Consider the following 56,007-nt stretch of genomic DNA (forward strand, 5'->3'; position numbering starts at 1 on the left):
CTGGCTGACCGATCAGGCCAAACAAGCCAGCTCATGACCTCGGTTATGGGGTGCGGAATTCGAGGGCAAGGTCAATGGACCGGATGGCGGTGGATCTGCCCAACGGCCTGCAGGTGCACCTGCCGGTCGGTAGCGATGCAGCGCAGTGGGTACCAATGATCCGGGCGCTGATGGCATGCTGAGCCCGGCCGGCTGGTGGTTGGTGACGGCACTGATCGATCTGCGCTGCGGCATGGATCGGTTGCTGGTGCACGTACGCGAGATCCTCGACCGCAACCCGTTCGACGGCGCCGCGTATGTTTTCCGCAATCGCGCGGCCACGCGTATCAAGGTGCTGTGCTGTGACGCGCAGGGACATGGCTGGCGGTGCGCCGATTGCAAGACGGCCGCTTCATCTGGCCCTCTGCCGGTGCGACCACCTGGTCGCTCGACCCCGGGCAGTTTGGATGGCTGTGTGCCGGTGTCGACTGGCAACGCTTGAGTCCGCAAAAAAGGCTTGCGCCACGCATGTAAATCGCTACGCTGCGTGACCATGGATTACGCGCATTCCACCGCTGATATGGATGTCCAGACGCTACGCGTGCTGGTCGATCAACAGATGCAGCTGATCGCCGAGCGCGACCTGCAGATCGCGCAGCAGATGGCCCTGATCACGCATCACGAGCGCACGATCACCGAGCGCGAAGCACGCATCAGCGTGCTGGCGGCGGAGATCGCGAGGCTGCGCCACGCGCAGTTCGCCGCCCGCTCAGAGAAGATGGATCCGGCCCAGCGCGCGCTGTTCGAGGAGACCATGGCGGCGGATATCGCCGCGGTGGAAGCCGAGCTCGAAGCGCTGCAGCCGCCAGCAGCCGATGAACATGCCAAGGATCACCCGCGCCAGGCACCCAAGCGCCGTCCGCTGCCGGAAGACCTGGAGCGTGTCGAGACCCGGCATGAGCCGAGCACCTGCACCTGCGGGCAGTGCGGCGGCGAGCTGGTGCACCTTGGCGACCACGTCAGCGAGAAGCTGTCGTGCAAGCCGCTGCAATTCTTCGTGCGTCGCGACGTCTATCCGCAGTACGCCTGCCGCGGCTGCGAGACGATCACCGCGGTGCCGGTGGCGCCGACCGTGATTGATCGCGGCATCGCCGCCCCGGACCTGCTGGCGCAGGTGCTGGTGGCCAAGTATGTGGATCACCTGCCGCTGTACCGGCAGGAGGCGATCTACGCCCGCAGCGGCATCGCCATTCCCCGCTCGACGCTGGCCGAGTGGATCGGCGCCTGCGGGGTGGCGCTGCAGCCGCTGGTCGATCGGATGCGCGACGCGTTGCTGCAGCTGCCGGCGTTGCACGCCGACGAGACCCCAGTGGGCATGCTCGAGCCCGGTACAGGCAAGACGCATCGCAGTTACCTCTTCGCTTACCGCAGCGGCATCGGGCCGCCGATCACCGTGTTCGACTTCTGTACCAGCCGCAGCGGCCAGCACGCCCGGCGCTTCCTCGGTGACTACCGCGGCGCGTTGATGGTCGACGACTACGTCGGCTACAAGGCGATGTTTGCCGCCGGCATGACCGAGCTTGGTTGCTGGGCGCATGCGCGTCGCAAGTTTGTCGACCAGCACAAGGCCAGCGGCAGCCCGATCGCTCGCGAAGCGATCAAACGCATCGCGGTGCTGTACCGGATCGAAGCCGAGGCGAAGGCCATGACGATCGACGACCGTCATGCCTACCGCCAGAAGCATGCCGTCCCGGCACTGCAGGCGATCAAGGCATGGCTGGACGACCTGCGGCCCCAGGCGGCCGGCAACAGCGGCACCGCCAACGCGATCGACTACACCCTGCGTCGCTGGCCAGCGCTGGCGCGCTACGCGGACGATGGCGCCTATCCGATCGACAACAACCCGATCGAGAACGCGATCCGGCCGATCGCCCTTGGCCGGAAGAATTGGCTTTTTGCCGGCTCCGAAACCGCGGGCAACCGCGCCGCGGCGATCATGAGTCTGCTGGCGACGGCCAAGGCCAACGGCCATGAGCCGCAGGCATGGCTCACCGACGTGCTCACGCGGCTGCCCACCACGAAGGATCGCGACATCGACACGCTGCTGCCCCTGCCGAACACCCCCTGATGGACTACAGCGCGATCATCACGGCCTTGCGCCAGGCCTCGGCGTTTGACCTGTATCGCCTGCGCTGGGCGATCGACCGTCAGCTGGATGATCCGCGCTGGATCCTGGCGGTACACGCCCGTGTGCATCGGGGACAGACGGTGGACTTTTACGATCCACGTGACAACGTCCTGCACTCGGGCATCGTTGCCGAACTCCGTCGCAAGCACGTGGTGCTGCAGCTGCCGGCGGGAAACCGTATTTTAGTCGAGTACGCCTCGATCAATCTCGACGGCGTGGATGCCGATATCCGGGAACAACCCAGGCAAGGACTCGGTCGTCACGAGGTTCGCGTCGGCGATGTCGTGGGCTTCCAGGACCGCGACGGCCGTCCGCATCAGGGCACTATCGTGCGGCTCAACGACAAGACCGTCACGCTGCAATCGGACACCATGCAATGGCGTGTCGGCTACACCTTGCTTCATCGTGTGATACAGGGCGGTTGAACCAGTCAATGTGTCCTCGCCGGACGCTTACGGCGCGGTTGCTGCGGCGACCACAGGTCGCGACCCGCAACAGGTCACCGCCAGGGGCTTTTTGGCCCTTGGCCCGCGCCGCCGCCATCGCCGATTGCGACACGGCATGGCTCTCCATCAACAGAGCCCGTCCTGTGCCTGTCGAAGCGCCAAGTGTTCCAACGTTGCGGCAGCCCTCCTTCACCTATGATGGAAGGACGCCGCGATCGGCGGGCGCCTCAGGGAGCGGCTCTTGTTTGTCCATGTCGAAACGCGCCGTCGCCCTCGCTGGCACTGGGCCACCTTGCTGATCGTGATGCTCTGCGTGCTGTGCTTCGTGGGTCTGGCGCTGATGCCTGCGCCGCAGCGGATTTCGCTGCTACTGGAGTGGGGCACGGTACCGGCGAACATCTTCGACCCGCACGAAGCCTTGCTGCCGCAGCTGACCGATCCGGCCCTGCTGCGGTTGTTCACCGCACTGTTCATCCACATCACCTGGCTGCATCTGCTCAGCAACTTGCTGTTCCTGGTGATTTTCGGCCTGCCGGGCGAGCGCGCGCTGGGCTCGCTGCGCTTCCTGCTGCTGTTCGTGGTGGGCGGGATCGTGGCGAACCTAATCGGCGCGTTGTCACTCGCAGGCGTGCGCCTGCCGATCATCGGCTGTAGCGGTGCGGTGTCGGCGGTGGTGGGAGCGTACGTGGCGTTGTTTCCGCGCGCGCGTCTCGGCCTGGTTCTGCCGCTGGGGCTGTACCTGGAATTCGTGCGGGTGCCGGCGTTCCTGCTGATCGGTATCTGGGTGCTGCTGCAACTGCTGTTCAGCTATGCGGGTCCGAGCTATGGCGCCTACGTGTGGTGGGCCCACATCGGCGGATTCCTGTTCGGTGTGGTGTTTGCGCTGTTCTCGCGCGATGCGGTTGCCCGCCGCCTGCGCAATTGAGGTTCAACTGGCGACCTTGTCCCAGTCGTGATGGCGGGAAAACTGGCGTAGCAAGCGACGCGCATCCGGCGTGGCGGCCACGGCATCGTAGACCTGCCGCGGATCCGCGCCCTCGCGCCGCATGTCGGCGTGCTTGCGCGTGATGTACGCACGCATCACGTCGGCGTTGAATTCCGGGTGGAACTGGGTGCTGAACGCACGCGGACCATAACGCAGCAACTGGTGGGGATCCCTCGCCGAACGGGCCAGCACGGCGGCGCCGGCGGGTGGTTCGAGCACGCTCTGTTCGTGCGTGGTATGCGCGCGGAAGCTGGCAGGCAACGAGGCGGTCAGCGGATCGTGGGCCGCGCCGGTGGAAAGCGCGATCGTCTGGGTGCCGATTTCGCGCCCGCCCGGCAGGTAGTCGACGCGCCCGCCCAGCGCATGCGCCATTAGTTGGTGGCCGTAGCAGACGCCGAACAGCGGCAGCTCCGTGTCCATCGCGTCACGGATCCAGCCGGCGGTGCGTTCACTCCACGGCTCGCGCGAGGTGACCATGGTAGCCGAACCGGTGATCATGGCGCCGGCAACTTCGCGCGGCGGCGGCAGCGCCTCGCCGGCCGCGACGTCGACGATCCGCAGCTGTCGCGGGTGCAACCCGGCGCCGAGGCGGAACCAGTGCGGGAAGTCGCCATGCCGGGCACGGATGGTATCCGGCGCGCGACCGGTACGGATGATCAGGACGGGTTTCATGCGGAAGGTCGATGGCGACATTTGGACGTCTTTACGGCTGAGTATCGTCGAATCCGTCAATGGGCGGCAACACGGTGAGAACCTCCTGCACCGTGGTCAGCCCGGCGGCCACCTGGTCGGCAGCCGAGATGCGCAGCGGCCGCATGCCTTCGGAAAGCGCGGCATGGCCGAACCGGCCCAAATCGAGATGGGCCGAGATCATGCCGCGCAGCCGCGACGACAGCTTCAGCATCTCGTAGATGCCGGTGCGCCCGAGGAAGCCGGTGTTGCGGCACTCCAGGCAGCCGACCGGCTGGAACACCTGCTCCGGCAGAAGGAGGTTCCAGCCGTGGGTCAGCACGCTCCAAGCCTGCGGGTCCTGCGTGGTCGTCCGCTTGCAGTGCGGGCACAAGGTGCGTACCAGCCGCTGCGCCACCACGCCGGTGAGGGTGGACTGGATCAGGTAGTGCGGCACGCCGAGGTCGAGCAGGCGGGTGACCGCGCTGGGCGCGTCGTTGGTGTGCAGCGTGGACAGCACCAGGTGGCCGGTGAGCGAGGCCTGCACCGCCATCTGCGCGGTTTCCAAATCGCGGATCTCGCCGATCATGATGATGTCGGGGTCCTGGCGCAGCAGCGTGCGCACGCCAGCGGCGAAGTCGAGGTCGATCGCCGCCTGCACCTGCATCTGGTTGAACTCCGGCGAGACCATCTCGATCGGGTCTTCCACCGTGCACACGTTGAGCTCCGGCGTGGCCAGGTGCTTCAGCGTGGAATACAGCGTGGTGGTCTTGCCCGAACCGGTGGGGCCGGTGACCAGCACGATGCCGTGCGGCCGCTCCACCATGCTGCGCCAGTTGGCGCCTTCGCCGGCGGAGAAGCCGAGCTGTGCGAAATCCTTCACCACCAGGTCCGGGTCGAAGATGCGCATCACCACCTTCTCGCCGAACGCGGTGGGCATGTTCGAGATGCGCAGTTCAACCTCGCGGCCGGAGGATGAGCGCGTCTTGATGCGGCCGTCCTGCGGGCGGCGCTTCTCGGCCACGTCCATGCGCGCCAAAATCTTGATGCGCGCGGTGACGGCGGTCATCACGGGGGAAGGCAGCTCGAATACCTTCTGCATGATGCCGTCGATGCGGAAGCGCATGTGCCCGGTGTCGCGGCGTGGCTCCAGGTGGATGTCCGAGGCGCGCTGCTCGAAGGCGTACTGCAGCAGCCAGTCGACGATGTGCACCACATGGCGGTCGTCGGCGCCGACCTCGCCGCTCTTGCCCAGCTCGACCAGCTGCTCGAAGTTGAGGATGGCCGAGGAGCTGTCGCTGCCGCCCTTGGCATCCTGCGCCAGCTGAATCGAGCGCTGGACGCCGTAGAACTCCTGCAGGTAGCGGTTGATGTCGATCGGGCTGGCCACCACGCGCTTGATGTCCCGCCGCAGCATCTGCGCCAGGTCGGGCGCCCAACCGGCTTCGAACGGCTCGCAGGTGGCGAACGTCACCTCGCCCGGAGCAGCCGCGATCGGCAGGATCCGGTGGCGCTTGGCGTAGGCGTGGCTCACCACCTGAGTCACTGCGGCGACGTTGATCTTCATCGGGTCGATCTTCAGGTATGGCAGCCCGGCGTGGCCGGCCAGCCATTCGGTCAGGCCCTCCAGGCTCAGCGGGCGTCCCGGATCGTGCTGGTTCACCAGCCTGGCGTTCGCGATCAGCACCAGCGGATGCAGCTCGATCGTGCTGCGGCCGGCCCGGGCGCCCATGCGCACCTGCCTGGCGTCCTCGGCCTGCAGGTAACCGTCGACCACCAGCGTCGCCAGCAGTTCCTCCAGCTCCAGCCGGCCGCGTCGGCCGAGCAGCGATGCGATTTGCGGTGAAGCGGCCATCCGGGTGTATTTCCTGCGTGGCGTCCAGCGGGCACGGCCCGGTGGCAAAGCGCGCTGCGGCTATACTAACGCGCTTTACTCCAGGTCACGGAAAGCCATGTCCGCACGCACCTTCCAGGATGTGATCCAGACCCTCAACCGCTACTGGGCGGCGCAGGGTTGTGTGCTGCTGCAGCCGCTCGATACCGAGGTCGGCGCCGGCACCTTCCATCCCGCCACCTTCCTGCGCGCGCTCGGTCCCGAGCCCTGGGCCGCCGCCTACGTGCAGCCCTCGCGCCGACCCACCGACGGCCGCTACGGCAACAACCCGAACCGCCTGCAGCATTACTACCAGTACCAGGTGGTGATGAAGCCGAACCCCGAGGATATCCTCGATCTCTACATTGGCTCGCTGAAGGAGCTGGGCCTCGATCCGCTGGTGCATGATCTGCGCTTCGTCGAGGACAACTGGGAGTCGCCCACGCTCGGCGCCTGGGGCTTGGGCTGGGAGGTGTGGCTGAACGGCATGGAGGTGACCCAGTTCACCTACTTCCAGCAGGCCGGAGGCCTGGAGTGCCGCCCAGTGACCGGCGAAATCACCTATGGCCTGGAACGGCTGGCGATGTACCTGCAGAACGTGGACAACGTCTACGACCTGATCTGGACTGACGGTCCACGCGGAATCGTGACCTACGGCGATGTGTTCCACCAGAACGAGGTGGAGCAGAGCACCTACAACTTCGAGCACGCCAACGTGGCCGAATTGCTGCGCTGGTTCGACGTGTGCGAGGCCACCGCGAACCAGCTGATTGCGGCCAGCCTGCCGCTGCCGGCGTACGAGCAGGTGATGAAGGCCAGCCACACCTTCAACCTGCTGGACGCACGCCGCGCGATCAGCGTCACCGAGCGCCAGCGCTACATCCTGCGCGTGCGCACGCTGTCGCGCAGCGTGGCCGAGACCTACGTGGCACAGCGCGAGAAGCTCGGTTTCCCGGGCCTGAAGAACGTTTTCGGGGAGCAGGCCGCATGAGCGCCGCCAAGTCGCTGTTGATCGAACTGGGTACCGAGGAACTGCCGCCGAAGGCGCTGGACGAGTTGTCCGCCGCTTTCCTGCGTGGCATCTGCGATGGTTTGGCCAGGCGCGGCATCGAGGCCGGCCTCGACCTGGCCCAGGCCTACGCCTCGCCGCGCCGCCTGGCCGTACTCGTGCCCGCCGTGGCCGTGGCCCAGCCGGAGCAGGCGATCGAGCGCCGGGGCCCGGCACTGAACGCCGCCGTCGATGCCGAGGGTCGGCCCTCGAAGGCGCTGCTCGGTTTCGCGCAATCCTGCGGCGTCGGCGTCGAGCAACTGCAGAAGCTGGAGACCGACAAGGGTAGCTGGTACGTCTGGCGCACGGTCAAGCCGGGTCAGCCGGTGGCGGCGCTGCTGCCGGAGATCGTCGACGAGGCGCTGAAGGGCCTGCCGATCCCGCGCCCGATGCGCTGGGCCGATCATGACTACAGCTTCGTGCGCCCGGCGCACTGGCTGGTGATGCTGCATGGGGCCGACATCGTCGACGGCACCGTGCTGGGCCTGGCCAGCGGACGCAAGTCGCGCGGCCATCGCTTCATGCACCCGCAGCCGGTGCACGTGGCCGACGCCGACGGCTGGCTGGATGCGATGCGCGCCAGCAACGTGCTGGCCGATCCGCGCGAACGGCGCCAGCGCATTCGTGAGCAGGTGGCCGCGCTGGCGGCGACCACCGGGGGCGTGCCGCGGCTGGATGGCGCGCTGCTGGACGAATTGGCCAACCTCACCGAATGGCCGGTGGCGATCGCCTGCACGTTCGAGCGCGAATTCCTCGCCGTGCCGCCGGAAGCGCTGGTCGCCACCATGGTGGCCAACCAGAAATTCGTGCCGGTGTTCGACGCGAACGGCCGCCTCACCGAGCACTTCATCGGCATCGCGAACCTCGAGAGCAAGAAGCCGGCCGAGATCCGCAAGGGTTACGAACGGGTGATCCGGCCGCGTTTCGCCGATGCCAAGTTCTTCTGGGACGAGGACCTGAAGACGCCGCTGGCCAGCTACCAGGAGCAGCTCAGGAACGTGACCTATCAGCAGGCGCTGGGCAGCCTGTGGGACAAGAGCGTGCGCGTGGCCGAATTGGCGCGGATCACCGCCAACCGGGTCGGTGTCGACGCCGGCATGGCTACCCGTGCCGCCGCCCTGAGCAAGTGCGACCTGCTGACCCGCATGGTCGGAGAATTTCCCGAGTTGCAAGGCGTGATGGGCCGCTATTACGCCAGCCACGACGGCGAACTGGCCGCGGTGGCTGAGGCGCTGGACAGCTACTACCAGCCGCGCTTCGGTCGCGACGCGATCGCCGCCGACAAGCTGGGCCAGGTGCTGGCCGTGGCCGAACGGCTCGATACGCTCGCCGGCATCTTTGCCATCGGCATGAAACCGGGCGGCAACAAGGACCCGTTCGCGTTGCGCCGTGCCGCGCTGGGCCTGGCACGTACCCTGATCGAGGGCAATCTGGAGCTGGATCTGCGCGGCAGCCTGATCGAGGCGCTGGAGCTGCTGCCGGACGCCGCGCTGGCCGCCGGCCTGAGGCCGGGCAAGGACGGCAAGCCGCCGGCACTGGATGCAGGCCCGCGCCGCGCCATCCTGCTCGACGAGCTGCACGACTTCGTGCTCGACCGCCTGCGCGGCTACTACGCCGAGCAGGGTTTCGACAATGCGCAGTTCGAGGCGGTACTCGCGGTGCAGCCGTCCAGTCTGGCCGATTTCGACCGGCGCCTGCGCGCCGTGGTTGAGTTCGGTCGCCGCCCGGAGGCCGCCAGCTTGGCTGCCGCCAACAAGCGGGTCGCCAACATCTTGCGCAAGCAGGCCGCGGAACCGGGTGCCCAGCCGATCGACGGGGTCGTCGATCCGGCGCTTTTCGAGGCCGATGCGGAACGTGACTTGGCCGAGGCATTGGCTGCAGCCCGGCACGAGACCGCCGCGGCGCTGGAGGCCGGCGATTACACCGCGGTGCTGGCCCGCCTGTCACAGCTGCAGGCGCCGGTGGATGCGTTTTTCGACAGCGTGCTGGTCAACGCCGACGATCCGGCCGTACGCATGAACCGGCTGGCCCTGCTCGGTCAGCTGAAGGCCCGGTTCGGCGCCGTCGCCGATATCGCTCTGCTCTGAGTAGGTGCACGGAAAACAACGCGGCTGTCGTCGAGGCGGCCGCGTCGTCGTGCGCGAAAGGACGAATCAGGCCCGGTTGCGTTCCTTGCGGATCCGCTCGGCGAGCTGGTGATTGAACGTCACCATCGCGATCGGATCCACATGCGAGCCGCCGGGGCCGAGGATCTCGTAGAGCTGGCTCAGCAGGTCGGCGTTTTCGGACAACGAGAGCTGGCTATCAGCCAGGCTCAGCTCCGATTGCAATATGCGCACGGCGGTATTCAACCGCTGCGCGTCGACCGTGGCCTGGGGAGCCTGGCCATGCGCGTGCTGGCGACCGTGTGATCGGTGCGACGTGACCTTTTCCGAGCTGTGCTGGTCGTCCAGGTTGGGCAGGGTCGAGTCCATCTGCAGCGAACCCTCGCCGGCCACCAGCCAGACCAGCGAGATGCCCAGCGTGCGCGCCAGCGTGACGCATCGCGCACGCGAGGGGTCGGTGTTGCCGTCGCGCCAGCTGCGCACCACGCCTTCGGAAAAACCGCACATCCGCGCGATTTCCGTGGCACTGCCAACCCGCTGGATCAACAACTTGATGCGATCTGCAAAAGAATTCGAAGCTGGCTGATTCGTGAGATTTTGCGTGGTCATGGATTCGGCCGGGCTGGTAAGGAAGGGCGATTGTGCGAATAGCACGTTTTTTCGAAACAAGTCAATGAGCAAGAAAAGAAGGAAAAGTTACGAAAGTGTTGACCTCTGCAAGCTCTTGAACTAACTTCGTAAATTCTTGCGTATCCAGATACGCAAAAACTCGCGTTGGATCATGTGCATCGGCACAACCGGCCAAAGCGGCCGGAGGTGTTCCTGCGGATGGCACGCATACAAAAAAAGTTTCATGTGCCCGGACCGTTCGGGCGGAACCTTGGGAGTTACCAAACAATGAATTCACACAATAAGTTGGCGGCACATCATCTCCGTCGAACGGCTTTGGCTGTCGGTCTGGGGCTGAGCCTCGGCATGATCGGCACCGGCGCGCTCGCACAGAATGCTCAGAGCACCCAGGCACCCGATCAGGGCCAAGCCAAGGAATTATCGACTGTCACGGTGACTGGTTCACGCATCCACAGCGTGGATGTGGAAACCGCTCAGCCGGTGTTCACCGTGACCCAGGCCGACATCCAGAAGACCGGCCTGGTCAGCGTGGGTGACATCCTGGCGAACCTTACCGTCGCCGGCGCGCAGACCTTCAGCAAGGCCAGCGTGCTGACCTCCAACCCGGAGCAGGGCGGCCAGTACGTCAACGTGCGCAACCTGGGCGAGCAGCGCACCCTGGTGCTGGTCAACGGCAAGCGCTGGGCGTCCAGCCTGGCCGGCTTCACCGACATGTCCACGATTCCCGCCGCACTGATCGAGCGCATCGACATCCTGAAGGATGGCGCGTCGTCGATCTACGGTTCCGACGCCGTCGCGGGCGTCATCAACATCATCCTGAAGGATCATTACACCGGCGCCGAGGCCTCGGCCTACTACGGCCAGAACCAGGCGGGTGACGGCACCAAGGACGCCTACTCGTTCACGATGGGCACCAGCAACGAGAAGAGCTCGCTGGTGTTCGGCGCCAACTACACCAAGGAAGGCCCGATCTGGGCCAGCAAGCGCAAGGACACCAGCTACACGTACGGTCCGAACCATGCCATCGCTGGCCTGAGCGGCACGGGACCGTGGGGCCGCTACCGCCATGTTTCGCCCACGGGCGGGGCCACGGGTCCGAACCGGGTCATCAACCACACCGGTTCCTACGATGGCGTGGGCGTCGGCGCGGATTCGCGCAACCCGGCCAACTACCACACCTCCGGCACCAACGCTCCCAATGATTTCTTCAACCCAGCCCAGCAGATGAATCTGGCTGGTTCCAACGAGTTGAAGTCGATCTTCACCAACGGCCGTTATGACATCAACGAATACGTGACGTTCCGCGCCACCGGCATGTACGCCGAGCGCCAGAACCAGCGCCAGATTGCCGGTTACCCGCTGAACAGCCTGACCCAGGCGACCAACCCGGTCTACATCAACGGCGGCAGCTACTACAACCCGGAGCCGGGCACGGATCTGTTCTTCTATCGCCGTACCATCGAGCTTCCCCGCGTCACCAAGAACAACGTCAAGTCGTACCACTTCGACGCCGGTTTCGAAGGCTCCTTCGAGGTGGGCAGCCGGGTGTGGAACTGGGACGTCGGCACCAACTACAACAAGTACGACGTGGTCGAGTACGGCTCGGGCAACCTCAACCTGACCAACCTGAAGCAGGCGCTGGGCCCCTCGTTCCTGAACGGCGATGGTCATGTGCAGTGCGGCACGGCCGCCAACCCGATCGCGTTCACCCAGTGCGTGCCGTTCGACATCCTGGGCGGCCCCTCGGCCTCCACCCCGCAGGCGCTGGCCTACATCAACAGCCTGAGCCAGAGCACGCTGCAGAGTGTCTCCAAGGAATACACCGCCAACATCACCGGCGGTCTGTTCGACCTGCCGGCCGGTGAGGTGGCGTTTGCAGCCGGTTACGAGCACCGCAAGGTCAGCGGCTACGACCTTCCGGACCAGCTCGCCAGCTCGGGCAAGACCACCGATCTGGCCGCGGGCGCGACGTACGGCAAGTACACCACCAATGAAGCGTATGTCGAGTTCAACGTTCCGCTGCTGCGGGATCTGCCGGGCGCGAAGCTGCTGTCGGTGGACGTCGCCAGCCGCTACTCGCATTACAGCAATTTCGGCAGCACTACCAACAACAAGTACAGCTTCCAGTGGAAGCCGATCGACGACTTGATGATGCGTGGCACGTATGCGGAAGGCTTCCGCGCGCCGACGCTGGACGACGTGTCCGGTGGTGGTTCGCAGACGTTCGACTTCTACACCGACCCGTGCGACACCGTGTTCGGTACAGCCAAGTCAAACGCCGGCGTGGCGGCGAAGTGCCAGGCCCAGGGTTTGCCGGCGAATTTCCGCCAGCTCGCCACCACCGGCCTGCCGATCACCGGCCCGAATTCGCAGAGTACTTCGGCGTACAACTCCGGCGTGGGCAACGCCAGCCTGACCCCGGAAAAGAGCGTCAGCAAGACCGCCGGTCTCGTCTACAGCCCGCAGTGGGTGCCGGGCCTGGACGTGAGCGCCGACTGGTACAAGATCAAGATCACCAACGTGATCACCAGCATCAGCGCCAACTACGTGCTGAACCAGTGCTACCTGGCCAATTCGGCGACCTATTGCGGCCAGTTCGGTCGTGACCCGGGCACCGGCCAAGTGGTTGGTCTGAACCGCGGCAACATCAACCAGGGCATGCTGTCGACCGAGGGCTGGGACTTCGGCGCGCATTACCGCCTGCCGGACTTTGGCTACGGCAAGTTCACGGTCAACCTCGACGCGAACTACCTGTCGGCGTACGACACCCAGAGCACGGCGGACGCCGACGTTGTCGGCTATGCCGGTCAGTGGAGCCTGCCACGCTGGCGCGCCAATGCGGGCGTCGACTGGTCGATGGGCGACTTCGGCGCAAGTTGGAGCCTGCGCTACTACGGCGCGTTCCGTGACGAGTGCGTGTTCGACGGAGAGTGCAACCAGCCGAACTACGAGGGCAAGAACTGGGGCACCGGTGCCAACCGCAAGGGCGCCATCGTGTTCCACGACGTCTCGGCTCGTTACAACACGCCGTGGAATGGCAGCATCCAGGCCGGCGTGAACAACGTGTTCGGCAAGAAGCGCCCGATCACCTACTCGGTGAGCAACAGCAACGCCGCGTACTACGACCCGGCGCTGGATATCGATCGCTACTTCTTCGTGCGTTATACCCAGAAGTTCTAAGCGTCAGCTGACCTTCTGCTGAAACGGGCCGGGATCCTCGAAGGATCCCGGCCTTTTTTGTGGAGTTGGACGGGCTCATCAGCTGGAAGCAAGTGGCCATGGGTGTTCTCTCGAAGCTTCCGCGTTTTTCCGGCTTGCTCGGAGTGTCGTGAAGGCTGGGGATGTCATGGTGCGCCGGATGGCAGGAGTCCATCCGTCGGGCGGAAAGAATGCTCGCAATTGCCGCGGTGCTACCAAGTCTCCGTCATGCGGCATACGCCGTGGAGACGATAAGGACGCGGCGGTTCAGAGCACGGTGCGGAAGGTGTCATTGGGCCGCTTGGCATGGGCGTTCTGTGCTGGCTTGTCCAGATGGATACGTAACATCCGATGCACCGCTGTTCGGCCCGATGTCACGAGGTCGCACTGATGGGCTTCGGCCCGCTGTCCGGGCGCAGGCGCGGAGGGCGCCAATGCAGATCCCCCGATGCGTGCCCGGGCCGGACGACATGTGACGGAGGCGGGCCCGTACCGATTCCCTGGCAATGGCTGTTTCTTTCAGCAAGGGCACATGCGACCCCGGCTCGCAAGAAATTACATAAAAGCAAGTTGTAGGCGTAATAACTTGTTGACAATCTGCCGTGAGCGAAGGTAGCGTCCTTAGCTTGGCGGCATCGTCACGTCTGTATTTGATGCTTCGATGCGAGTCGCAGTGAGGCTTCGGGGGATGTCTTGGAAACTTTCGAGCCATCTCCTTTGGAAAGTCAGGCTGGCAAGTTTTTGCGATACCGCATCGCAGTAATCCATCGGCAGCCGGCCTTTCGCTAGCGTCACCGCCTTTTGGCAGTCCGTTCTTGGGAAAGTTATGGGGAGATCATTCAAATGAAATTTCGTAACACGAGTCGCAATATCCAATTGCGTCGTTCGGCTCTGGCAGTCGGCATGGCGTTGAGCCTTGTAGGGGGGGCGGCCTTTGCGCAATCGCGCTCTGCAGGTTCGATTTTCGGTGAGGCTGCTGCCGGCAGCCAGATCACCATCATCAGTTCCGATACCGGCTTGACCCGTATCATCGCCACAGACTCGAAGGGCCGTTATCGCGCCAACGAGCTGCCGATCGGCAACTACACCGTCAAGGCAATGAAGGATGGAGAGACGGTAGGCACCCGAGACAACGTCAGGGTGAGCATCGGCGGCACGGCAGTCAATTTCGTTGCTGCCAATGCGCAGGATCTGGGCGCGGTGACCGTGACAGCGTCGGCCTTGCCGTCGATCGACGTCAGTCGCGTCGATACCAGCACGGATCTTACGGCGACGATCATGGACAACGTCCCGGTGGCACGTGATATCACTCAGGCCGCGGTGCTTGCGCCCAGTGTCATCCCGGCCGACTCGCGTTACGGCAATTCGGTGTCGTTCGGTGGCTCGGCGGCTTCCGAGAACGCCTACTTCATCAATGGCTATCCGGTCACCAATGCACTGACCAACATCGGTTCCACCACGCTGCCATTTGATGCCATCGATGCAATGCAGGTGATTACCGGCGGGTACAGCGCGCGCTACGGACGATCCACCGGTGGCGTAATCAACGTTTCCACCAAATCCGGCAGCAATCAGTGGAAGTTCGGCGCCCTGACGACATGGACGCCGGAGAGCCTGCGTTCGACCCGCAAGAACATCTACTACCAGGCGGACACGGGTGCACAGAACGCCGGCAAAAAGTACTACAACCGCAGCAACTTCGTTTCCAATCCCTTTACATACGGCGTTTACGCCAGCGGCCCGCTGATCGAGGACCGCCTGTTCATCTATGCCTCCGGCGAGTGGGACAAGGACAACTACGCCTACAACCAGGCGGTCGGTAACGCCGCGCGGACTGCTTACATTACCGATGAGATCAAGAAGCCGCGCTGGCTGACCAAGGTCGACTGGAATATCAACGACAGCAACCTGATCGAAGTCACCGCGCTGTCCGACAAGACAGGCACCACCCGCAGCCGCTATGCATACAGCTTTGCCGACGGCACTCATGGCGGTACCAAGAATGGCGGGTATCGCTACAAGGATGGTGGCGAAACATACATCGGCAAATACACCGGCTACCTCACCGACAGCCTGACCCTGAGTGCCCTGTACGGCAAGCAGACCACGCAGCACTTCTCGGCGCCATACGGTTACGATCCATCCAAGGTGAACATCAACGACACCCGTCCGATCACCAACAAGGTCACGGGCTTGCAGCCCTATACCACCTTGGCCGATCCGAAGGCCTATGACAAGACGGATGGCTACCGCATCGACTTGGACTGGAAGCTGGGTGATCACGACATCAGCTTCGGCTATGACGTGTCGAATTCGGAATCTGAAGCTGGCACGGTGATGTCGGGTCCGCGTTATGCCTGGTTCTATGCGCGTACCGGTGCCCTGGGTGACATTCCTTCCAGCGGCGGCCTCACCACTGCGCCCAACAGCGATTACGTCTACAAGTACATCTTCGAGAATGGCGGTACGTTCAAGGTCGAGCAGAAGGCGTACTACGTCGAGGATCGCTGGCAAGTGACCGACCGCTGGCTGGTATCGCTCGGCTTGCGCAACGACGGCTTTGACAATTACAACTCCGATGGCATCAAGTATGTCAGTCAGAAGAACCAGTGGGCTCCCCGTGTCGGTTTCAGCTGGGATGTCAACGGTGACTCGAGCCTGAAGATCTACGGCAATGCCGGCCGTTACTTCCTGGCGATGCCGCTGAACGTTGCGGTACGTGGTGCATCTGGTTCGACTTACACCACTGAGTTCTTCAGCTTCACCGGTATCGACCCGACCACGGGCGTCCCGACCGGTCTGACGGCGCTCGGCCGTGGCCCGTATTCGTCCAACAACGAGTATGGCCAGGCTCCCGATCCGCGCACCGTGGCTGCCAAGAACCTGAAGTCGCACTACCAGGACGAGTACATCCTGGGCATGCAGCAAGCCATTGGTCCGAAATGGAGCTGGGGTGCACGTCTGCAGTACCGCGACCTGAAGTCGGCCATCGACGACCAGTGCGACAACCGCCCGATGCTGAAGTACATGGCGGAGCACAACATCGCCGTCGATCCCGCTTACAGCTACTCGCCGGACTGCCGTCTGTTCAACCCGGGCGCCAACAACGTGATGCTGCTCGACCTGCCGGATGCGGCCGGTTCACCCGAATTGGTTGCCGTGCCCTACAGCAAGGAAGACATGGGCATGTACATGAAGCGCAAGTACATCGGCCTGGACCTGTTCCTGGAGCATCCGTTTGCCGACAACTGGTTCGGTCGCTTGGACTACACCCTTTCGCATAGCTATGGCAATGATGAAGGCCAGTTGGATTCCGACATCGGCCAAGGCGATGTGTCGCAGACCGTGCTGTTCGATCACAAGGAGCTGATGGCTTACGGCGGTGGCAACTTGCCCAACGATCGCCGGCATGTGCTGAAGGCCTACGGTTACTACCAGCTTACCCCCGAATGGCAAGTGGGTGGCACCCTGGTTGCGCAGACCGGGCGTCCGAAGAGCTGCCTGGGTTATCTTCCGCAGGACGCGGCGGAATACAGCACGTTCTGGGCGGATAACCTCGACTATGGCCGTTATTATCACTACTGTGGCGGCAAGCCGGTGCCACGCGGGAGTCTGGGGCGCCTTCCGACCGATGTTCAGTTGAGCCTGAATGTTGCCTACATCCCGCGTTGGGCGAATGGCAACCTGAAGCTGAAGCTTGATGTGTTCAACGTGCTCAACCGTCAGGTGGCACAGAACGTCGAAGAACGCGGCGAGCTTGGTGGCATTCGTGCTGTGGCAGACAGCCGCTTCCGTGTCATCAGCTACGACGCACCGCGTTCGGTGCGCTTCACCGCACGGTACGACTTCTCGCTGTAAGCAACAAACTGCCGGGCCGGTAACGGTCCGGCAGTCCGCTCTTGAACCCAACCGCTGGCGGCAACGTCGGCGGTTTTTTCATGTGTGTCGATGATTCGTGCTATCGCGACTCATCGCCTGCGGCAATAATCGAAGTGGCGCCGTGGCCAAGGGGGCCGCGGCGGAGACCACTTGCACAAGGCCATCGCATGAGCCAATTCGCATTGCTGGGCAAGCGGCGTTTCGCGCCGTTCTTCTGGACCCAGGCGCTGGGGGCGTTCAATGACAACGCGTTCCGCAATGCGCTGGTGATGCTGGTGGCGTTCCAGATGGGGCTGGGCGACCGCACGGTGTCGCTTTACACCAACCTGGCGCCGGCGCTGTTCATCATTCCATTCTTCCTGTTCTCCGCCACCGCCGGGCAGCTGGCCGAGAAGTACGAGAAGAGCCGGATCATCCGCTGGGTGAAGCTGTTTGAGATCGCCGCGATGGCGCTGGCCGCGTACGGCTTCCACACGCACCACACCACGCTACTGCTGGTGGTGCTGTTCATGATGGGCATGCACTCGGCCACGTTCGGACCGATCAAGTACGCGATTCTGCCGCAGGCGCTGAAACCGGAGGAGCTGGTCGGCGGCAACGGCCTGGTGGAGATGGGCACGCAGCTGGCGATGCTGGTAGGCATGATCGCCGGCAACTCGCTGATGCTGGTGGCCGGGGTGGGGCCGCTGCTGGCGTCCGGCGCCACCATCGCGGTGGCGGTGGCTGGTTACCTGGCCTGCCGCGCGATTCCCCTCGCGCCGGCGACGGCACCCGACCTGAAGTTCAACTGGAACCCGTTCAGCGAGACTGCGCGGGTGCTGGCGATCACCCGCGCCGATCGTGCGGTGTTCAACGCGGTGCTGGGCATCTCGTGGTTCTGGTTCTTCGGCACCGTGCTGATCGCGCAGCTGCCGATCTACACGCGCGAGACGCTGGGTGGCGACGGCTCGGTGAACACGCTGGTGCTGACCCTGTTCTCGATCGGCACCGGCATCGGCGCGCTGCTGTGCGAGCGGATGTCAGGGCGGCGGGTGGAGATCGGCCTGGTGCCGCTGGGGGCGTTCGGGCTGACCGCGTTCGGGGTGGACCTGTACTTCGCGCGGCACGGCATGGCGACAGTGCGCGGGCTGGACTGGCTGGCCTTCCTGCACGGCGCGGGCAGCTGGCGCGTGGTGCTCGACCTCACCCTGATCGGCATGTTCGCCGGCTTCTACGTGGTGCCGCTGTTCGCGTTCGTGCAGGCGCGCGCGCCGCGCGAGCAACTGTCGCGGATCATCGCCGGCAACAACATCCTCAACGCGCTGCTGATCGTGCTGGCCGCCGGCTTCGGCCTGGGCCTGGGCGCGCTGGGGCTGGATGCGCCGCAGATCTTCCTCGCCGCAGCACTGCTCAACGTGCTGGTGGCCTGGTACATCTTCACCCTGGTGCCCGAGTTCCTGATGCGCTTCGTCACCTGGGTGCTGGTGAACACGCTGTACCGGGTGCGCGCCGACGGCGCCCAGCACATTCCGGAAGAGGGTCCGGTGCTGCTGGTGTGCAACCACGTCAGCTTCATGGACCCGCTGCTGCTGATGGCGAACCTGCGCCGGCCGGTGCGCTTCGTGATGTATTACCGGATCTTCCGTATCCCGCTGCTGAGCTTCGTGTTCCGCACCGCCAGGGCGATCCCGATCGCCGGGCACAAGGAAGATCCCGCAGTGCTGGAGCAGGCCTACGACGCAATCGACGCGGCACTGGCCGCGGGCGAGGTGGTGTGCGTATTCCCCGAAGGCGGGCTCAGTGCCGACGGCGAGATCGCGCCGTTCCGGCCCGGCGTGGAGGAGATCCTGGCGCGGCGGCCGGTGCCGGTGGTGCCGATGGCGCTGCGTGGCCTGTGGGGCAGCGTGTGGAGCCGGCGCGACTCGATGTTGCATCGTGCACGCCTGCCGCGACGGTTCCGTGCGCGGGTGGAGATGGTGGTAGCTGCGCCGCAGGCGCCCGCGCAGGTCAGCGCGGCGGCGCTGGAAGCGCGGGTGCGCGAGCTGCGCGGCGACCTGGCCTGAGCGGGCTCAGCCGATCCAGCCGCCAATCACCACCAGTGCCACCACGCTGAGCCAGGCCAGCAGGGCGCGCAGCAGGGCGCCGCGCAGGCGCCGCAGTTCGGCCAGCGGGTCGCTGTGTTCCTCGGCGTAGCCGTCGCCGGCCTCGATGTCGATCAGCACGTCGGCCTGCGCCGCGGCGCCCAGGAAACCCGGGCCGGCCGCGTACCAGCTGGTCGGTGCAGCCTGGCTGTGCCAGCGTCGCCAGGCGCCGATCACCGCCTCCCAGTGGCCGACCACGGCCAGGGTGAAGGTCAGCAGCTGCGCCGGCAGCCAGTCCAGCGCGTTGGCCACGTAGCCGGCGGCACGGCGGGTGTCCGGGTCGAGTCGCAGTGCGTCGTCGCGGCCCAGCGTCTGCGCCAGCCGGTACAGCAGCGCGCCAGCCGGGCCGAGCAGGAAGAACCACAGCAGCACGGCGAAGCGCCGGCGCAACGCGGCATAGGCGATCGCCTCACCCAATGCCGGTGCGTTCCAGGGGATCGGCTGGCCGTCGTCGGCCAGCGCCTGCGCCGCGGCCTCGCGGCTGGCGTCGTCCGGTGCGTCCAGGATCGCTTCCAGGTCGGCCTCGAATTCGCGCGGACCGAAGCAGTACAACAGCACCACCAGTGCGAACAGCAGCGGCAGCAATGCGCCCAGCGGCGAGTGCCCGAGCAGCCACTCCAGCAGCACGCACAGGACCAGCGGCAGCAGCAGGACCAGCGCCACGCGACCGCCGCCGCTGGTGTCCGCCCATTGCGCCACCCAGCGGCGGAACAAGCCGTCACCGCGCCAGCGTGCCAGGTGCGGCATGACGTGCAGCAGGCCGAGGGCGACGAGGGCAACTAGCAGACGGATAGCCATGGCGGGACGGGCTCGCGGACGGTGGCTGCCATTGTAAGCGACGGATCGCCGCCGGCAGCACGCGAAGGCGTCAATCGCCGATGGGCTGCGTTCGCCGGCGTGGGGCCGCCATGTTCGCCGTGCGCACGAACATCCGGCGGATCAGTCAGCCTGGTACGGCGTCGGCGACCAGCGCATCCAGCTCCAGCCCCGCGCGCTGCCGCAGCCAGTGCGCCAGCAACTGGTAGGACACTGATAGTCTGGTGGAGGGCACGAAGCTGCCGGCGGCGATGCCGTCGACGATCTGCTGCGGGGTGAACCAGCGCGCGTCTTCCAGCTCGTGATCGCGCCTGGCGATCCGCCGCGACGCCGCGGTGGCGATGAAGCCGACCATCAGCGAGGCCGGCATCGGCCATGGCTGCGAGGAGTGGTAGCGCACCGCGTCGACGATCACCCCGGCCTCCTCGGCCACCTCGCGGCGCACCGCGTCCTCCAGCGCCTCGCCCGGCTCGACGAAGCCGGCCAGGGTGGAGTAGCGCCCGGGCGGCCAGCCGGCCTGGCGGCCGAGCAGGCAGGCGCCGTCGTGCTCGACCAGCATGATCACGGCGGCGTCGGTGCGCGGAAAGTGCAGCCGCGCGCAGTCCGGGTTGGTGCATTGCGCGCGATGGCCGGCGGCAACCAGCAGCAGCGGCGCGCCGCAATGCGCGCAGAAGCGCGTCTCGCGCTGCCAGTGCGACAGGCCCTTGGCATAGGCGAACAGGCCGGCTTCGTCCGCGGCCAGCAGCAGGCCGGCGTGACGCAGGCCCACGCGGCGCGCGTCGAGCGCGGTTTCCAGTTCGTCGAGGCGGGCGGCATCGTCCGCCACCAGCAGGAAGTGCGGACGCTCGTAGGCCATGCCGAGCAGGCTGGCGCGCTGCTCGCCGAGCCAGTGCTCGCGTTCGCGGGCGTCGAGCCAGCGCAGCGCGTCCCCATCGCGTCGCAGGAACGCCTCGCCGGCACCGTCCAGCAGCAGGTAGCGCGCGTGCGGCGAACGGGCCTGTTCGACGATCCACACCGACTCGTCGCGCGACTCGGCCACGCGGTCGAGCACCAGACTCAGCCCGGCGAAGATGTTCGTGGGCGGCAGCGTGGCCCGGTCCATCGGCGGCGCCCTCAGGCGGAGAACGATGAACCGCAGCCGCAGGTGGTCTTCGCGTTCGGATTGCTGATCACGAACTGCGCGCCGCTGAGGTTCTCGGCGTAGTCGATCTGCGCGCCGGTGAGGTATTGCAGCGACAGCGGGTCGCACAGCAGGGTGACGCCATCGCGCTCGATCGCCAGGTCGTCCTCGGCCTGGGCCTCGTCGAAGGTGAAACCGTACTGGAAGCCCGAGCAACCGCCGCCGGAAATGTACACGCGCAGCTTCAGCGCGGGGTTGCCTTCCTCGGCAATCAGCTCATGCACCTTGTGCGCGGCGGCGGCGGTGAAAACCAGCGGAGCGCTGCCACTGCGGTAATCGGGGATCGCGACGAGAGTTTCCATGGTCATCTGGATGGGGGCGGGCGTGACGATAACCAAGCATACCGCGTCAGGCGGGTACGGCCTCGTCGAGCTCGGCGTCCGGCGCCGGCAGTTCGCGCTGGGCTTCGCCAACCTGGCGCGAGATGCGCCCGTTGACCTGCGCGCCGGCGGCCATTTCCATCGTGTGGTAGCGCAGGTCGCCGTCGATGCGCGCCTGCGGCGCCAGTTCCAGACGCACGCTGACGAAGACATCGCCGGTCACGTGGCCGTTGATCACCGCCTGCGGCACATGGATCTCGCCGTGCACCTGGCCGTGTTCGCTCAGGGTGAACATGGCATCGTCGCCTTCGCCCAGCACGCTGCCTTCGATGCGGCCGTCCAGGTGCAGCGCGCCGCTGAAGCGCAGGTCGCCGCGGATCACCGTGCCGCGGGCGATCAGGCTGGTCTCGTGGCTGCTGGTATTGCGATCGTTGCGATCGTTACGTCTACGGTTGAGCATCGTGGTCCCCTACGGTAGTAGTGATGTTTCCGCTCAGTGCGGCGCCCCAGGCGACGGCGTGGTCGAGGGCTGCGCCGCCGTCCGGCCGGATGCTGATGCGCAATCGTGTCGGGCGGAAGTCGGCCGGCAGCACGATGGTGCCGTGCAGTTGCTGGAAATAGGTGAAACGGAACGGCAGGCCGTCCTTCTGCGCGGTGTCGCCCAGCGCGGGCCAGTCCAGCCTCGCCACCTTGTCGCCGCGCAGGCCTTCCACGCTGACCAGGACGTGGCCGGAGACTTCCTCGCCGCGTTTGGCGTTCTGGGTCAGGCTGAGGCCGAGGTTCCAGCCGCGCGAGCCGGCGATCGGCTGCAGCTTCACCTCCTGCAGCTTCAGGCCCTGGCGCTGGGCGTCGCCGCCGACCAGCCGCGCGTAGAAGCCCAGGTCGGCGCGCAGGCCGTTCAGTTCTTCCTCGCGTTGGGCCAGGGTGCCGCGCAGCGAACGGGTGGCGACCTCGTTGACCTGGGCGGCGCGCTGCAGGTTGGCGAGCTGCTGCTTCAGATCGTCGATCTGGCCGAGCAGGGCACGCTGCTGGCGGTTGTCCACGGCGGCCGGGGTGTTCGCCCGCCGCGCCAATGCGCCGACAACCAGGCCGATCGCCAGCAGGCTGCCCAGCCAGGCCAAACCCAGCCACAGCCAGCGCCGACGATGGCCGGTGTCGTCGTGCCGGCGCACGACGAAGCGCGGTGGTGGTCGTGAGGCCATGCGGCGCGTTCCGGGGAAAGCCAGAGGTATAGCCCCGGCGTGACGAAAGCGTCAAGGAACGGGTGCACGCTTCGGGGGCACCGCCTGCCGGCGGGGGCGACGGCCCGCGCGGTTCAGCTCTGCATCTTGCTCTGCAGGTAGCGCTCCGCGCCGATGTCCTTGACCAGGCTGAACTGGGTTTCCAGCCAGTCGATGTGCTCTTCCTCGTCGTGCAGGATGCCCTTGAACAGGTCGCGGCTGACGTAGTCGGCAATGCCTTCGCTGTACGCGATCGCCTCGCGCAGGTCCTTCACGGCGGCCAGTTCCAGGTCCAGGTCGCCCTGCAGGCATTCCAGCGCGTTCTCGCCGATGCGCAGCTTGCCCAGGCGCTGCAGGTTCGGCAGTCCGTCGAGAAACAGGATGCGCTCGATCAGATGATCGGCGTGCTTCATCTCCTCGATCGACTCCTTGTACTCGTGCTCCGCCAGCTCGCTGTAGCCCCAGTCCTTGAACATGCGGCAGTGCAGGAAGTACTGGTTGATCGCGGTCAGCTCGTTGTAGAGCACCTTGTTGAGGAACTCGATGGCCTTGGCATCACCCTTCATGGCTTCCACTCCGTTCGAAGACAACGTGGACTATACAAACTCCACGCTCCGACGGCGGCAATGAGAACGACAACAGGTTGCCTGGTGCGGGATGAAACCCCCGCACGACGCGAACAGAAGAAGGGGAAACTCAGGCTGTGGCGAGCGGCAGCCGGCAGGTGACTTGCGACAAGGCCTTGTCGAACGTGGCGCGCGCTTCCTGCTCGCAGCAGCCGCAGCAGTCCGAGCAGCCGGTGCGGGCCTGCAGTTCGGCAAAGGCATGCACGCCATTGGCCGCTTCGCGGCGGATGTCGTGATCGGTGACGGCGTTGCACATGCAGATGTACATGGCGCGCATTGGAACGCGAATGCGAATGATTGTCAACAATCAGCCGATCACCTGCGGCCATCCGTTCAGGCGGCGGCGCGACCGTCGCGCGGCCCGGTGGGCGGGGAATCGGCGTCGTCGCGCGGGGGTAGCTTGCCGAGCTGGATGCCGAACAGTTCCTCTACCAGCGGGGCGAAATGCCGCAAGGCCCGTTCGTAGACCTGGCGCTTGAAGTTGACCACGTGCGCGGCCGGGTACCAGAAATCGACCCAGCGCCACAGGTCGAACTCCGGCTTCTCGCAGGCATCGAGCTTCAGCTCGCCCTCGTCGCCGACCAGCCGGAGCAGGAACCAGACCTGTTTCTGGCCGATGCAGATGGGGCGCTGGTGGTGGCGCACATAGCGGCCGGGCAGGCGGTAGCGCAGCCAGCCGTGGGTGGCGCCGAGCACCTCCACGTGGTGCGCGGCCAGCCCGGTCTCCTCCTGCAGTTCGCGGTACATCGCCTCCAGCGGAGTCTCGTCCGTATGCATGCCGCCCTGCGGGAACTGCCAGCCATCGCGACTGACCCGGCGCGCCCAGAACAGCCGGCCGTCCGCATTCAGCAGCACGATGCCCACGTTCGGACGGTAGCCATCAACATCGATCATGTCGCCTCCTGGGGCGTGCGGCGTGGTTTGCCGGCACGGCCACACCTAGCCCCTGCGGCCGATTCAACCACGGCGCGCGAAGCAGCGGCAAGCGACAGACTTGAACCCGGCGGGCGACACGACTACACTGCCGCGCCCCGCCCGCATCGTTCCGATCCGGCATGGCGGGTTCCCCCGTGGCTATGTAGCTCAGCCGGTTAGAGCACAGCACTCATAATGCTGGGGTCGGTGGTTCGAGTCCACCCATAGCCACCAATGGCCTGTTTCAAGGCATCCCGGTAAAACCCAAGAATCTCATGAAACCCGCATAACAGCGGGTTTTTTAATGCCCTGAGCGTCCCGGCGCGGCCCATTGAAGCCCTGCGGGGGTAGGGGTAGTCTTGGGGGTACTTGGGGGTTTCGGCAAGGTTGGGTCTGAAAAGTACCCCCAGAACGCGTCCAGGGCTTGGGAGACAAGGCATGGCGACGGGTACGGGCAAGCTGACCGATCTGAAATGCAGGAGTGCTCCGTCGGGCAAGCACTTCGATGGCGGCGGTCTTTTCCTGCATGTCACCGAGGCCGGGCGCTACTGGCGTCTGAAGTACCGCCATGCCGGCAAGGAGAAGCTGCTGGCGCTCGGCGTCTACCCCGAGGTAACCCTGAGCAAGGCGCGCCATCGCCGCGACGAGGCGCGCGCGTTGGTGCAGGATGGTCGCGATCCGGGCGCCGAACGGCAAGCGGACAAACTGCGCGCCAAAGTGGCGGCCGACAATACCTTCGAAGCGGTGGCGCGGGAGTGGCTGGCACTGAAGGCCCACGAGTGGACGCCTCGCCAGCACGACAAGGAGCGCGACCGGCTGGAGAACCATGCTTTCCCTTGGATCGGTCGCTTGCCCGTCGCCGACATCGGCGTGCCGGAAATCCGGCCCCTGTTGACGCGCGTGGTCAATCGCGGGCACCTGGAGCAGTCACATCGCCTCCGGCACCAGTTGAGTCGGGTATTTCGCTATGCGGTGGCCACCGAGCGAGCGACCCGCGACCCCGCAGCCGACCTGCGCGATACCTTGCCGGCGCGTCAGCGGAAGAATTTCCCGACCATCACCGACCCCAAGCAGGTGGGCGAACTGTTGCGCGCCATCGACGCCTATAGCGGTACGTTCGAGGTGTCCTGCGCGCTCAAGCTCGCGCCGCTATGGTTTTGCCGGCCCGGCGAGATCCGCCTGGCCGAGTGGGAACACTTCGATCTGGACGGCGAACTTCCGAGCTACACCGTGCCACCCGCAAACCGGAAGCTGCGCAAGGCGGAGAAGGAAAACCCGAATACCCCGCCGCATATCGTGCCGCTGTCCCGGCAGGCGTTGGCGGTGCTGCGCGAGCTGCAGCCGCTGACCGGTCACGGTCGCTATCTGTTTCCCGGCGCACGCACGCCGAGCCGACCGATGTCCGACGGCGCGGTGAACATGGCACTAGCCCGCATGGGCTACAAAGGTGTCCTGACCGGCCACGGCTTCCGCCACATGGCGCGTACTCTGCTGGGCGAACTGGGCTGGAACCCGGAGGCGCTGGAGCGTCAGCTGTCGCACAAGGAGCCGGGCGTCGCCGGCATCTATAACAAGGCGCAGCATCTGCCCGAGCGCCGGAAGATCATGCAGGCATGGGCCGACTATCTGGATGGGCTTCGCGCAGGCAACCAAGTGATTCCGATCAGACGCGAGCGCGCTTGACTCAGAGTGCGCGAAGCCCGCCAGGAAGGCCCTGCATGGCAGGATTGAGTGGGCACCCGGACAAAACCGGCATGCCCCACAAGCGGGCTTCGCGCCGACCGATGTTATCAGCGGCTGCTCACTTGGAGACGTTCATGCCTGTTCCAACTGATCCGAAACACTCGCGAGCCACACCCGCAACACGGGAGGTTTATCGCCTGACCGATGCCGAAATCGCGGAGCTGCGGGAGAAATTCCGCAAGTCAGGTGAATGGGCGAGGCAGCAGCTGGCGATCGACCCGGAACTGAAGCACCTGGGGCGGCCAGCGGGCTGGCCGGGTACCGCGGCCGAGGACAAGCAGTCAAAAGAGTCGAGTGAGCTTGAGGCAGTCAAACGCTTGGCCGAGTAGATTGGCTGCCTGCGACAGCACGCGTTACGCTGCCCGCACCGTGCCATGGTGTGCCAGAAGGTGGCTTTACTATGCGACCGACAAAGTGTGTTGCGAGCAGAGAGCGCCATCGCGGCGCGAAGATTGATGCCGGTGTCGTGCTTGCGCGCGTCCTGCGGGAAGGGCCAGACGCCTTGCTCACGCGTGGTGAAGCCGTGGCATTGATCGCATCGCGCGTGAAGGATGCGCGTGACGATGACAGGTCGGTGCGAAACCGGATCGGCACAAAAATGGATCGGGCCGCTGAAACGGGTCGTGCTGCGCACCAGGGTGGACTTGCTCGCTTGGCGGATGGTCGCTACACGGTCGACGAAATAGCGTACTGGGCGAACATCAATTTTCCCGGCGTGTTCAAGGATCTACCTTGCAGGCTGCGAGAGATTCTTTCGAGCCTCCACAGTGGCTTCGCTATGGCTGATAAGCCGGTGGAAGAAGTGACGCCGGGTGATCTCAAGGGATGTCAGACGTTGGTTGAGCGACTGCGGGATGAACTGAGGCGGGTACGGGCCGAACAAGCACGCGCCGAGGTCGAACGCAAACGCAAACTGGTAGAAAACTTCAAAGGCAAGTGAACACAAATCGGCGCGCCCTTTGGTGCGTCGATCCTGTGTTCACAGAATGAGGAGCCGTCCCCGCCGATTCCGGCGAAGCACAGGACGGCTCACATGAAACCGATTCTCCCCGCCCAGCTCACCCTCCCGCCCTTCGACACACTGCCGGCCACAACAGCGCCAGCTCGCGAGAAACGCCGGCAAGCGACAATGCAACCGGCACACGGCCACGACCGCCTGCTCCGTCGTAGGGAGGTGCAAGAGGCGACAGGGTTAAGCCGGACAGCCTTGTATCGCCTGATCGCCGCGAACGACTTCCCGGCGCAGGTGCGCCTGTCGACCAATACGGTGGGGTGGCTTTGTTCCGAGGTCGATGTCTGGATCGCCGGTCGCGTCGCGGCAAGTCGCGCGGCCAAGCCCTCCACCCAAACGCGCCGCTGACTATGGGCGCGCGCTTGCCCAATCCCCAGTGGGCCAAGATCCATCGCAGCTACAACGTGGAAGAGGCGGCCCGGTTATGCGGCGTCCACCGCAATACCGTCCGGCAGTGGATCAAGCAGGGGCTCCCGGTTTGCGATGATCGGCGGCCGGTGCTTGTGCTTGGCCACCAGTTGCGGGTTTTCCTGCAAGCCAAGCGCACCAGAAACAAATGCCCCTGCGGCCCTGGGCGCATCTACTGCGTACGCTGCCGAAGCCCCAAGGTGCCCGCCGGCCAGATGGCCGACTACATCCCTTTATCGAGCGCGGGCGGGTCGCTGACGGGGATCTGTCCCGATTGCGGTTCGATGATGTATCGGCGGGTCAGTCTGACCAAGTTGGCGTCGATTCGGGGCGAGCTAGACGTCATGGTGCCGCAAGCACATTCACGCATAGGCGAGAGCAACCATCCCTTCGTGAATAGTGACTTGTGAACAGGAGCATCCACCCATGTCAAAACACAATCCGAACAACGAACGCATCAAGCGCCAATACTTCACCTATCTCAAGGATGCCTATGGCTACAGTGAGGCCACGGTGGATGCCGTCGCCAAGGCACTGGATCGCTTCGAAGAAGACACCAAACGCAAGGACTTCAAGGCCTATCACTACGAGCAGGCCATTGCCTTCAAGCGGCATCTGGTGGAGCAGCGCAACCAGGAAACCGGCAAACCTCTGAGCAATGCCACCACCTACGCCACGCTGGCGCATCTGAAACGGTTCTTTCACTGGCTGGCCGGGCAGCCCGGCTACAAGTCGCGTCTGAAGTTCAGCGACGCCGACTATTTTGGCTTGTCGAACAAGGACACTCGGGTGGCCACGGCGCACCGGGAGTCACACTCGCCCACGCTGGAACAGGTCAAACACGTCATCAGCATCATGCCCATCACTACGGACGTGGAGCGCCGCGATCGCGCGCTGATCGCGTTCACCCTGCTCACGGGAGCCCGCGACAGCGCCATTGCCTCGATGTGACTGCGGCACGTCGACCTGATCGAGCAAAGCGTGTTCCAGGATGCGCGTGTGGTAAAAACCAAGAACAGCAAAACCTTCACCACGCACTTTTTCCCGGTAGGCGAGGAGATCAAGGCCATCGTGGTGGATTGGATCACCTGGCTGCGGGCGGAGAAACTCCTGGGCTTAGACGATCCGCTGTTTCCAGCAACGGAATGTCGGCCGGATGTCTGCCAGCAATTCAAGGCGATGGGTCTGTCTCGCATCGGCTGGCAAAGCGCGGGGCCGATCCGAAGGATTTTCCGCGAAGCCTTCACCCGTGCAGGTCTGCCGTACTTCAACCCGCACAGCCTGCGCAAGACGCTGGCTCGCTTCGGGCAGCAAGTGTGCAAATCCCCCGAGCAGTACAAGGTGTGGAGCCAAAGTTTGGGGCATGACGACGTGCTGACCACGTTTACCAGCTATGGGTCGGTATCCATCGAACGTCAGGGCGAGATCATGCGAGCACTGGCGGCACCGAAAGCCGAAGCAACTTCCAGGCAACAGGTGATCGAGGAGTTTCAGCAGATGCTGGGAAGACTGGGAACTTGAAGCAGCAGTGGCTGCGAGAGAAGAGAACCCGGTGGCAATCTGCCCTAAGCTGCCTGGACGGTGGATTTCAGCGAGGAACGCCCCGCAGCTCAATGGGTTGACGCGACAGTCGACGCCGGTGGCGTCGACCCGACTTCAATCCGCTCTGCGGGGCGCGCATTGAAGTTAGCGCGGGCGGTGCACAATCTCAATGTCATGTAGCCCTGACCGTTGCGGCCTCCTATCATCAGGAGCCCGCCGGAGCCGGCGGAGGGGTCGATGACTGTCCAGGGGCGTGGCTTGCGCTGATGGTGTTGCATCGACCGCCGCAACCCACCGCACGGAATTCGCATCGCATGCCCCTCACCCTCCCCCAGCTCGAACGCCACCTGTTCAAGGCCGCCGACATCCTGCGCGGCAAGATGGACGCCTCCGAGTTCAAGGAATACATCTTCGGCATGCTGTTTCTGAAGCGCTGCTCGGACGTGTTCGACCAGCGCCGCGAGGAGGTCATCGCACAGCAGCGGGCGCAGGGCAGCAGCCAGGCCGAGGCGGTGGAGCTGGCGGAGGTGAAGCGCTGGTACGGGCAATCCTTCTACGTGCCGCCCACCTCGCGCTGGTCGTACCTGGTGAACGAGGCGCACGAGAACGTCGGCGACTTCCTCAACAAGGCGCTGGGCGGGCTGGAGAACAACAACGCCAGCCTGCACGACGTGCTGGAGCACATCGACTTCACCCGCAAGGTGGGTGCCAGCAAGATCCCCGACATCAAGCTGCGCCAGCTGATCACCCACTTCAGCAGCTACCGCCTGCGCAACGAGGACTTCGAGTTCCCCGACCTGCTCGGCGCCGCCTACGAATACCTCATCAGCGAGTTCGCCGACTCCGCTGGCAAGAAGGGCGGCGAGTTCTACACCCCGCGCTCGGTGGTGCGCATGATGGTGCGCCTGCTCAAGCCCACGCAGGACATGAGCATCTACGACCCCTGCGTTGGGTCAGGCGGCATGTTGATCCTCAGCAAGGAATACGTCGACGAGCACGGCGGCGAAGGCCGGCGCCTGGCGCTGTACGGGCAGGAGGAAAACGGCACCGTCTGGTCCATCGCCAAGATGAACATGCTGCTGCACGGCATACCCAACGCCGACCTGCGCAACGACGACACCCTGGGCGAGCCCGCCCACGTCGAGAACGGCGAACTGTTGCGCTTCGATCGCGTGCTCAGCAATCCGCCGTTTTCGATCAACTGGGGCACCGCCGACAAGGGCAAGGATGGCCAGCCGGTGTGGCAGCCGCGCCACCCCGAGCGCTTCCGCTACGGCCAGGTGCCGCTGGGTGCGAAGAAGGCCGACCTGATGTTCCTGCAGCACATGGTCGCGGTGACGCGCGAAGGCGGCATGGTCGCCACCGTGATGCCGCATGGCGTGCTGTTCCGCGGCGGCGACGAGTGCGCCATCCGCGCCGGCCTGATTGAGGCCGACCTGCTTGAAGCGGTTATCGGCCTGCCCGCCAACCTGTTCTACGGCACCGGCATCCCCGCCTGCGTGCTGGTGCTGCGCCAGTGCCGCGGCAACGAGAGCGGCAAGCCGGCCGAGCGCCGCGGGAAGGTGCTGTTCATCAACGCCGACCGCGAATACTTCGAGGGCCGCGCGCAGAACTACCTGCTGCCCGAGCACATCGAGAAGATCGTCAACACCTTCGACCACTTCGCCGCCGTGCCCGGCTTCGCCGCCCTGGTCGACACCGCGACGCTCAAGGGCAACGACTACAACCTCAACATCCGCCGTTACGCCGACAACGCATCACCGTCGGAGCCGCAGGACGTGCGCGCCCACCTCGCCGGCGGCGTGCCCCGGGCGGAAGTTGAAGCCAAGGCCGCGCTGTTCCGCGCGCACGGCCTCGACCCGGACGACCTGCTGCTGGCGCGCGATGCGGGCTACCTGGATTTCGCGCCGAACCTCACCACCCGCGCCACGCTCAAGCTCGCCATCGAAACCCATCCCGGCGTGCTCGCCGCCGAGCAGGCCGTGGCCGATGCCTTCGACGGCTGGTGGCAGGCGCACAGCCCACGCATCACGGCACTGGCCGGCGCGCCCAGCTTCGTCAGCCTGCGCCAGGAGCTGCTCACCAGCTTCAGCGCCGCGCTGGAGCCGGTGGGCCTGCTCGGCCGCTACGCCGTGCGCGGCATCGTCGCCGGCTTCTGGGACCAGTCCAAGTACGACTTCCTCACCCTGATGGCGCGCGGAGCCAAGGGCGTGGTCGCCGCCTGGCGCAGCTCCATCCTCACCGCGCTGGACGACGACAAGGCCAAGCAGAACCCGCTCGACCACAAGCTGGTGCGCGCCCTGCTTCCGGACTTCATCGAGTCGCTGGCCGAACTCGACGCACGCAAGGCCGAGCTGGACAGCCAGCTCAAGGCAGCCGCGCCAGACAAGGGCGAGGAGGGCGAGGCCGAAGCCGGCGACGACGACGAGGCCGCCGTCGACGAGGCCCAGCTCAAGGCCTGGAAGAAGGAACTGGCAGCGCTCAAGAAACAGCTCAAGGCGCAGCAGGCCGCGTTTGCCGAACACCTGAATGCTGCCGTCGACGCGCTGGACGAGGCGCAGGCCGCCGCCCTGCTGCTGGTGATCCTTCGCGCCGACATGCAGGCCATCCTGGGTCGCCACGTCAGCGCGCAGCGCCAGCAACTGGTCGCGGCGTTCGAGAACTGGTGGGACAAGTACCGGGTGACGCTGGTGGCGATCGAGCAGGAGCGCGATGCGGCGGCGGGGGAGTTGCAGTGGTTTTTGAAGGCGTTGGGGTATGTGTGAGACGAGTGCCGAAGCACCTCAAGGCTGGACCGCCAAGGCCCTTGCAGACGTGGCCAATCAGATAACGAGTGGAGGAACGCCAACGTCTGGAAGTCCTCGTTATTACGTGAGAAACGGTGGCCTCCCGTATGCGAAGACGGAAGACTTGACACGTGCGCCCTCGAAGTACATCTCGCACTGCGAGCTTGCGATTTCCGACGCGGCTCTGAAGGAAACGGCTGCAAAGCGGTACCCGACGGGAACAGTCCTTGTTTCCATGTACGGAACGATCGGCCTCACAAAGGTTACCGCCTGCGAAATGGCAGCCAATCAGGCCCTGTGCGCTTTACTGCCTCCGTTCGCCTGTGATGCGGGCTACCTGTATCACCACCTCAATCACGTCCGTGACGATTGGCAGAAGTTCTCTGGCCAGACGACACAGGCGAACATAAATGGCGCCATCGTTCGAACACACAGACTTCCGCTGCCGCCGAAGCCCGAGCAAACGAGAATCGCGCGGGTGCTCGACACACTCGACACCACCATCCGCCAGACCGAGGCGATCATCGCCAAGCTCAAGCAGGTTAAGCAGGGGCTGCTGCACGACCTGCTGACCCGCGGCATCGACGCCAACGGCGAACTGCGCCCCCCGCATAGCGAAGCACCGCATCTCTACAAGCCATCGCCGCTGGGGTGGATTCCGAAGGCGTGGGATGTCGACTTGCTCGACAGTGTGGCAATTCGCGGAAGTGGGCACACACCAAGCAAGAGTGTTCGCTCGTACTGGGATGGCGGAGTGAAGTGGGTGTCGCTAGCTGACTCGCACCGCCTTGACCAGATCTACATTGATGAAACGGACAAGCAGATCAGCGATCTTGGCGTGGCGAATTCGTCTGCAGTGAAGCATCCGGCCGGCACGGTGATCCTGTCGCGCGACGCGGGCATAGGCAAAAGCGCTGTGTTGGCGTCTGAGATGGCAGTTAGCCAGCACTTCATGGCGTGGCGTTGCGGCGAGCGATTGAACAACCTGTTCCTGTACTTCAGCCTTCAGCGACTGAAGCCCCAGTTTGAAGCAATCGCCATAGGCAGCACGATCAAGACGATTGGACTGCCGTTTTTCAAGAGATTTGAGATTGCCCTGCCGCCACGTGCTGAGCAGGATCGAGCCGTCGAAGTTTTGATGGTGGTTGAGCAGAGCCTGGCTCGTGAAGAAAGGTATCTGGCTAAGCTTGGCGAGCAGAAATCCGGCCTCATGGATGACCTTCTCACCGGCCGCGTCCGCGTCACCCCGCTGCTGGAGGCTGTCACCACGCCATGACCGCGCCCGTCCTGCCCCCGCGCGAAACGCTGACGGTCGAGTTCAAGAGCGACCGCGCGAAGCTGTCCGATCGTGAGCTGGTCGAGGCGGTAGTGTGTCTGGCCAACGCCGAGGGCGGCGAGCTGTGGCTGGGCGTCGAGGACGACGGTACGCCGACCGGCCTGCATGCCGAGCATCGCCTGCTGACCGGTCTGGCCGGCCTGATTGCCGCGCGCACCTCGCCCTCGCTGGCAGTGAGCGTGACGCCGGTCGAGATCGGCGGCGTGGCGCTGGCGCATCTCGCCGTGCCCAAGGCGATGGGCGAGGTGGCGACGAACGCCGGCGTTTACCTGCGCCGCCGCCTCAAGCACGACGGCCGCCCGGAATGCGTGCCGATGCTGCCGCACGACCGCGCCAGCCACGCGACGCGCTTCGGCCTGGTGGACGCCTCCGCGCAGCCGGTGGCCGGCGCGCGGCTGGAGGACTTCGATCCGCTGGAACGCGAGCGACTGCGCCAGAGCGTGCAGCAGTACGGCGGCGACCGCGTGTTGCTGGAGCTGGACGACGAGGCGCTGGACGGTGCGCTGGGTTGCACCGTGCGCCAGGGCGACGGCAGCCGCGTGCCTACGCTCACCGGCCTGTTGTTGCTGGGCCGCGAGGGCGCCTTGCGCGAACACGTCGCCACCCACGAGTTCGCGTTCCAGGTACTGGCGCGCGAGGCGGTGGGTTTCAACGAGTTCCGTCGTTTCCCGCTGTTGAAGGCGCTGGAGTGGCTGGAGACGAACTTCCGCCCGTACAACCCGGAGCGCGAGCTGCTGGTGGGGCTGTTCCGCGTGCCGGTGCCGAAGGTGGACATGGGCGCGTTCCGCGAGGCGGTGGCGAACGCGCTGATCCACCGCGACTACCACCGGCTGGGCGCCGTGCATGTGCGCCTGGCCGACAACGACCTGACCATCAGCAACCCCGGCGGCCTGGTGGAAGGCGTGACCTTGGCCAACCTTCTTACCACCGAACCGCGCCCGCGCAACCGCACGTTGGCCGATGCGATGAAACGCATCGGCGTGGTGGAGCGCTCCGGCCGCGGCGTGGACACGATCTACCGCGGCATGCTGCGCTTCGGCCGCCCGGAGCCGGACTACAGCGCGACCGACCGCAACAACGTGGTGCTGCGGCTGGCCACAGTGGATGCCGATGCGGCGTTCCTGCGCCTGATCGTGGAGGAGGAGGGTCGCCGCGGCAGCGCGTTGCCGATCGACAGCCTGATTGCGTTGGCCGCCTTGCGCGAAGCGAAGCGCCTCTCTCCCGAGGATCTGGCGGCCCATATCCAGCGCGACGTGTTGCACGCCAAGCGCACGCTGGAGGTTCTGCTGGAGGCCGGGCTGGTGGAGGCCCACGGGAATACGCCGCGCACGCGCAGCTACACGCTCTCGGTTCGGCTGTACGACGCGGTCGGCGACAAGGTGGCATTCACCCGGCAGGCCGGCTTCACCGCCATCCAGCACGAACACATGGTGCTGAATTACGTGAAGCAGCACGGACAGATTCGTCGTGCCGAGGTGATCGAGCTGTGCCGGCTGACCGAGGAGCAGGCGAAGCAGCTGCTCAAGAAAATGAAGCAGGACGAGAGCCTGGTGCAGCACAAGACTCGGCGCGCGGCCTTTTACACCCTGGGCCCCAGGGCGAGTTGATCAGGTAGTCGCATCAGGGTGTGAGATATGGGACGCTTTGGGGTGGAAACGCCAAAGTTAGGCTAGGCCTAACAGTGACTTGCGGTGCTTTGGGGGACGTTATGGGCTTGGAATGGGATGCCGTTGAACGCCCCTTCGTGGAGCAGCTGGTGGGCTTGGGCTGGCGCTTCGTCGAGGGCGACATCGACGAACCGCCGCGCACCGGCCGCGACAGCTTCAAGGACGTGCTGCAGGAAGCCACGCTGCGCGCCCAGCTGCGCGCGCTGAACGTGCGCGATGACCAGCCGTGGCTGGATGACGAGCGCATCTCGCAGGCGGTGGCCGCCCTGACCCGTATTGCCGCGCCGCGGCTGATGGAGGCGAACCAGATCGCCACCGAGCTGCTGCTCAAGGGCATCACGGTCGAGGGGCTACCCGACTGGAATGGCGGTCGCGGGCAGACCATCCAGTACATCGACTGGGAGCAGCCCGAACGCAACCTGTTCACCGTGGTCAACCAGTACCGCGTGGACTGCCCGCCGGGGTTCGACCGCGGCAAGCAGTTCATCGTGCCCGATCTGGTGCTGCTGGTGAACGGCATCCCGCTGGTGGTGGTGGAGTGCAAGAGTCCGCTGGTGCCCGAGCCCATGCCCGAGGCCGTGGATCAGCTGCGTCGCTACAGCAACCAGCGCTGCGCCGCCGGCGAGGTGGCCGACAACGAGGGCAACGAGGCGCTGTTCCACACCAACCAGCTGCTGGTCGCCAGCAGCTTCGACGAGGCACGGCTGGGCAGCATCGGCGCGGAGCTGGATCACTACGCGGCATGGAAGACGGTGGTGCCCGCGACCGAGGCCGAGGTCGCAGCACAGCTGGGCAAACCCAAGCTGGCCGAGCAGGAGCGACTGATCGCCGGCGTGCTGGCACCGGTCAACCTGCTTGACGTGGTGCGCCACTACACCCTGTTCATGCCGGCCGAGGGGCGCACCATCAAGGTGGTGCCGCGCTACCAGCAGTACCGCGCGGTAACGCTGGCGCTGCAGCGGCTGCGCAGCGGCAAGACGCGCGCGGAGGACGGCGAGCACGACCGCCGCGGCGGCCTGATCTGGCACACCCAGGGCTCGGGCAAGAGCCTCACGATGGTGTTCCTGGTGCGCAAGCTGCGCACCGACCCGGCGCTACGCCGCTTCAAGGTGGTGGTGGTCACCGACCGCAAGGATCTGGAGGATCAGCTGGCGGCCACGGCGACGTTGACCGGCCAGTCGGTGGAGCGCGCCACCTCGGTGGCATCCTGGCGCGCGCTGGTCAGCCGCAAGGGGCCGGATCTGCTGTTTGCGATGCTGCAGAAGCAGCGCGGCGACGCGCTGGGCGAGGCGCCGCTGACCACGGACGACTTGCCCAAGTATCCGAAGGTGCGCGATGTCGCGCCGGAGGTGCTCAACGACGACGCCACGATCCTGGTGCTGGTGGACGAGGCGCACCGCGTTCACGGCAACGACCTACACGCGTGGCTGATGGCCGGCATCCCCAACGCTGCCAAGATCGGCTTCACCGGCACGCCGATCCTGATGGGCGAGAAGAAGCGCACCCACGCGATCTTCGGCGAGTTCATCGACAAGTACACCATCCGCGAAGCCGAGGCGGACAAGGCCATTATCCCGGTGTTGTACGAGGGCCGCACCGCCAGTGGCGCGGTGAAGGAGGGCGCCAACCTCGACGAGCTGTTCGAGGACCTGTTCGGCGACCGCTCGCCGGAGGAGCTGGAGGCGATCCGGCAGAAGTACGCCACCAAGGGCCACATCTTCGAGGCGCCGGCGCTGATCGCCGACAAGGCGCGCGACATGCTGCGCCACTACGTGACCCACATCCTGCCCAATGGCCTGAAGGCGCAGCTGGTGGCCTACAGCCGACTGGCGGTGGTGCGCTACTTCGATGCGCTGCAGCTGGCGCGCGACGAGCTGCTGGCCGAGGCGGAAGCCCTGGGCGAGGCCGACAAGGCGATGGACGAGGAGGCGCTGTGCCGCTGCCCGCCCAAGCTGCAGGCGCGGGTGCAGGCCTGGCGCAACCGCGCCACGCTGCGTGCGCTGGAGTTCGCGCCGATCATCTCCGGCGACAACAACGACGACCCGGCATGGAAGGCCTGGACGGACAGCGCCGCGCAGAAGGCGCGCATCGCGCGCTTCAAGAAGCCGCTGTTCCACAAGGATGCTGCCAAGGCCGATCCGCTGGCGGTGCTGATCGTCAAGTCCATGCTGCTGACCGGCTTCGATGCGCCGATCGAGGGCGTGATGTACCTGGACCGCCCGATCAAGGAGGCCGAGCTGCTGCAGACCGTCGCGCGGGTGAACCGCACCGGCCACGGCAAGGAGTTCGGCATCGTGGTGGACTATTTCGGGCTGGCGCATCACCTCAAGCAGGCGCTGGCGGTGTATGCGGCCGAGGATGTTGACGGTGCGCTGCAGAGCATGAAGGACGAGCTTCCGGTGCTGCGCGACCGCCACCTGCGCGTGGTGGACCTGTTCCGCCGGCGCGGCATCGACAGCATCGCCGACCACGAGGCCTGCGTGCAGGCGCTGGCGGATGAGCGCCTGCGCGGCGAGTTCACGGTGAAGCTGAAGCAACTGCTGGAGTCGATGGACCTGGTGCTGCCGCGGCCTGAGGCGCTGCCGTACACCCGCGACGTGAAGCAACTGGCGCGCATCCACGCGCTGGCACGTCGCCGCTTCCAAGACACCCTGGTGCTGGGCAAGGACGTGGGGGCCAAGGTGCGTCGCTTGATCGACGAGCACGTGATCTCGCTGGGGATCGACCCGAAGATCCCGCCGATCGCGCTGACCGATGCGGACTTCGACCGGCAAGCGGGACGCGAGCCCAACCAGCGCGCCAAGGCCTCGCACATGGAGCACGCGATCCGCGCACACATCCGTGAGCACGCCGATGAGGACCCGGTGCTCTACCGCAAGCTCAGCGAACGGCTGAAGGCGCTGTTGGAGCAGCTGGACGGGCAATGGGACGAGCTGGTGACCGCGCTGCAGGGCGAGATCGACAAGCTGCGCAGCGGCCAGGCGCCGGTGGACGGCGAGCTGCCAGAGTTGCCCGCGCACTACGGGCCGTTCCTGCGGCTCGTGGTGGATGCCGTCACCGGCTCCGCGCCGTCGGCACCGCGCGAGCGGCAGATGCTGGTGGATCTCACCGTGGAGCTGGTCGACACCATCCGTGCCGAGCGGACGCCCCACTTCTGGCGCCCCAGCAACCGGCCCGCGCAGGACGCCCTGGGCAGCCGGCTGTTTGAGCTGCTGATGCGCGCCAAGGTGTTGCCGATGGCGCAGATCGAAGCGCTGACCGACAAGCTGCTGGAGCTCGCGCGGGCGAACCACGAGCGGCTGGGACAGGCATGATGCAACTGGTGGTCAAGGATCTGCGTTTCGAGCTGCGCCACAGCGCGCGGCGGCGCACGCTGCAGATCACCGTCGACCGCGGCGGCGTGCTGATCCTGTCGGCGCCGCCGGACGTGGGCGAGGCACGCCTGCGCGACTTCGTGCAGCGCAAGCGCATGTGGGTGTACCGCCAACTGGCGCGCCAGGCGGCAGTCAGTAAGCCGCTGCCGCGCAAGGTGTTCGTCGACGGCGAGGGGTTTCTGTATCTGGGGCGCAGCTACCGCCTGCGGCTGGTGCCGGACGAGGCCAGCGAAGCCGCGGTGAAGTTGCAGCTGGGCCGCCTCTTGATGCCACGCGCCCTGGCTCGCGATGGGCGCGCCCACCTGCTGCGCTGGTATGTGGCGCGCGCGCAGCCGTGGCTGCAACGACGCGTGCAGGACTACGCCGCCCGCATGGAGGTCGACCCCACCGGCGTGCGCGTGCAGGACCTGGGCTACCGCTGGGGCTCGTGCGGTAAGGGAGGCAGGCTGTATTTCCACTGGAAGACCATCCTGCTGCCTGCGCGCATCGCCGAGTACGTGGTCGTGCACGAGATGGCCCACCTACATGAGCCGCACCACACACCGGAGTTCTGGCGCCGGGTGGAACGGGCCATGCCCGACTACGAGCTGCGCAAGACCTGGCTGGCCGAGCACGGCATGGATGTGGAAGGGCTTTGACGTTGAGCGCATATGAGGTCGGGCCTCGCGGCCACTCGACGCCGGCCCGTCCGGTGGATAGCACAGCTGGTCGAAGCCATCGGGTAGAATGAGCTTCGGACGCGGCGAGGCAGCAAGCTCTACCTGGGGGTATTTCTGGGGGTAGTTTTCGATTCGCCGCGATGAAACCTTAGTATCCACAAGGCTTGGCGGCATCTATTCGGATGCACCCATACCACCATGACCCGGGCGTGTGTCTTTCCGCCGGTCCCTCTCGTCACGACACGCGGGCGTCCGCCATGCACATCTTCAAGGTATTCCAGATCGAGGCAGCGCATCGGCTGCCGAACGTGCCGGCCGGGCACAAGTGCGCGCGGCTGCACGGGCATTCGTTCCGCATCGAGATCCATCTGGCGGGTGAGCCGGACCCGCGGCTGGGCTGGGTGATGGACTTTGCCGACGTGAAGGCGGCCTTCGCGCCGCTGTTCGACCAGCTCGACCACCACTACCTCAACGAGATCGAAGGGCTGGAGAACCCGACCAGCGAGGTGCTGGCGCGCTGGATCTGGCAGCGATTGCAGCCGCGCCTTTCGGGGCTGGACAAGGTGGTGGTGCACGAAACCTGCACCTCTGGGGCGAGTTGTAGTCGTGACAGCTTTTGACGCGTCGCAATGCTTCATGGAAGCGTCATAAATTGGCGTTTTCAAATGAATATTTGTTGACATTGCGAATGATCGTCAAGAAATATATTGCAATGCACAAAAGTCGCTGTTAGAGTGTCTGCCACTACCCCATCCTCCACGAGGACTACGCCATGACGCAGCAGCTCAACAACCAGCTTTTCGCCTACACCAAGCAGTTCACCGACAGCGCGTTCAAGGCGCAGTCGCTGGCCCTGAAGGGACTGGAGACGGTCGCCGAGCTGCAGCTCAAGGCCCTCGAGGAGCAGGCCAAGGCTTCCGCGGAATTCGTCGCCGAGGCGCTGGAGGCCCGCGACATCAACGGCCTGCGCAGCCTGTGGGAGAAGGGTGCCAGCCTGAGCCGCGACAACGCCGAGCGCGCGGTGGCGGTTTCGCAGGAAGTCCTCGCGGTCACCCAGAAGACCGCCGAGTCGCTGAATGCGCTCGTGCAGGAGCAGCGCCAGGCCGCCAACGACGCCGTTGCCGCACCGGTTGCCGCCGCCAAGAAGGCTGCCGCCAAGTAATCCCGCAGCACCGTCGCGCCTCCATGCGATGAATCAGGGCCGAGCCTCGTGTTCGGCCCTGTTTGTGTGTGCCGTCGGCCAATGCATGGCGGTGAGTCGGGTGGGACGATTGGGTCACGGAATCCGGCGGACGGACGCGATGCCGCAGGCCGCATGGCTTGTCGCTGCAATTGCCGCGCTGATATACTTTTACGGATTGGATCGTGGCCCGCAGCTGTATCGGTGCCGCCTGGTGCAGGCCGCGCGGAGACGCTACGTGCTCAACAGTCTAGCCTCGGGTCGACGCCTCGCCTTGCGCATCATCCTGCTGCAGCTTGCTGTGGCGTTGCTGGCTGGCCTGGTTTTCCTGGCGCTGGGTCATCGCGAAGCGGTGGCGGCGGCGGCAGGGGCGACGACGGTGGCGCTGGGTACCGCGCTGATGTCGGCGCGGTTTTTCGGCGACGTCGGCGGGGCAGGCCAGGCACTGGGTCGCCTGCTGACGGGCATGCTCCTGAAGTGGATCGTGATCGTCGGGGGGCTGGTCGTGATCCTGTTCCAATTCAAGTTGCCACCGCCGGCCGCCATCACGGGGTTGGCGGCGGCTTACGCGGTTTATCTGGTGGCGTTCAGATTCAAGGGTTGATCCATGGCAAGCGAGCCGCAGGGCGGTCTTACCGAATACATCCAGCACCATTTGAAGCATCTGACCCCGCATACCAGCGAGGGCGGCTTCTGGGCGGTGCACATCGACTCGGTCACCGTGTCGCTGGTGCTGGGCGTGCTGTTCTGCCTGTGGTTCTGGCTGAAGGCGCGCAAGGCCACCGCCGGCGTGCCGGGCAAGGGCCAGGCCTTCGTCGAGATCATCCTCGAGTTCGTCGATGGCCAGGTCAAGGACGTGTTCCACGGCGACCGCCGCATCCTCGGGCCGCTGGCGCTGACCGTGTTCATCTGGGTGTTCCTGATGAACGCGATGGACCTGCTGCCGGTCGACCTGCTGCCGTGGATCACCGAGAAGTTCGGCATCGGCCATTTCCGCGCCGTGCCTACCGCCGACATCAATATGACCTTCGCGATGTCGCTGACGGTGTTCGTGCTGATCATCTTCTACAGCTTCAAGGCCAAGGGCGCCGGCGGCTACATGCACGAGCTGTTCACCGCGCCGTTCGGTAAGCACCCGGCGCTGTGGATCCCGAATTTCGCGCTGAACCTGGTCGAGCTGGCGTCCAAGCCGGTAAGCCTGGCCATGCGACTGTTCGGCAACATGTACGCCGGCGAGCTGGTGTTCATGCTGATCGCCGGCCTGTTCAGCGCCGGCGCCGGCCTGGCCGGCTGGGCGTTGTACGGCGCGGGCATCATCGGCTACACGGTGTGGGGCATCTTCCACATCCTGATCATCTCGATCCAGGCATTCATCTTCATGGTGCTGACGATCGTGTACATCTCGATGGCACACGATCACCACTGATCCGCGTACCTCGAACCCTTTGCTTCATCCGTTTTGACTTCAGTTCGTATTTCTCAGGAGATCACCGTGGAACATCTCGTTCAGTTTGCACAAATCCAGGGCTTCACCGCCATCGCGCTCGGCCTGATCATCGGTTTTGGTGCACTCGGCGCCTGTATCGGTATCGGCATCATGGGCTCGAAGTTCCTTGAGGCCGCTGCCCGTCAGCCGGAGCTGGTGCCGCTGCTGCAGGGCCGCATGTTCCTGCTGGCCGGCCTGATCGACGCGGCGTTCCTGATCGGCGTGGCGCTGGCGATGTACTTCGCGGTGGCCAACCCGCTGCTGGGCAAGGTGCTGGCGGCTGCCGGCGCAGGCCAGTAAGAAGCACCCTCCGGTGGCGCCGTTGCGGCGCCACCGCGTATCCGGCCCGGGTGTCGTGATGCCCGCGTCTGTTCCACTCCGTATTTACAGGTAACGCAGCGATGGATTTCAACGCGACCTTGATTGGCGAAATGATTTCGTTCGCCATCCTGATCTGGTTCAGCGTCCACTTCATCTGGCCGCACATCAACAAGGCCATCGAGGAGCGGCAGGTCAAGATCGCCGAAGGCCTGAACGCCGCCGAGCGCGCCCATGCCGAGCTGAAGAGCGCGGACGTGAAGGTGGCTGGCGAGATCAAGCAGGCGCGTCTGCAGGCTTCCGAGATCATCGACAAGGCCCAGCAGCAGGCCAACCAGATCATCGAGAAGGCCCGTGGCGAAGCCGTCAGCGAGATCAACCGGCTGAAGGCGGCGGCGCAGGACGACATCGCCTCGATGGCGCAGCGTGCCCGTGATCAGTTGCGCGAGCAGGTCGGTGCATTGGCCGTGCAGGGCGCCAGCAAGATCGTGCAGCGCGAGGTCGATGCGTCGACGCACAAGGCGTTGCTCGACCAGCTCGCGGCCGAGATCTGATCCATGGCCCAGGCAATCACCCTCGCTCGCCCGTACGCCCGCGCCGCTTTCGAAGTGGCGCATGCGGCCGGCACGCTGGACGCATGGTCGCAGGCGCTGGCGTTCGCCGCCGCGGTGGCGAAGGACCCGCGCGTGGCCGGCCTCGGCAACGACCCGCGGGTGCTGCCGGCGCAGCTGGTGGCGCTGCATCTGCCCACCGGCGTGGCTGCTGATGCCCCGTTCGGGCAGTTCCTCGTCGAGATGGCCGAGCAGCGCCGACTGGCGTTGCTGCCGGAAGTGGCCGAACTGTTCGAGGCGTTCAAGCGCGAGTCCGAGTCGCAGCTGCTGGTCAAGGTGACCAGCGCGATGGCGCTGGACGCGGCCCAGGCCGAGCAGTTGAAGGCCTCGCTGAAGCGCCGCTTCAAGCGCGAGATCGAACTGGAGACCCGGGTCGACGCCTCGCTGCTGGCGGGCGTGGTGATCGATACCGGCAGCGAAGTGATCGACGGCTCGGCGCGTGGGCGGCTAGCGAAGCTGGCCGGCGCGCTCAGCCACTAGTTTCACGCGAAGTCCGTTTCGCGAAGAGCAAAACCGGCCGTCCGGGCCGGACAGATTGAGTAAACGCGAAGTCCGTTTCGCGAAGAGCAAAAACCGGCCATCCTTGGCCGGACTCTTAAAAAAGCATCCAATTTCGGGATAGATGACCATGTCCAGCAGCACACTGAATCCGTCCGAGATCAGCGAACTGATCAAGAGCCGCATCGAGCAGTTCAAGCTCGGCGCGGAAGCGCGCAACGAGGGCACGATCATCAGCGTGTCCGACGGCATCGTGCGCATCCACGGCTTGGCCGATGTGATGCAGGGCGAAATGATCGAGCTGCCGGGCAACGCATATGCGCTGGCGCTGAACCTCGAGCGCGACTCGGTCGGCGCGGTGGTGCTCGGTGAATACCAGCACCTGCGCGAAGGCGACACCGCCAAGACCACCGGCCGCATCCTCGAAGTGCCGGTCGGCCCCGAGCTGCTCGGCCGCGTCGTCGACGCGCTGGGCAACCCGATCGACGGCAAGGGCCCGCTCAACGCCAAGCTCAACGCGCCGATCGAGAAGGTCGCGCCGGGCGTGATCTGGCGTAAGTCGGTCGACCAGCCGCTGCAGACCGGCTACAAGTCGGTCGACGCGATGATCCCGGTCGGCCGCGGCCAGCGCGAGCTGATCATCGGCGACCGCCAGACCGGCAAGACCGCGCTGGCGATCGACGCGATCATCGCGCAGAAGGATTCCGGCATTAAGTGCATCTACGTCGCGATCGGCCAGAAGCGTTCGTCGATCGCCAACGTGGTGCGCAAGCTCGACGAGAACGGCGCGCTGGCCAACACCATCATCGTGGTCGCCTCGGCGTCCGAGTCGGCTGCGCTGCAGTACGTCGCGCCGTACTCCGGTTGCGCGATGGGCGAATACTTCCGCGACCGCGGCCAGGACGCGCTGATCGTGTACGACGATCTCAGCAAGCAGGCCGTGGCCTACCGCCAGATCTCGCTGCTGCTGAAGCGCCCGCCGGGCCGCGAGGCGTATCCGGGCGACGTGTTCTATCTCCACTCGCGTCTGCTCGAGCGCGCCTCGCGCGTGTCCGAGGCGTACGTCGAGAAGTTCACCAACGGCATCGTTAAGGGCAAGACCGGTTCGCTGACCGCGTTGCCGATCATCGAGACCCAGGGCGGCGACGTCTCGGCGTTCGTGCCGACCAACGTGATCTCGATCACCGACGGCCAGATCTTCCTGGAAACCGACCTGTTCAACGCCGGCATCCGCCCGGCCGTGAACGCCGGCATCTCGGTGTCCCGCGTCGGCGGCGCCGCGCAGACCAAGATCGTCAAGAAACTGTCCGGCGGCGTGAAGCTGGCCCTGGCGCAGTTCCGCGAGCTGGCCGCGTTCGCGCAGTTCGCCTCGGACCTGGACCCGGCCACGCGCGCCCAGCTGGACCGTGGCCAGCGCGTCACCGAGCTGATGAAGCAGAAGCAGTATTCGCCGCTGTCGATCGCCGAGCTGGCGCTGTCGGTGTACGCCGCCGAGCAGGGCTACCTCGACGACCTGCCGGTGAACCAGGTGCTGGCGTTCGAGAAGGGCCTGCACGCGTTCATGCACCAGAACCACGCCGACCTGATGAAGACCATCGTGGCCACCGGCAACTGGGACAAGGACATCGAGGCCGTCTTCAAGGCTTCGCTGGACGAGTACAAGAAGACCGGCAGCTGGTAATACGGGTAGTGGCGAATCGGAAGGGAGGCAATCTTCTCCCTTCCCACCAGCGAGCATAACGAGCGGATAGAGCATGGCCAGCGGACGCGAAATCAAAACCAAGATCAAGAGCACGCAGAACATGCGCAAGGTGACGCGCGCGCTCGAGATGGTCTCGGCCTCGAAGATCCGCAAGGCGCAGGATCTGATGAAGGCCTCGCGCCCGTATGCGCGCTCGATGCGCAAGGTGATCGCGCACGTGGCGCAGGCCAGCACCGATTTCAGCCATCCGTTCCTGGTCCAGCGCGACAACGTGGCGCGGGTCGGCTACATCGTGGTGTCGACCGACCGCGGCCTGTGCGGCGGTCTCAACTCCAACCTGTTCCGCCGTCTGCTGCCGGCGATCGCCGAATGGCAGCGGCAGGGCGTGCAGGTCGACGTGGTGGCGATCGGGCAGAAGGCGGTGGCGTTCTTCCGCCGCCTCAAGGGCGTCAACCTGGTCGGCAGCGTCAGCCATCTCGGCGAAAAGCCGAAGCTCGAACAGCTGGTCGGCGTGATCAAGGTGATGATGGACGCCTACCAGGCCAACGGCCTGGACCGCGTGTTCCTCGCCTACAACGACTTCGTCAACACCATGACGCAGAAGCCGACCATCGATGCGCTGCTGCCGCTGCCGCTGGTGGCCTCGGAAATGGAAGCGCACCAGGAAGCGGGCGAGTCGGCCTATGCCGGCGTGAAGCTGGAAGCGAGCCACGACTGGGACTACATCTACGAGCCGGACGCGCAGACCGTGCTGGAGCACGTGCTGACCCGCTACATCGAGTCGGTGGTGTACCAGGCGGCGCTGGAGAATCTGGCCAGCGAGCACGCCGCGCGCATGGTCGCGATGAAGAGCGCGTCGGACAACGCGAACAAGGTGATCGGCGAACTGACCCTGGTCTACAACAAGGCCCGTCAGGCAGCGATCACCCAGGAAATCTCGGAAATCGTAGGCGGCGCAGCGGCTGTATAAGTGCGATCGTCCCTGATCGCAGAGCAAGATCAAAAGGCGGCCATCCATGGCCGCACTCCTAGTAAGAGCGACGTTTCATTGGCGCTTTGTACAAATCGAAATCTTAAAGAGATTCATCCGGAGCTATCAGCATGAGCCAGGGCAAAGTTGTTCAGATCATCGGCGCGGTCATCGACGTGGAGTTCCCGCGTGACCAGGTGCCGCAGGTGTATGACGCGCTGAAGATCGACGGCACCGAGATCACGCTGGAAGTGCAGCAGGTGCTGGGCGACGGCATCGTGCGCACCATCGCGCTCGGTTCGACCGAGGGCCTGAAGCGCGGCCTCGCGGCGCGCAATACCGGCGAAGGCATCAAGGTGCCGGTCGGCAAGCAGACGCTGGGCCGCATCATGGACGTGCTCGGCAACCCGATCGACGAAGCCGGTCCGATCGGCGAGCAGGACCGCTGGGTGATCCACCGCGAAGCGCCGAGCTACGCCGACCAGGCGGCCGCGAACGACCTGCTGGAAACCGGCATCAAGGTGATCGACCTGGTCTGCCCGTTCGCCAAGGGCGGCAAGGTCGGCCTGTTCGGCGGTGCCGGCGTAGGCAAGACCGTGAACATGATGGAGCTGATCAACAACATCGCGAAGGCGCACGCGGGCCTGTCCGTGTTCGCCGGCGTGGGCGAGCGTACCCGCGAGGGCAACGACTTCTACCACGAGATGAAGGACTCCAACGTGCTCGACAAGGTGGCCATGGTGTACGGCCAGATGAACGAGCCGCCGGGCAACCGCCTGCGCGTGGCGCTGACCGGCCTGACCATGGCCGAGTACTTCCGCGACGAGAAGGACGAGCACGGCAAGGGCAAGGACGTGCTGCTGTTCGTGGACAACATCTACCGCTACACGCTGGCCGGTACGGAGGTATCCGCGCTGCTCGGCCGCATGCCGTCGGCGGTGGGCTACCAGCCGACCCTGGCCGAGGAAATGGGCGTGCTGCAGGAGCGCATCACCTCGACCAAGACCGGCTCGATCACCTCGATCCAGGCCGTGTACGTGCCCGCGGACGACCTGACCGACCCGTCGCCGGCCACCACCTTCGCCCATCTGGACGCGACCGTGGTGCTCTCGCGCAACATCGCCTCGCTGGGCATCTACCCGGCGGTGGATCCGCTCGATTCCACCAGCCGCCAGCTCGACCCGAACGTGATCGGCCAGGAGCACTACGACGTCGCGCGCAAGGTGCAGGGCACGCTGCAGCGCTACAAGGAGCTGAAGGACATCATCGCGATCCTGGGCATGGACGAGCTGAGCGAAGAGGACAAGCAGGCCGTGGCGCGCGCGCGCAAGTGCGAGCGCTTCTTCTCGCAGCCGTTCCACGTGGCCGAGGTGTTCACCGGCTCGCCGGGCAAGTACGTGTCGCTGAAGGAAACCATCCGCGGCTTCAAGATGATCGTCGACGGCGACGTCGACCACCTGCCGGAGCAGGCGTTCTACATGGTCGGCGGCATCGACGAGGCGATCAAGAAAGCGGAAGAGATGGGCGCCAAGAAGGCCGCCTGATCCCTGCGGGCGGATCGCGCGTCCGCCCGTCGCCTCAAGCATTTGGAACCTGAGTCATGACCCACACCATTCGCGTCGACATCGTCAGTGCCGAAGCCGAGATCTTCTCCGGCGACGCGACGATGGTCGTTGCCACCGGCGAGATCGGCGAACTGGGCATCACGCCCCGCCATGCGCCGCTGATCACCCGCCTCAAGCCGGGCCATGTCGACGTGCTGCTGGCTGGCGGCGAGCGCCAGCAGTTCTGGATTTCCGGCGGCATGCTGGAAGTGCAGCCGCAGGTGGTCACCGTGCTGGCCGACACCGCCGCGCGCGCCGCCGACCTGGACGAGGCCTCCGCGCAGCGCGCCAAGAAGGAGGCCGAGGACGCGCTGGCCAACCGCACCGACGCGATGGAGATCGCCGAGGCGCAGGCCAAGCTGGCCGAGGCGATCACCCAGCTGCAGGCGCTGGAGCGGCTGCGCAAGAGCCTCAAGCATTAGTTTGTGCGCTCATCCTTGAGCGCAAAGCCAGGATCAAAAGGCGGCCATCCGCGGCCGCCTTCATGGATGAAGCGGTCGCTTCGATGGACATCGCGAAGAAGGACGCCGGCCTTGTGCCGGCGTTTTCGTATCGGCACGATGCAGCTTTGGGCAGACAGGGATGATGGCGATGACGCGGCTGAAATGCGCGTGGAGCGGACTGTTGCTGGCCCTCGCCGGCTGCGCCACCATGCAGCCCGCGCAGCGGCCGTCGCCATCCGCCACGGGCGAGGCATCGTGGCGGGCCGTGGTGCCGCCCGGCACGACGCGCTACCAGCTGGCGCTGGGCGAGGTGTCCAGCGGCGGCACGCCGTTCCAGCGCGTGGTGCCGGTGTATCCGCCGAATCTGCTCGCCGTTTGCCCGCCGCCGCAGGAAGTGCCGGCGCTGTTCATCGTCGGTGCGAATGGCGTGGTCGGCGAAGTGCGCGTGACAGCCGAGGCGCAGGCCGATGCCGGCCGGCGCGCCTTCATCGCCGCGGTGCGCGTGGCCGCGCTGCAATGGCGATTCAACCCGTTGCAGATCGATCGCTGGGCCGCCGACGCCGACGGCAACAGCCACGTGGTGGACAGCGCGACGAAACCGTTCAGCCTGGCCTATGTATTCCGTTTCGAGTGCCACGCCGGCCGGCCCACGGTTACGTCCGCGGCGGCGCAGCCCTGAGCCCTTTTCCGCCACAGTCCGGCCCGGGCTGGCTGCTATGCTTTTTTTGATCAGGACGCGTCGAGGCCTCATTGCATGAACCAAGTTCCGCTCCACGTCATCATCCTCGCCGCCGGCGCCGGCACGCGGATGAAATCGAACCGGGCCAAGGTGCTGATGCCGCTGGCCGGGCGGCCGCTGCTGGCGCACGTGGTCGACACCGCGCGTGCGCTGCGGCCGGCGGCCATCCATGTCGTCTACGGCCACTGCGGCGAGCAAGTGCAGGCGGCGTTCGCCGGCCAGGCCGACTTGCGCTGGGTGCTGCAGGCCGAACGGCTGGGCACCGGCCATGCGGTGGAGCAGGCGCTGGCCGGCGTGCCCGACGACGCGCCGGCCGGGAATGTGCGCGTGCTGGTGCTGTACGGCGACGTGCCGCTGACCCGGGCCGACACCCTGCAGCAACTGGTGGCGGCGGACGGCGGCTTCTGTCTGCTCACCACGCGGCTCGCCGATCCGCGCGGCTATGGCCGCGTGCTGTGCGACGGCAACGGCTTCGTGCGCGCGGTGGTCGAGGAGAAGGACGCCGACGACGCCCAGCGCGCGGTGAACCTGGTCAACACCGGCATCCTAGTCGCCGAGGCGGGGGCGCTGCGCGGCTGGATCGGCCGGCTCGACCGCAACAACGCGCAGGGCGAGTACTACCTCACCGACATCTTCGGCATGGCCGCCGCCGAGCACCGGCCCGCGCTCGGCGTCGAGTGCGCCGATCCGCTCGAGGCCGCCGGCGCGAACGATCCGCTGCAGCTGAGCGAACTGGAAGCGGCGTATCGCCGGCGCGCCGCGCATGCGCTGATGTCGGACGGCGTGCGGCTGGCCGACCCGCTGCGCGTCGACGTGCGCGGCACGGTCGAAACCGGCCGTGACGTCGAGCTCGACATCGACGTGATCCTGGAAGGTCGCGTGGTGCTCGGCGACGACGTGCGCATCGGCGCGTTCACCCGGCTGAAGGACGTGCAGCTGGCGGCCGGCACGACGGTGCAGCCGCACTGCGACCTGGACGGCGTGGTGACCCATGGCCCCTGCACGATCGGTCCGTTCGCGCGGCTGCGCCCCGGCACCGAGCTGGATGCCGGCGTGCACATCGGCAATTTCGTGGAAACCAAGAAGGCGCACCTCGGCGAGGGCAGCAAGGCGAACCACCTCACCTACCTCGGCGACACCGTGGTGGGCCGCGGCGTCAACATCGGCGCCGGCACCATCACCTGCAACTACGACGGCGTGAACAAGCACCTCACCCGCATCGGCGATGGTGCCTTCATCGGCTCGAACAGCGCGTTGGTCGCCCCGGTGACGGTCGGCGCCCGGGCCACCATCGGCGCCGGTTCGGTGATCACGCACGATGCGCCGGAAGGCGAATTGACCGTGGCGCGCGGCCGGCAGCAGACGTTCGAGGGATGGAAGCGGCCTACGAAGCAGAAGTGAGTGGAGCGGAGTGGCTGGTGGGAGGGTGCCGGTACGCATGTCTTCCGCCGGACCGTGATGGCGCCGACGCGCCGTTGTTCCGTGCATGGATGCGACCTATGCTGCGCCGATGCGAGCCCGTGCCGTCACGGCGAGATCCATTGCGCTGCTGCGATCCTTGTTGCTCGTGGCCAGCGCGATGGTCGCGGCCGCGCCGCCGCTCGCCGCCACCGGACTGCAGCAGGCGGCGCGTTTCGCCGACACGACACCGCTGGCGGACAGCACGGAGTTGGCGCGGCGCCTGCTGACGCCGCTGTCGTTCCAGCGGCTGCAGCGTTACCTGGCGGCGCATGCCGGGACGATGCGCACGCAGCCGCTCGATCCGGCGCAGGAGAAGTTCGCCGTCCACGTGCCCGCCGGCGCGCCCCCGGCCGAGGGCTACGGCCTGCTGGTCTTCGTGCCGCCGTGGCCGCAGGCGGCATTGCCGCAGGGCTGGACGCAGGCGCTGGACCGGCACGGACTGATCTTCGTCAGCGCGGCGAACTCGGGCAACGCGGCGGACGTCATGGACCGTCGCGTGCCGCTGGCCCTGCTGGCGTGGGCGAACATCCGCGGGCGCTATCCGCTGGATCCCGCCCGCGTCTATGTGGGCGGCTTTTCCGGCGGCTCGCGTGTGGCGCTGCGCATCGCGCTGGCCTATCCGGACGTATTCCGCGGCGTGCTGCTGGAGGCGGGCAGCGATCCCATCGGCGAACCGCCGGTCAGTCTCCCGCCCGCCGACTTGTTCCGCCGCTTCCAGCAGGACACCCGGTTGGTCTACCTCACCGGCGGCCAGGACGAGGCGCATCTGCGGATGGACGTGACCAGCCGGCAGTCCATGCAGGAGTGGTGCGTGGCCGGGGGGGAGACCGTGGCGATGCCGTGGCGCGGCCACGAGATCGCCGAACCCGCCGCGCTGGGGCACGCGCTGGATGCGCTGGCGCGGCCCGCGGCGGCCGATGCCGGCAAGCTGGCGGCATGTCGTGCGCGCAACGATCGTGCACTGTCGTCGCGGCTGGCCGAAGTCGCAGCCACGCTGGCGCACGGTGCCCGCGCGCAACTCGACGCGATCGACAGCCGCTACGGCGGCCTCGCCGCGGCAGCGTTGCTGGAATGGGCGGCCAGGCTCGACGCGAAGCCGTGAGCGCGGGACTCAGGCGTAGCGCCAGCCATCGATCTCCACCAGCAGCTCGCTGCGGCAGATGTCGCCGTGCAGCAGCAGCACCGGCACGCCGGGCAGGCGTTGCTGCAGGAAGTCGCGCACGCGCGGGGCGTCGGCGACGTGGCGCACGTAGGCCTTCAGCGGCGAGTGGGTGTCGAAGCCGGCGGCCATGCCGGCGCTGGACAGCAGGGTTTCGAGGTTGGTCAGGGTTTCGACGAGCTGGGCGTCGAGATCGTCCTGGTGCGCCGAGGCATGCCCCACCACCGCGGCGGTGCCGGAGATCGCCAGCACGTCCTGCGCCGGCAGCGCCATCGCGCGGGCGAAGCTGGGCGGCGTGCGGCCGTACTGGCGCGGGTAGCGCCAGGCGCTGACCTGGCGCGGGTTTTCCACCCGCGTGCCGGCCCGGTCGCTGGCCAGCAGGTAGACCTGCAGGCGGTGCTCGCCACCGTGGTGGCCGATCGCGGTGGCGGCGGGGAAGCCTTCGGCGAAGAAGTCGCCCATGCCGGCGGCGCGGCCGTCGCAGAAGTGCTTGTAGCGTTCGGCGTCGCCGTCGCCCTGGTTGATCGCGCCCAGGTAGTTCCACACGCGCAGCACGTGCCGTTCGCCGCGCGTGGCGACGAAACGATGCAGCAGCTCGTATGCCCGTTGCGCGGCGGCGGCGGGGCCGCCGTGCTCGCGCTCGTCCAGCTCGATCGCGACGAACAGCCAGCCGCCGCCGGCCGACCAGCGCAGCGCGCCGTCGCGGCCGCAGCTCACCGGCGCGTCGACCTGCCACAGCTCCAGCGGCGCGGGGGCGTCGAAACTTTCCAGGGCCACCTGCAGGTAGCGCGGGTCGTCGCCGGGCGCCGCCGCCTCGGCGAAGCCAAACAGCGCCAGCGTGCCGGGCTCGGCCAGGGTGGCGGCGATGTCGGCGATACGGTAGGACACCCGCGGCGCGCGGCGCGGCAGCGGGTCGACCTGCGGGTTTTCACATCCCTGAACCATTGCGTGCAACCGGGAACGATAGGGGCGCTATGTTACACTCCGCGCCCACTGCCACCGGGGGGAGGCAATGCATTCAGCGTACGGAACCGAGCATGGCGGAACAGACAGCGGCGCAGCACGAATTGGCCACCCTGGTCGTGGAATGCCTGAACCTCGACTCCGTCACCCCCGAGCAGATCGACCCGGATGCGCCGCTGTTCGGCGGCGAGCTGGGGCTGGATTCGATCGACGCGCTGGAAATCGCCCTGGCCGTGTCCAGGCGCTACGGCTTCCAGCTGCGCTCGGACAATCCGGACAACCGGCAGATCTTCACCAGCCTGCGCACGCTGTCCGCGCACGTCGAGAAGAACCGCGCCGCTTGAAGCGGGCGCATCGACGCATCGACGTCGCTTCTGTCACGCCATGTTCCGGCGCCGGTGGCAGGCTGGCGGCTTCGACGGAGCCAACGCGGAACCCGGCATGACGTCCTCTTCACTTTCGTCCGATCACACCACGCGGCGTTACGGCCTGCTGTCGCTGCCGGCCTATCCGCTGCTGGCGATCGCCGGCGCGGTGACGCAGCGGCAGGTTTTTGCGCTGCTGGCGCTGGCGCTGCTGCTGACCGTGCCGATGCTGTCGCAGTTGCTGGCACGCCGCGCCGCGGCGTGGCTGCTGTGGTCGGGCCTGCTGGCCGGCCTGCTGTGGACGTGGCGGCACGGTTTAGCCGGCTTGCTGCTGGAGGCGGTGCCGGTATTGATCAATGCGTTGCTGGCGGGCTGGTTCGGCCGCACGCTGGGTACGGCCGAGCCGCTGGTGGAGCGTTTCATCGTCGCCATCGAGGGCGCCGAGCGGCTGCGGCAGCCGGGGGTGACCGCCTACGCGCGCCAGGTCACCTGGTTCTGGACAGTGCTGCTGGCTGCCCAGGCGCTGCTGCTGGCGGTGCTGCTGCTGTGCGCCGACCACGACGGGCTGCTGGCGCGCGCCGGCGTCGCCTCGCCGCTGGCGGTGCCCGATCGCTGGGCCGCGGCGTGGCTGCACGTGGGTGGCTACCTGCTGCTGGGCGCGGCGTTCCTGCTGGAGTACGCCTACCGGCGCTGGCGGCTGCGCCATCTGCACCATCCCGGCCTGCACGACACGCTGCTGCGGCTGGTGCTGCACTGGCCGCAACTGCTGCGCGGCAAGCGCGTGGCGGCGCCATGAGCGCCGGTTTCGAGCAGGCGTTGCGCATCGGCGCGGGGCATCCCGCGTTGCCCGGCCATTTCCCCGGCGTGCCGCTGGTGCCGGGGGTGGTGTTGCTGGAGCAGGTGGCGCTGGCCCTGCGCGCCTGGCGCGGCCAGCGGCTGGCGCGGGTGCTGGAAGCGAAATTCGCGGCGCCGCTGCTGCCGGAGGAAACCGCCAGGCTGCATCTGAGCGCCGCCGCCGGCGCGCAAGTCCGGTTCGAGATCCGGCGCGACGGCATGGTGCTGGCACGCGGCCGGGTCGAGGGAGCGGCATGAGCATGCAGGGACACTGGCAGAGCCGGCCTGAAGGCGGTGGCCGCTTCGCGCTGTGGCTGATCCGCACGATCGCGCTGCACGGCGGGCGCCGCCTGGGCCGGTTCTGCCTGTATCCGATCACGCTGTACTTCTTCCTGCGCCGCGGACCGGAGCGGCGGGCCTCGCGCCAGTACCTGCAACGCGTGTTCGGCCGGCCGCCCACGGTGTGGCAGGTGCTGCGGCACATCCATTGTTTCGCCGCCACCACCCTGGACCGGATCTTCCTGCTGGCGCACGGCGAGCGGCCGTTCCAGATCGAGACCGAAGGCCTGGCCCTGCTCGACGAACGCATCGCCCAGGGCCGCGGCGTGCTGCTGTTCGGCTCGCACCAGGGCAGCTTCGAGGCGCTGCGGGCGATCAGCGCGCGCCGGCCGGAGATGTCGCTGCGGGTGGTGCTGGACAAGCAGAAGACGCCGGCGATGACCGAGTTGCTGGAAGCGCTGGCGCCGCAGGTGGGTGCCAGCGTGATCGATGCGGCGCAGGACGGCACCACGATCGTGCTGGCGATGGCCGAGGCCTGCCAGGGCGGTGCGCTGGTGGCGATGCTGGCCGATCGCGGCCGCGGCCACGAGGTGCTGCGGCGTACCGGCTTCCTCGGTTCGCCGGCGCCGTTCCCGGTCAGCCCGTGGCTGCTGGCGCACGCGCTGCAGGTGCCGGTGGTACTGTGCTTCGGCCTGTATTTGGGCGGCAACCGCTACCGGCTGGTGTTCGAGCCGTTCTGCGACCGGGTGGAGGTGCCGCGGCAGGCCCGCGGCCCGGCGCTGGATGCGTTGATTGCCCGCTACGCGCAACGGCTGGAACACTATGTCCAGGTCGCTCCCTACAACTGGTTCAATTTCTATGATTTCTGGCAAGACGCGCCTATGGCTGCTGATCCTGCTGCTGCCGTGGGCGAGCGCGTCGGCGCTTGAGCCGGCCCCGGCGGCATCGGCGGCGACGCTGATTGCCGCGCTGGGCCAGCCGGCCCCGGCGCATACCGCGTTCGCCGAGGCGCGCTTCCTGCAGGTGCTCGACCGGCCGCTGGTGGTCTCGGGCGAGTTGTCGTGGCTGGGCGGCGATCGGCTGCAGCGGCGCGTCGAGCATCCGCAAAAGGAAACCGCCACCATCGCCGACGGCGAGGTGACCCAGCAGCGCGACGGCAGGAGCCCGCGGCACTTCTCGCTGAAGCGCGCGCCGCAGCTGCAGGTGCTGCTGGACAGTTTCGTGGCGCTGCTCAGCGGCGACGCCGCTCGATTGCAGCAGGCGTTCGAGGTCCGCCAGACCGGCGACGCCGGCGGCGCGTGGGCGCTGACCCTGGTGCCGCGGGATGCCCGCGTGGCGAAGACCGTCGCCAGCATCCGCATCGACGGCCACGCGAAGGAGTCGCGCTGCATGCACATGCAGGAAGCCGACGGCGACCTCGCGGTCGACCTGCTCGGCCCGCTGGCCGCGCGGATGCCGGCTGCGCCCACCCGCGAGGCGCTCGACGCGCTGTGCCGGAGCGCGCCCTGAGCATGAGCCGGGGCGCACGCGCGACGCTGCTGGCGGTCTGGCTGCTGGCGCTGGCCGGGCTGGGTTGGATGGTGAGCCAGCGGCTGCACGTCAGCACCGACTTGCGCAGCTTCATGCCGGCGCCGACCACGCCGGACCAGCGCCTGCTGATGGAGCAGGTCGGCGAAGGGCCGGGTTCGCGCTTGCTGCTGCTGTCGATTGGCCGCTCCTGCGCGTCCGGCAATTGCTCCTTGCATTGCTCTGACTCCGGCGTCCCTGCCGTCGCCTGCGCCCGCGGCACTGGGCCATCCATGGCCGGCGCTGGCGGATCCGATGCGCAGCTGGCGAACCTGAGTCAGGGCCTCGCTACTTCGCTGAAAAACGACAAGCGCTACAGCCAGGTGCTCAACGGCAGCTTCGACCTCGGCGCGCTGGACGCCGGCCTGCTGCCGTACCGCTACCTGCTGTCGCCCACGCTGGACACGCAGCTGCTGGACGAGTCGTATCTCTCTGATCAGTTGCAGCAGCGGCTGGACGATCTGTCGTCGCCCGCGGCGAGCCTGCTGAAAGGACTGCTGCCGCGCGACCCCACGCTGGAGGTGCTGAAGCTGGCCGAGCGCTGGGCGCCGGCGAAATCGCCGGAGCTGCGCGAGGGCGTATGGTTTTCGCCGCAGGGCGAGGCGCTGCTGCTGGTACAGACGGTTGCCGCCGGTTTCGATCCCGGCGCGCAGCAGCAGGCGATCGACGGCATCCGCCGGGCGTTCGCCGCGCTGCCCGGCAGCGCCGGGGCGAAACTCGAGTTGAGCGGGCCGGGCTATTTCAGCGTGGTGGTCGGTGCGCAGACACGGCACCAGGCCGACTGGATCGGGCGCATCTCCACCGTGGGCTTCATCGCGCTGCTGCTGCTGGCGTACCGCAGCTTCGGCTCGCTGCTGCTGTCGGCGTTGCCGATCGCCAGCGCCGCGCTGGCCGGCATCGCCGTGTTGACGCTCGCGTTCCCCGAAGTGCACGGGATCACCCTGGCGTTCGGCTTCACCCTGCTCGGTGTGGCGCAGGAGTATCCGATCCGCGTGCTCAGCCACCGCCGCGCCGGCGAGGATGCGGTGGCCAGCGTGCGCACGCTGTGGCCGCTGCTGCTCACCGCGATCGCCTCGGCCTGCATCGCCTACCTGGCGTTCTACGC

General features: G+C 66.3%; 52 protein-coding genes, 1 tRNA gene and 1 pseudogene. 42 read left to right on the forward strand and 12 right to left on the reverse strand.

What is annotated here, in order from left to right:
* The first annotated feature begins 232 nt into the window (after window positions 1-232).
* The 4 genes and pseudogenes from tnpB to RHOFW104R8_RS16555 all read left to right on the forward strand — a co-directional run bounded on the left by tnpB (window position 233) and on the right by RHOFW104R8_RS16555 (window position 3,538).
* A pseudogene (tnpB, locus tag RHOFW104R8_RS17190) lies at window positions 233-513 on the forward strand (IS66 family insertion sequence element accessory protein TnpB).
* Between the two features lie 19 nt (window positions 514-532).
* Complete coding sequence (tnpC, locus tag RHOFW104R8_RS16545) at window positions 533-2,107, forward strand: IS66 family transposase (protein ID WP_201028723.1); 1,575 nt, start codon at window positions 533-535, stop codon at window positions 2,105-2,107.
* Window positions 2,107-2,592, forward strand: a complete 486-nt coding sequence (locus RHOFW104R8_RS16550; RefSeq protein ID WP_068095528.1) for a hypothetical protein — start codon at window positions 2,107-2,109, stop codon at window positions 2,590-2,592. The genes tnpC and RHOFW104R8_RS16550 overlap by 1 nt, the downstream gene beginning before the upstream one ends.
* A gap of 262 nt (window positions 2,593-2,854) precedes the next feature.
* On the forward strand, window positions 2,855-3,538 hold the full coding sequence (locus RHOFW104R8_RS16555; RefSeq protein WP_068095530.1) for a rhomboid family intramembrane serine protease: 684 nt from the start codon (window positions 2,855-2,857) through the stop codon (window positions 3,536-3,538).
* Window positions 3,539-3,541: 3 nt separating this feature from the next.
* Here RHOFW104R8_RS16555 and RHOFW104R8_RS16560 read toward each other — a convergent pair whose 3' ends face one another.
* Both RHOFW104R8_RS16560 and RHOFW104R8_RS16565 read right to left on the reverse strand, forming a co-directional pair.
* Window positions 3,542-4,270, reverse strand: a complete 729-nt coding sequence (locus tag RHOFW104R8_RS16560) for a glutamine amidotransferase (RefSeq protein WP_068095563.1) — start codon at window positions 4,268-4,270, stop codon at window positions 3,542-3,544.
* Window positions 4,271-4,301: 31 nt separating this feature from the next.
* A complete protein-coding gene (locus RHOFW104R8_RS16565; RefSeq protein ID WP_068095532.1) occupies window positions 4,302-6,122 on the reverse strand; it encodes a GspE/PulE family protein in 1,821 nt (606 codons plus the stop codon).
* Between the two features lie 97 nt (window positions 6,123-6,219).
* Here RHOFW104R8_RS16565 and glyQ point away from each other — a divergent pair, with 97 nt between their 5' ends.
* Together glyQ and glyS are read left to right on the forward strand one after the other, a co-directional pair.
* Window positions 6,220-7,131, forward strand: a complete 912-nt coding sequence (gene glyQ / locus RHOFW104R8_RS16570; protein ID WP_068095534.1) for a glycine--tRNA ligase subunit alpha — start codon at window positions 6,220-6,222, stop codon at window positions 7,129-7,131.
* A complete protein-coding gene (gene glyS, locus RHOFW104R8_RS16575) occupies window positions 7,128-9,275 on the forward strand; it encodes a glycine--tRNA ligase subunit beta (RefSeq protein WP_068095536.1) in 2,148 nt (715 codons plus the stop codon). The genes glyQ and glyS overlap by 4 nt, the downstream gene beginning before the upstream one ends.
* Window positions 9,276-9,341: 66 nt before the next feature.
* Here the strand turns inward: glyS and RHOFW104R8_RS16580 are convergent, their stop codons facing one another.
* Window positions 9,342-9,902, reverse strand: coding sequence for a helix-turn-helix transcriptional regulator (locus RHOFW104R8_RS16580; protein WP_068095537.1), 561 nt, complete (start codon window positions 9,900-9,902; stop codon window positions 9,342-9,344).
* A 288-nt stretch (window positions 9,903-10,190) separates the two neighbouring features.
* Between RHOFW104R8_RS16580 and RHOFW104R8_RS16585 the strand changes: the two genes are divergently transcribed.
* The 3 genes from RHOFW104R8_RS16585 to RHOFW104R8_RS16595 all read left to right on the forward strand — a co-directional run bounded on the left by RHOFW104R8_RS16585 (window position 10,191) and on the right by RHOFW104R8_RS16595 (window position 19,042).
* Window positions 10,191-13,103, forward strand: a complete 2,913-nt coding sequence (locus tag RHOFW104R8_RS16585) for a TonB-dependent receptor domain-containing protein (RefSeq protein ID WP_068095539.1) — start codon at window positions 10,191-10,193, stop codon at window positions 13,101-13,103.
* A gap of 861 nt (window positions 13,104-13,964) precedes the next feature.
* On the forward strand, window positions 13,965-16,979 hold the full coding sequence (locus RHOFW104R8_RS16590; protein WP_082823687.1) for a TonB-dependent receptor: 3,015 nt from the start codon (window positions 13,965-13,967) through the stop codon (window positions 16,977-16,979).
* 188 nt (window positions 16,980-17,167) lie between these two features.
* The gene (locus RHOFW104R8_RS16595; RefSeq protein ID WP_068095543.1) at window positions 17,168-19,042 is read left to right on the forward strand and encodes an MFS transporter; all 1,875 of its coding nucleotides are present in this window, start codon (window positions 17,168-17,170) and stop codon (window positions 19,040-19,042) included.
* Window positions 19,043-19,048: 6 nt separating this feature from the next.
* Here RHOFW104R8_RS16595 and ampE read toward each other — a convergent pair whose 3' ends face one another.
* The 8 genes from ampE to RHOFW104R8_RS16635 form a co-directional block, all read right to left on the reverse strand.
* Window positions 19,049-19,918, reverse strand: coding sequence for a regulatory signaling modulator protein AmpE (ampE, locus tag RHOFW104R8_RS16600; RefSeq protein WP_068095545.1), 870 nt, complete (start codon window positions 19,916-19,918; stop codon window positions 19,049-19,051).
* A gap of 145 nt (window positions 19,919-20,063) precedes the next feature.
* Window positions 20,064-21,038 carry an NAD(+) diphosphatase gene (gene nudC, locus RHOFW104R8_RS16605; RefSeq protein WP_068095547.1) on the reverse strand — a complete coding sequence of 325 codons (975 nt, stop codon included), beginning with the start codon at window positions 21,036-21,038 and terminating at the stop codon, window positions 20,064-20,066.
* An 11-nt stretch (window positions 21,039-21,049) separates the two neighbouring features.
* On the reverse strand, window positions 21,050-21,418 hold the full coding sequence (erpA, locus tag RHOFW104R8_RS16610; RefSeq protein WP_068095564.1) for an iron-sulfur cluster insertion protein ErpA: 369 nt from the start codon (window positions 21,416-21,418) through the stop codon (window positions 21,050-21,052).
* Window positions 21,419-21,464: 46 nt separating this feature from the next.
* The gene (locus RHOFW104R8_RS16615) at window positions 21,465-21,896 is read right to left on the reverse strand and encodes a polymer-forming cytoskeletal protein (RefSeq protein WP_068095549.1); all 432 of its coding nucleotides are present in this window, start codon (window positions 21,894-21,896) and stop codon (window positions 21,465-21,467) included.
* Entirely contained in the window at window positions 21,883-22,638 is a 756-nt protein-coding gene (locus tag RHOFW104R8_RS16620) for a DUF6776 family protein (RefSeq protein WP_068095551.1), read from the reverse strand. Before RHOFW104R8_RS16620 ends, RHOFW104R8_RS16615 begins: the two co-directional genes overlap by 14 nt.
* Before the next feature lie 113 nt (window positions 22,639-22,751).
* The gene (gene bfr / locus RHOFW104R8_RS16625; protein WP_068095553.1) at window positions 22,752-23,222 is read right to left on the reverse strand and encodes a bacterioferritin; all 471 of its coding nucleotides are present in this window, start codon (window positions 23,220-23,222) and stop codon (window positions 22,752-22,754) included.
* A 130-nt stretch (window positions 23,223-23,352) separates the two neighbouring features.
* Window positions 23,353-23,559, reverse strand: a complete 207-nt coding sequence (locus RHOFW104R8_RS16630) for a bacterioferritin-associated ferredoxin (RefSeq protein WP_063089622.1) — start codon at window positions 23,557-23,559, stop codon at window positions 23,353-23,355.
* Window positions 23,560-23,615: 56 nt separating this feature from the next.
* Window positions 23,616-24,176 carry an RNA pyrophosphohydrolase gene (locus RHOFW104R8_RS16635; RefSeq protein WP_068095555.1) on the reverse strand — a complete coding sequence of 187 codons (561 nt, stop codon included), beginning with the start codon at window positions 24,174-24,176 and terminating at the stop codon, window positions 23,616-23,618.
* A 178-nt stretch (window positions 24,177-24,354) separates the two neighbouring features.
* Here RHOFW104R8_RS16635 and RHOFW104R8_RS16640 point away from each other — a divergent pair.
* The 27 genes from RHOFW104R8_RS16640 (at window position 24,355) to RHOFW104R8_RS16760 (ending at window position 50,838) form a co-directional block, all read left to right on the forward strand.
* Window positions 24,355-24,431: transfer RNA gene (locus tag RHOFW104R8_RS16640), tRNA-Met, on the forward strand.
* Window positions 24,432-24,635: 204 nt separating this feature from the next.
* A complete protein-coding gene (locus RHOFW104R8_RS16645) occupies window positions 24,636-25,880 on the forward strand; it encodes a phage integrase central domain-containing protein (protein WP_068095557.1) in 1,245 nt (414 codons plus the stop codon).
* Between the two features lie 134 nt (window positions 25,881-26,014).
* Window positions 26,015-26,269 (forward strand): hypothetical protein, encoded by a 255-nt coding sequence (locus RHOFW104R8_RS16650; RefSeq protein ID WP_153021730.1) that lies wholly within the window; start codon window positions 26,015-26,017, stop codon window positions 26,267-26,269.
* A 194-nt stretch (window positions 26,270-26,463) separates the two neighbouring features.
* Entirely contained in the window at window positions 26,464-26,880 is a 417-nt protein-coding gene (locus RHOFW104R8_RS17545; protein ID WP_153021731.1) for a hypothetical protein, read from the forward strand.
* Window positions 26,881-26,973: 93 nt separating this feature from the next.
* The gene (locus RHOFW104R8_RS16655) at window positions 26,974-27,300 is read left to right on the forward strand and encodes an AlpA family transcriptional regulator (protein ID WP_235604350.1); all 327 of its coding nucleotides are present in this window, start codon (window positions 26,974-26,976) and stop codon (window positions 27,298-27,300) included.
* Between the two features lie 14 nt (window positions 27,301-27,314).
* Window positions 27,315-27,770 (forward strand): helix-turn-helix domain-containing protein, encoded by a 456-nt coding sequence (locus tag RHOFW104R8_RS16660; protein ID WP_201030314.1) that lies wholly within the window; start codon window positions 27,315-27,317, stop codon window positions 27,768-27,770.
* Window positions 27,771-27,786: 16 nt separating this feature from the next.
* Window positions 27,787-28,311: a site-specific integrase gene (locus RHOFW104R8_RS17745; protein WP_201028724.1), complete on the forward strand. Its 525-nt coding sequence runs from the start codon at window positions 27,787-27,789 to the stop codon at window positions 28,309-28,311.
* Window positions 28,312-28,341: 30 nt separating this feature from the next.
* Complete coding sequence (locus RHOFW104R8_RS17750) at window positions 28,342-28,881, forward strand: hypothetical protein (protein ID WP_201028725.1); 540 nt, start codon at window positions 28,342-28,344, stop codon at window positions 28,879-28,881.
* Window positions 28,882-29,216: 335 nt separating this feature from the next.
* Window positions 29,217-31,667 (forward strand): N-6 DNA methylase, encoded by a 2,451-nt coding sequence (locus RHOFW104R8_RS16670; protein WP_068096216.1) that lies wholly within the window; start codon window positions 29,217-29,219, stop codon window positions 31,665-31,667.
* Entirely contained in the window at window positions 31,660-32,964 is a 1,305-nt protein-coding gene (locus tag RHOFW104R8_RS16675) for a restriction endonuclease subunit S (RefSeq protein ID WP_082823689.1), read from the forward strand. Before RHOFW104R8_RS16670 ends, RHOFW104R8_RS16675 begins: the two co-directional genes overlap by 8 nt.
* Entirely contained in the window at window positions 32,961-34,631 is a 1,671-nt protein-coding gene (locus RHOFW104R8_RS16680; protein WP_068096212.1) for an ATP-binding protein, read from the forward strand. The genes RHOFW104R8_RS16675 and RHOFW104R8_RS16680 overlap by 4 nt, the downstream gene beginning before the upstream one ends.
* A gap of 101 nt (window positions 34,632-34,732) precedes the next feature.
* Entirely contained in the window at window positions 34,733-38,005 is a 3,273-nt protein-coding gene (locus RHOFW104R8_RS16685) for a type I restriction endonuclease subunit R (RefSeq protein WP_068096210.1), read from the forward strand.
* On the forward strand, window positions 38,002-38,703 hold the full coding sequence (locus RHOFW104R8_RS16690) for a M48 family metallopeptidase (protein WP_068096208.1): 702 nt from the start codon (window positions 38,002-38,004) through the stop codon (window positions 38,701-38,703). The genes RHOFW104R8_RS16685 and RHOFW104R8_RS16690 overlap by 4 nt, the downstream gene beginning before the upstream one ends.
* A gap of 278 nt (window positions 38,704-38,981) precedes the next feature.
* Window positions 38,982-39,344, forward strand: a complete 363-nt coding sequence (gene queD, locus RHOFW104R8_RS16695; protein WP_068096206.1) for a 6-carboxytetrahydropterin synthase QueD — start codon at window positions 38,982-38,984, stop codon at window positions 39,342-39,344.
* Window positions 39,345-39,496: 152 nt separating this feature from the next.
* On the forward strand, window positions 39,497-39,886 hold the full coding sequence (locus RHOFW104R8_RS16700) for a phasin family protein (RefSeq protein WP_027490334.1): 390 nt from the start codon (window positions 39,497-39,499) through the stop codon (window positions 39,884-39,886).
* A 139-nt stretch (window positions 39,887-40,025) separates the two neighbouring features.
* Window positions 40,026-40,508: an ATP synthase I gene (locus RHOFW104R8_RS16705; RefSeq protein WP_082823690.1), complete on the forward strand. Its 483-nt coding sequence runs from the start codon at window positions 40,026-40,028 to the stop codon at window positions 40,506-40,508.
* A 3-nt stretch (window positions 40,509-40,511) separates the two neighbouring features.
* Complete coding sequence (gene atpB, locus RHOFW104R8_RS16710) at window positions 40,512-41,330, forward strand: F0F1 ATP synthase subunit A (RefSeq protein WP_068096204.1); 819 nt, start codon at window positions 40,512-40,514, stop codon at window positions 41,328-41,330.
* A 66-nt stretch (window positions 41,331-41,396) separates the two neighbouring features.
* Window positions 41,397-41,690: a F0F1 ATP synthase subunit C gene (atpE, locus tag RHOFW104R8_RS16715; RefSeq protein WP_068096202.1), complete on the forward strand. Its 294-nt coding sequence runs from the start codon at window positions 41,397-41,399 to the stop codon at window positions 41,688-41,690.
* A gap of 101 nt (window positions 41,691-41,791) precedes the next feature.
* Window positions 41,792-42,262, forward strand: coding sequence for a F0F1 ATP synthase subunit B (locus tag RHOFW104R8_RS16720; protein ID WP_068096200.1), 471 nt, complete (start codon window positions 41,792-41,794; stop codon window positions 42,260-42,262).
* A 3-nt stretch (window positions 42,263-42,265) separates the two neighbouring features.
* Window positions 42,266-42,799: a F0F1 ATP synthase subunit delta gene (locus RHOFW104R8_RS16725; protein ID WP_068096198.1), complete on the forward strand. Its 534-nt coding sequence runs from the start codon at window positions 42,266-42,268 to the stop codon at window positions 42,797-42,799.
* Between the two features lie 148 nt (window positions 42,800-42,947).
* Window positions 42,948-44,498, forward strand: coding sequence for a F0F1 ATP synthase subunit alpha (atpA, locus tag RHOFW104R8_RS16730; protein ID WP_068096225.1), 1,551 nt, complete (start codon window positions 42,948-42,950; stop codon window positions 44,496-44,498).
* A gap of 73 nt (window positions 44,499-44,571) precedes the next feature.
* Window positions 44,572-45,489, forward strand: a complete 918-nt coding sequence (gene atpG / locus RHOFW104R8_RS16735) for a F0F1 ATP synthase subunit gamma (protein WP_068096196.1) — start codon at window positions 44,572-44,574, stop codon at window positions 45,487-45,489.
* 131 nt (window positions 45,490-45,620) lie between these two features.
* The gene (gene atpD / locus RHOFW104R8_RS16740) at window positions 45,621-47,033 is read left to right on the forward strand and encodes a F0F1 ATP synthase subunit beta (protein ID WP_007512397.1); all 1,413 of its coding nucleotides are present in this window, start codon (window positions 45,621-45,623) and stop codon (window positions 47,031-47,033) included.
* A 56-nt stretch (window positions 47,034-47,089) separates the two neighbouring features.
* Entirely contained in the window at window positions 47,090-47,515 is a 426-nt protein-coding gene (locus RHOFW104R8_RS16745) for a F0F1 ATP synthase subunit epsilon (protein WP_068096194.1), read from the forward strand.
* A gap of 169 nt (window positions 47,516-47,684) precedes the next feature.
* Window positions 47,685-48,215: a hypothetical protein gene (locus tag RHOFW104R8_RS16750; RefSeq protein WP_153021744.1), complete on the forward strand. Its 531-nt coding sequence runs from the start codon at window positions 47,685-47,687 to the stop codon at window positions 48,213-48,215.
* Between the two features lie 75 nt (window positions 48,216-48,290).
* Window positions 48,291-49,676 (forward strand): bifunctional UDP-N-acetylglucosamine diphosphorylase/glucosamine-1-phosphate N-acetyltransferase GlmU, encoded by a 1,386-nt coding sequence (glmU, locus tag RHOFW104R8_RS16755; RefSeq protein WP_068096189.1) that lies wholly within the window; start codon window positions 48,291-48,293, stop codon window positions 49,674-49,676.
* 160 nt (window positions 49,677-49,836) lie between these two features.
* Complete coding sequence (locus RHOFW104R8_RS16760; protein ID WP_068096187.1) at window positions 49,837-50,838, forward strand: alpha/beta hydrolase; 1,002 nt, start codon at window positions 49,837-49,839, stop codon at window positions 50,836-50,838.
* Between the two features lie 9 nt (window positions 50,839-50,847).
* Here the strand turns inward: RHOFW104R8_RS16760 and RHOFW104R8_RS16765 are convergent, their stop codons facing one another.
* Window positions 50,848-51,840 carry a pteridine-dependent deoxygenase gene (locus tag RHOFW104R8_RS16765; protein WP_068096185.1) on the reverse strand — a complete coding sequence of 331 codons (993 nt, stop codon included), beginning with the start codon at window positions 51,838-51,840 and terminating at the stop codon, window positions 50,848-50,850.
* Between the two features lie 92 nt (window positions 51,841-51,932).
* On the opposite strand from RHOFW104R8_RS16765, the gene RHOFW104R8_RS16770 reads away from it, so the two are divergent.
* From RHOFW104R8_RS16770 to RHOFW104R8_RS16795, 6 genes are all read left to right on the forward strand, one after another.
* Window positions 51,933-52,202: a phosphopantetheine-binding protein gene (locus RHOFW104R8_RS16770; protein WP_068096183.1), complete on the forward strand. Its 270-nt coding sequence runs from the start codon at window positions 51,933-51,935 to the stop codon at window positions 52,200-52,202.
* A gap of 97 nt (window positions 52,203-52,299) precedes the next feature.
* Entirely contained in the window at window positions 52,300-53,019 is a 720-nt protein-coding gene (locus RHOFW104R8_RS16775; protein ID WP_068096223.1) for a xanthomonadin biosynthesis protein, read from the forward strand.
* Window positions 53,016-53,315 carry a hydroxymyristoyl-ACP dehydratase gene (locus RHOFW104R8_RS16780; protein WP_068096182.1) on the forward strand — a complete coding sequence of 100 codons (300 nt, stop codon included), beginning with the start codon at window positions 53,016-53,018 and terminating at the stop codon, window positions 53,313-53,315. The genes RHOFW104R8_RS16775 and RHOFW104R8_RS16780 overlap by 4 nt, the downstream gene beginning before the upstream one ends.
* Entirely contained in the window at window positions 53,312-54,265 is a 954-nt protein-coding gene (locus tag RHOFW104R8_RS16785) for an acyltransferase (protein WP_082823691.1), read from the forward strand. Before RHOFW104R8_RS16780 ends, RHOFW104R8_RS16785 begins: the two co-directional genes overlap by 4 nt.
* Window positions 54,195-54,845 (forward strand): LolA-related protein, encoded by a 651-nt coding sequence (locus tag RHOFW104R8_RS16790; RefSeq protein WP_068096180.1) that lies wholly within the window; start codon window positions 54,195-54,197, stop codon window positions 54,843-54,845. The genes RHOFW104R8_RS16785 and RHOFW104R8_RS16790 overlap by 71 nt, the downstream gene beginning before the upstream one ends.
* Before the next feature lie 2 nt (window positions 54,846-54,847).
* A partial coding sequence (locus RHOFW104R8_RS16795) for an MMPL family transporter (RefSeq protein ID WP_153023056.1) occupies window positions 54,848-56,007 on the forward strand: 1,160 nt, incomplete at its 3' end.

The sequence above is a fragment of the Rhodanobacter sp. FW104-R8 genome (assembly GCF_001617365.1).
In the GTDB taxonomy this organism is placed as follows: Bacteria; Pseudomonadota; Gammaproteobacteria; order Xanthomonadales; family Rhodanobacteraceae; genus Rhodanobacter.

Bases quoted from the DNA above. Each gene is read 5' to 3' on its own strand.
- tnpC (WP_201028723.1), top strand. From the start codon at position 533: ATGGATTACGCGCATTCCACCGCTGATATGGATGTCCAGACGCTACGC.
- RHOFW104R8_RS16550 (WP_068095528.1), top strand. From the start codon at position 2,107: ATGGACTACAGCGCGATCATCACGGCCTTGCGCCAGGCCTCGGCGTTT.
- RHOFW104R8_RS16560 (WP_068095563.1), bottom strand. From the start codon at position 4,270: ATGAAACCCGTCCTGATCATCCGTACCGGTCGCGCGCCGGATACCATC.
- RHOFW104R8_RS16565 (WP_068095532.1), bottom strand. From the start codon at position 6,122: ATGGCCGCTTCACCGCAAATCGCATCGCTGCTCGGCCGACGCGGCCGG.
- glyQ (WP_068095534.1), top strand. From the start codon at position 6,220: ATGTCCGCACGCACCTTCCAGGATGTGATCCAGACCCTCAACCGCTAC.
- glyS (WP_068095536.1), top strand. From the start codon at position 7,128: ATGAGCGCCGCCAAGTCGCTGTTGATCGAACTGGGTACCGAGGAACTG.
- RHOFW104R8_RS16580 (WP_068095537.1), bottom strand. From the start codon at position 9,902: ATGACCACGCAAAATCTCACGAATCAGCCAGCTTCGAATTCTTTTGCA.
- RHOFW104R8_RS16585 (WP_068095539.1), top strand. From the start codon at position 10,191: ATGAATTCACACAATAAGTTGGCGGCACATCATCTCCGTCGAACGGCT.
- RHOFW104R8_RS16590 (WP_082823687.1), top strand. From the start codon at position 13,965: ATGAAATTTCGTAACACGAGTCGCAATATCCAATTGCGTCGTTCGGCT.
- RHOFW104R8_RS16595 (WP_068095543.1), top strand. From the start codon at position 17,168: ATGAGCCAATTCGCATTGCTGGGCAAGCGGCGTTTCGCGCCGTTCTTC.
- ampE (WP_068095545.1), bottom strand. From the start codon at position 19,918: ATGGCTATCCGTCTGCTAGTTGCCCTCGTCGCCCTCGGCCTGCTGCAC.
- nudC (WP_068095547.1), bottom strand. From the start codon at position 21,038: ATGGACCGGGCCACGCTGCCGCCCACGAACATCTTCGCCGGGCTGAGT.
- erpA (WP_068095564.1), bottom strand. From the start codon at position 21,418: ATGGAAACTCTCGTCGCGATCCCCGATTACCGCAGTGGCAGCGCTCCG.
- RHOFW104R8_RS16615 (WP_068095549.1), bottom strand. From the start codon at position 21,896: ATGCTCAACCGTAGACGTAACGATCGCAACGATCGCAATACCAGCAGC.
- RHOFW104R8_RS16620 (WP_068095551.1), bottom strand. From the start codon at position 22,638: ATGGCCTCACGACCACCACCGCGCTTCGTCGTGCGCCGGCACGACGAC.
- bfr (WP_068095553.1), bottom strand. From the start codon at position 23,222: ATGAAGGGTGATGCCAAGGCCATCGAGTTCCTCAACAAGGTGCTCTAC.
- RHOFW104R8_RS16630 (WP_063089622.1), bottom strand. From the start codon at position 23,559: ATGCGCGCCATGTACATCTGCATGTGCAACGCCGTCACCGATCACGAC.
- RHOFW104R8_RS16635 (WP_068095555.1), bottom strand. From the start codon at position 24,176: ATGATCGATGTTGATGGCTACCGTCCGAACGTGGGCATCGTGCTGCTG.
- RHOFW104R8_RS16645 (WP_068095557.1), top strand. From the start codon at position 24,636: ATGGCGACGGGTACGGGCAAGCTGACCGATCTGAAATGCAGGAGTGCT.
- RHOFW104R8_RS16650 (WP_153021730.1), top strand. From the start codon at position 26,015: ATGCCTGTTCCAACTGATCCGAAACACTCGCGAGCCACACCCGCAACA.
- RHOFW104R8_RS16655 (WP_235604350.1), top strand. From the start codon at position 26,974: ATGAAACCGATTCTCCCCGCCCAGCTCACCCTCCCGCCCTTCGACACA.
- RHOFW104R8_RS17745 (WP_201028724.1), top strand. From the start codon at position 27,787: ATGTCAAAACACAATCCGAACAACGAACGCATCAAGCGCCAATACTTC.
- RHOFW104R8_RS16670 (WP_068096216.1), top strand. From the start codon at position 29,217: ATGCCCCTCACCCTCCCCCAGCTCGAACGCCACCTGTTCAAGGCCGCC.
- RHOFW104R8_RS16675 (WP_082823689.1), top strand. From the start codon at position 31,660: ATGTGTGAGACGAGTGCCGAAGCACCTCAAGGCTGGACCGCCAAGGCC.
- RHOFW104R8_RS16680 (WP_068096212.1), top strand. From the start codon at position 32,961: ATGACCGCGCCCGTCCTGCCCCCGCGCGAAACGCTGACGGTCGAGTTC.
- RHOFW104R8_RS16685 (WP_068096210.1), top strand. From the start codon at position 34,733: ATGGGCTTGGAATGGGATGCCGTTGAACGCCCCTTCGTGGAGCAGCTG.
- RHOFW104R8_RS16690 (WP_068096208.1), top strand. From the start codon at position 38,002: ATGATGCAACTGGTGGTCAAGGATCTGCGTTTCGAGCTGCGCCACAGC.
- queD (WP_068096206.1), top strand. From the start codon at position 38,982: ATGCACATCTTCAAGGTATTCCAGATCGAGGCAGCGCATCGGCTGCCG.
- RHOFW104R8_RS16700 (WP_027490334.1), top strand. From the start codon at position 39,497: ATGACGCAGCAGCTCAACAACCAGCTTTTCGCCTACACCAAGCAGTTC.
- RHOFW104R8_RS16705 (WP_082823690.1), top strand. From the start codon at position 40,026: ATGCCGCAGGCCGCATGGCTTGTCGCTGCAATTGCCGCGCTGATATAC.
- atpB (WP_068096204.1), top strand. From the start codon at position 40,512: ATGGCAAGCGAGCCGCAGGGCGGTCTTACCGAATACATCCAGCACCAT.
- RHOFW104R8_RS16720 (WP_068096200.1), top strand. From the start codon at position 41,792: ATGGATTTCAACGCGACCTTGATTGGCGAAATGATTTCGTTCGCCATC.
- RHOFW104R8_RS16725 (WP_068096198.1), top strand. From the start codon at position 42,266: ATGGCCCAGGCAATCACCCTCGCTCGCCCGTACGCCCGCGCCGCTTTC.
- atpA (WP_068096225.1), top strand. From the start codon at position 42,948: ATGTCCAGCAGCACACTGAATCCGTCCGAGATCAGCGAACTGATCAAG.
- atpG (WP_068096196.1), top strand. From the start codon at position 44,572: ATGGCCAGCGGACGCGAAATCAAAACCAAGATCAAGAGCACGCAGAAC.
- atpD (WP_007512397.1), top strand. From the start codon at position 45,621: ATGAGCCAGGGCAAAGTTGTTCAGATCATCGGCGCGGTCATCGACGTG.
- RHOFW104R8_RS16745 (WP_068096194.1), top strand. From the start codon at position 47,090: ATGACCCACACCATTCGCGTCGACATCGTCAGTGCCGAAGCCGAGATC.
- RHOFW104R8_RS16750 (WP_153021744.1), top strand. From the start codon at position 47,685: ATGACGCGGCTGAAATGCGCGTGGAGCGGACTGTTGCTGGCCCTCGCC.
- glmU (WP_068096189.1), top strand. From the start codon at position 48,291: ATGAACCAAGTTCCGCTCCACGTCATCATCCTCGCCGCCGGCGCCGGC.
- RHOFW104R8_RS16765 (WP_068096185.1), bottom strand. From the start codon at position 51,840: ATGGTTCAGGGATGTGAAAACCCGCAGGTCGACCCGCTGCCGCGCCGC.
- RHOFW104R8_RS16770 (WP_068096183.1), top strand. From the start codon at position 51,933: ATGGCGGAACAGACAGCGGCGCAGCACGAATTGGCCACCCTGGTCGTG.
- RHOFW104R8_RS16775 (WP_068096223.1), top strand. From the start codon at position 52,300: ATGACGTCCTCTTCACTTTCGTCCGATCACACCACGCGGCGTTACGGC.
- RHOFW104R8_RS16780 (WP_068096182.1), top strand. From the start codon at position 53,016: ATGAGCGCCGGTTTCGAGCAGGCGTTGCGCATCGGCGCGGGGCATCCC.
- RHOFW104R8_RS16785 (WP_082823691.1), top strand. From the start codon at position 53,312: ATGAGCATGCAGGGACACTGGCAGAGCCGGCCTGAAGGCGGTGGCCGC.
- RHOFW104R8_RS16790 (WP_068096180.1), top strand. From the start codon at position 54,195: ATGATTTCTGGCAAGACGCGCCTATGGCTGCTGATCCTGCTGCTGCCG.